The sequence below is a fragment of the Kitasatospora sp. SolWspMP-SS2h genome (genome assembly GCF_003259315.1).
In the GTDB taxonomy this organism is placed as follows: Bacteria; Actinomycetota; Actinomycetes; order Streptomycetales; family Streptomycetaceae; genus Kitasatospora; species Kitasatospora fiedleri.
In genome coordinates this window covers 1-56851 of the sequence record NZ_QLLT01000034.1, presented here as the reverse complement: position 1 = coordinate 56851, position 56851 = coordinate 1, and the positions used below count along the sequence as shown (strand labels likewise).

Sequence of the window (56851 nt, the reverse complement as noted above, 5' to 3'; positions counted from 1 at the left end):
GACCACGTCCGCGCCGAGCTCCTCGGCGTGCAGGACGGCGGCCCGCCACGTGGCGTAGTCGGGGGTGCCGCCGGGCCAGATGTGGGCGGCGGCGCGCAGCGGCCGGGTCACGCGGGCTTGCGGGCGCACAGGATGCCGTGCACCACGAAGGTGCCGGGAGGCATCGCGGTGCGGTCCTGGGTGCGGGTCATGGTGACCTCGAAGCCGCACTCCTCCAGCCAGCGTCGGTAGGTGGAGATCTTCTGCGGGCCGCCCTGGCCCATGGTGCAGCCGAGGAAGAAGGCCGGGAAGAAGTCGATGTCGACGTTGCCCGGGTCGGTGGTGTCCTCGGGGTAGACCGGGACCAGGACGGCGACTTGGCCACCGGGCTCCAGAGCGCCGTGCACGCCGGTGAGGATCTTGAACACCTCGTCCTTGTCGAACATGTCGAGGAAGTGCTTGATCAGCACGGTGCCGTAGCCGGAGGGCACGGCCCTGAAGACGTCTCCGCCGATGAAGGAGCAGTGTTCGGCGACGCCGTGCACGCGGAAGTTCTCCAGGGTGGCGGCCTCCTTCTCCGGGAGGTCGAAGTTGGTGACGTGCAGGCCCAGGTCCTCCTTGGCGCGGTAGGCGAGGACGGCGCCGAGGCCGGTGTTGCCGGCCAGGTCGAGGACGCGAGAACCGGCCGGGATGTCGATGGTGTCGAAGAACCACGGGTCGATGTGGGCGGTGACGTTGTCCATCAGGGTGGAGAACGCCCCGCGCAGGTCCTCGTGCTCGGCGACGGCGCTGTACAGGTTGCCGTCGTGGCCGTAGAGCTCCCGCAGGGCGACCACCTCGCCGGTGCGGACGCTGTCGGTGAGGTGGAAGACCTGGCGGAGCACGATGGTCTTGACGAAGTGCATCAGCGTGAGGACCCGGGCCAGGTCCGCGGGGGCGGCGTCGCCGAGGGCGGCCAACGCGTAACCACCGGTGGCCTCGTCCTGGGCGACGAAGCCCTCCTTGATCGGCAGCAGCAGGAGTTGCTCGACGGCGTCGGGGGAGGCCCCGACGGCGGCGGCGAGCTGGGTGGCGTCCGCGCCGGGGGTGTCCCGAACCGCGTCGATCAGGCCGAGTTCGAAGCAGCTCAGCAGGTTCATGAACCTCGTGGGTCCCACCAGGTAGTCACGGAGGCGATCGAAAGTGGCTTCCACGGTCATTGCGGTGATCCCTTCAACGGCACGGACGGGGCACGGGGACTGCGAGGGGCCCGGCCGACGGGCGACCGGGCGGGTCGGTCACGGCATCGGCACCGCCCGGGGGGCGATGCCGATGGGTGCGCCGGGGGTCGGGCTACTCGGGCGCTCCGGCGGAGCGGAACGGCGGGCCGATGTGCTCGACCTCGAACCGGAAGCCGGTGGGCGACTCGACGGAGGTGTGGTCAGGGGTGGCGAAGATGTTCTCCAGGCCGCCCGGGGTGGAGACGGTGAGGCCGGAGGCGGGCCCGGGGCCCGCGTTGGAGAAGCTGTGCGGGGTGTGGCGGGGCATCCAGGCGACCTGGCGCGGTCCCAGGACGTGGCGCTGGTCGCCGACCTGGAACTCGACCTCACCGACCAGGACGTAGAACGCCTCGTCGAAGTTGTGGGCGTGCACGCCCGGGCCGGACTGCCAGGGGTCGAGGTTCCACTCCAGCAGGCTGAACTGGCCGGCGGTGTCCTCGGCGACGAGCCGGAAGGCGGCGTTGAAGGCCTTGCCGCCCTCGTCCTCCGGGCTGGGGGCGTCCGGCCGGATCTGCCGGGGACCGAGCACGAACGGTTTCGATGGTTCCACGGTGTCCTCTTCACGGCTGGCGGATCGGGTGCCGACAGGCCTTTCCCGTCGGCACCGGCCGGGCCGGCGGCCCGGCCGCTCGGGCAGGTTGCCACGGAGCGCTGAAGAAACGCTCAATCTCCTTGGCACGCCTGTGGGTTGACGACTCGACGGCCCCGGTGGGCGGGCCTGCGGGAGCTCAGTTCTCCAGCAGGACCAGAACGAGGGCCAGGACGCAGCCGAGCAGGATGGCGGCGGACAGCCCGGCCCGTTCGGGGTGGCCGACCCTCAGGTGGGAGCCGACCGCGCCGAGGAAGTACAGCACCAGGCAGCCGGCGGCGGCGACGGCCAGCGGCTTCCAGAGCAGGCCGGCCAGCAGGCCGGCCGCGCCGGCCGCCTGGGCGAGGCCGAGCAGCCACAGCAGCGAAGGCGGGAACCCGACCTCGACCACTCCGCGGCGCACCACCTCCTGGCCGGTGAAGGTGGCGTGGGCGGTGCGGGCGAGCACCACGGCGAGGGCGATCGAGACGATCGCGGCGGCGACGTGCACGAGGGCTCCAGGGGTCAGGAGAGGCCGGTGCCCGGCTCGTCGCCGAGCAGGGTGCGCGGGTCGAGCGGGGCGCCGTAGGTGTACCGGCGTTCCTCGCCCCAGGGTTCGGTGTGGCTGCGGCCGCGGGAGTCGACCACGGTGTGCCGGGAGTCGAGCGGACGGTCGGCGGCCCGGTCGGCGAGCCAGTCGGCGACGGTGAGGAAGACCTGCGGACCGAGCCGACCGGCGGTGCGGGTGACCGGGGCGTGGTGCTCGCCGATGTAGAACAGCAGTTCCTTGGGCCCGGAGAGGGAGTTGAGGTGCCGGTAGGTGTCGGCGGGGTCGCACAGCGGGTCGTCCTCACCCATCGCGGCGAGGTACGGCATCCGGATCTGCTTGCCGAGGCCGTCGACGTTCATCCCGGCGGCGACGGCCTCCAGCTCGGCGACGGTCTCGGTGCCGGTCATGTACATGAAGCGCTGGCGGAAGGTCGGTGAGTGGCTGGTGAACATCGCCGTGTTGCCCGGGTCGAAGCAGGTGAACATCACCGCGCAGGCGGCGTACCGGGGTTCGGCCGCGGCCATCTGGGTCACCCAGAGCGAGCCCTGGCTGACGCCGCAGAGCATCACCCGGTCCGGGTCGACCTCCGGGCGGCCGGCCACCGCCTCGTACGCGGCGGTGCCGACCTCGCCGTACAGCTCGGGCCGGTACCGGATCCCGCGCACCAGTGAGGTGCCCTGCCCGGGGCCGTCCAGGGTGAGCACGGCCAACCCGCGACGCAGGTAGCGGTCGGCGCCGGCGAAGACGTTGATCTCCTTGAAGCCGTCCATCCCGGAGAGCACCACCACGCACGGCAGCGGACCCTGCCCGGGGAGGTGACCGGGCGGCAGGTGGTACCAGCCGGCGAGGGTGCGGCCCTGGTACGGGACCTCGACCGCCTCCACGTGGTGGTCGGCGCCGCGGACGTAAGCGGCGAAGCAGTCGGTCTTCTTCTGCTCCAGGACGGTGTTCAGCTCGGTGGTGGCGAAGATCGGCCACTGCGCGCCGCCGTACAGGATCGCGGCGGCGAAGTGGTCGTCGGCGGCCGAGGCCGGGTGCCCGGCGCGCTCCTGTGCCTTGCCGCGGAGCTCGAAGTGACGGGCCAGGTTGGCCATTTCGCGGGTGAAATCGTCGAGTTTGCGGATCGAGCGGGCCAGTCCGAGGATCGCGCCCCTGTGGTCGGCGCTCACCGGGGCGGACAGGTAGTGCAGTCGGTCCTGGTCCCATTCCGGGCCGAACTGCTCGATCATCAGGTCCAGCAGCCAGCGCTGGTCGGCGAACCGCGGGTCGCGGCGGCCCAGGGCGTGCGGGTTGACCGGCATGGTCTGTCACTCCGGTTGCGCGGGACCGGTGTTCACCGAGACCGCCTGGTAGGGGAACCTGGACTGCCACCGGCCGACGAACGCGGCCAGCGACGGGTGGGCGAACAGCCGCCGCATCGCGGCGAAGTCCCGGCACTCGACCTGCGCCATCGCCGAGGGCGTGAACACCGGGGCGAGCACCTGCCCGACGGCGTCCGTCAGCGGCACGTGCGGCCAGTGCCGGTACGTCTCGGCGAAGCCGGTGCCGAGCACCAGCGCGGAGCCCTCCCGGAAGAACTCGGCGCGGTCCTCGTCGGTCATGTCGGCCGGAAAGGCGAACACCAGCGTGTGGGTCACCATGTGGTCCGCTCCCACAGCTCGGCGACGTACTGGTGGTACGTGCCGGACTGCAGCACCATCATCAGCTCCAGCAGCTTGGCCCGGTCGCCGGAGACCGCGAACCGGCCGCTGACGAAGGCCTCGGTGGCGTCCAGCCGGGTCGACTGGAAGTCCAGCAGGTCCCGGTAGCGGGCGGTGATCTCCAGGTCGGCGTCGACCAGGGGGCCGCGGCCCGCCCCGACGACCGCGCCCTTCTCGATCAGCAGGTGGTAGTCCACCTCGCCCTCGGGCGCCTCGGTGGCGCGGAACTGCACCTTCACGTTGACGTGCGGGATCGCCGGCTGCTCGGAGGGGGCCAGCGACTCCATCGCCGCCAGGTACTCCGGGGACAGGAAGCGCACCGTCCCCGGAGCCGTCGGGCGCTGTTCCGAGCGCCGCCGGAAGCGGATCCGCAGCGCTTCGATCTGCGGGAACGCCACCCGGGCGCGGTGCCGCAGCGGCTCGGTCAGCTCGATGTCGGTGAACCGGTCGAACAGCGCCGAGAACACCACCTCGGCCTGCAGGTTGGCCAGCCGCCAGCCCAGGCAGTAGTGGGTCCCCAGGCCGTAGGACATCGGGGCGGCGTCCTTGCGGGTGACGTCGAACCGGTCCGGGTCGGGGAAGCGCAGCGGATCGCGGTTGGCGGCGGCGATCCACACCATCACCCGGGCCCCGGCCGGGATCTCCACGCCACCCACGGTGACCGGCCCGGCGGTGGTCCGCGGGATCATGTGCGCGGACGGCATGTAGCGCAGGATCTCCTCGGTGGCGCTGCGCAGCAGCGACCGGTCCTCGCTCACCAGCCGGGCCTGGTCCGGGTGCTCGGCGAACAGCCGGACGCCGTTGGTGAGGAAGAAGGTGGTGGTCTCACTGCCCGCGGCGATCACCATGTGGCACATCTGCACCAGGTCGTCGAAGTCCAGCCGGGAGCCGCCGTCGTCCTCGATGTCCAGCAGCGCGGACACCAGGTCGTCGCCGCGCCGGCGCTGCTTGGAGCGGACCAGTTCGGCGAAGTAGTCGTCGAGGAACTTCGCCGCCTGGTCGGCCTTGAGCAGCTCGGAGGCGGTCATGCCGGGCTCGAAGGTGCGCTGGAAGTCGCGGATCTTGTCGCGCAGCAACGGCGCCTCGTCCTGCGGCACGCCGATCAGGTCGGCCACCACGCTGAGCGCCAGCGGGAAGAACACCTGGTTGCAGACGTCGCCCTCGCCCGCCTCGGCGACAGGGGCGATCAGCTCCTCGAACCGGCGCTCGATGAAGGCCCGGTGCTCCAGCACCCGCTTCTCCGAGAAGGCCCGGTTGACGAGCCGGCGCATCCGGGTGTGCTCGGGCGGGTTGGTCCACAGCAGGTTGGCGGCGAGCTTGCGCAGCGCCTGGTGGTGCTCCCACTCGCCGCTGAAGCGGTTGGCCATCCAGATGTGGATGTCCTTCTCGACCTGCTTGCTGCGCAGGAACTCGTCGACGTCGTCGTAGCCGGTGAGCACCCAGGTGCCCAGGGTGCTGCGGTGCACGGGCGCGGCCTCGCGCAGGCGGCGGTACCGGGAGTAGGGGTCGGCGAGGCCCTCCGGGGAGAACAGGAGTTCCGCGAAGGCCTCGTTGGCGGCGTGCTCGGCGGCGGTGTCCGGCCGGGTGCGTGGGGTGGTCATCGTGGCGTCCTAGATCGTCGTGGGTCGCGGAGAGGGGTTCGTCGGGCCTGTGCCCCGTCCGGCCGGGCCAGTGCCGCGGCAGGCACTAGCCGGGGATGGTCGCCTCGACCACGTGCAGCAGCGGCTTGACCGCGGTGACGCCGTCCAGCCGCAGGCCGGCGCGCTCGACCAAGGCGGTGACGCCGTCCAGGGTGTGCCGGCGACCGTTGGTGTTGAGCAGGAACAGCAGGTCGATGCCGGTGGCGTAGCGGATCTCCGGACTGCCGTCGACGATGTTGGTGATCACCAGTACCTTGGCGCCCGGCCGTCCGGCCCGGCGGGCGTTCTCCAGGGCCAGCACGGTCTTCTCGTCGTCCCATTCGAGGATGCTCTTGAACTGGTACACGTCGGCATCGACCTCGATCGCCTCCAGGCAGCTGCCCGCCAGCACCTGGGAGCGGTCGGCGAGCGAGCCGCCGGGGCGCAGCCGCGGGTCGGGCTCGGCGACCGCGGCGGGCAGGTCGACCAGGGTGCCGTGCAGGTGCGGATTGGCCTCCAGCAGCGTCGCCAGGGTGTAACCGCGGCCGCCGCCGATGTCCGCGATGCTTTTCACGCCGCTCAGGTCGAAAGCCTCGGCGATGGCCGTCGAGGTGATCCGGCTCAATTCGGTCTGGGACCGGTTGAAGACCTCGGTGGATTCCTTCCAGTTCCGGTGCAGGTAGGCAAAGAATTCCTCGCCGAAACGCTCGTCGAAATGCCCGCGCCCGTCCCGGACGGCCTCCTCCAGATCCGGCCACAACTGCCAGGTCCACGGCTCGGTGACCCAGAGCACCCAATTCTTCAGCCGCTGCGGGTGGTCCTCGCGCAGCAGGCGCGAGGTGTCGGTGTGGACGATGCCGGCGGCGGTCCGGTCGAATACCCCGTAGCACCGGAGGTTGCCCAGCAGACGATCCAGGACCTCCTCGTTCACGCCCAGCCTGCGGGCCAGGTCGACCGCCGGGACGGCCTGCTCGCCGATCGCCTCGGCCAGCCCGATCCGGATCGCCGCGCGCAGCGAGGCCGGTGCGGCGGCGGCCAGCGCCAGCTCCCGGAGGGAGGTCACCGGGGAGATCCCGCGCTCCGCCCCGGGATGTGAAAACGCACTCCGGACAATGCTCATCTGAATTCCCTCCGGTGAACGGACGTCGCGCTGCGCGTCAAATGGTGGTGCACCGTACTGGAGCGCCGCTAAAGCCTCACTAACCCCGTTCCCGGCCTTGCCTCCCGGGGGAATTCGAGTGTTAGATTCGGGGAAAGTTTTCGACGATTGCTCGGAGGCGTCACCGTGGAATCCTTGCTGCTGCGAAACGGGCTGGTCATCGACACCGAACCGGAGCCGGTCGCGCATCCCGGGTGGGACGTGCTGGTGGAGGACGGCCGGATCGCCGCGGTCGGCCCGAACCTGTCCGCCCCGGCCGGCGCGACCGTGATCGACGCCACCGACCGGATCGTGCTGCCCGGCTTCGTGGACACTCACCGCCACGTCTGGCAGGCCGTGCTCCGCTCGATCGCCGTCGACGTGGACCTGCCCGAGTACTTCCAACTGGTGCGCCAGGAGCTGGGCCCGCGTTTCCGCCCGGAGGACGTGCGGATCGCCAATCTGCTGGGCGCCCTGGAGTGCCTGGACTCCGGCGTCACCACCGTCCAGGACTTCGCCTACGCGCGGGCCGACCGGGTCCGCAGCGACGGCTTCGTGCCCGGCTTCGACCTCGACTACGCCGCGGCCGCCCTGGACGGCCTGCGCTCGGTCGGCATCCGCGCGGTGTTCGCCTACCTGCTGACCCCGGAGCACCAGGGCGAGGTCCGGCAGGCGCACGAGCTGTTCCGGCCCGGTGAGGGCCTGCTGACCATGGCGGCGGCTTCCCTCGGCCCGTCCAACCAGAAACCGGACGCGGTGATCGCGGACTGGCGACTGGCGGACGAACTGGGCCTGCCGATCGTCACCCACGTGGCGGCCGGCCCGGTCAACGAGCGCCCGATCGAACTGCTGCGAGACCACGGCCTGCTGCGCCCGAACACCGTGTACGTGCACGGCAACTCGCTGGCCGACGACGAGCTGTCGATGGTCGCGGACTCGGGCGGCGCGTTCGCCATCACTCCGGCGGTGGAGGCCCGATTGGGCCACGGCGGCCCGCTGATCGGCCGGCTGCGCGAGGCCGGCGTGACCACCGGCCTGGGCGTGGACGTGGTGACCACGGTCGGCGGCGACTTCTTCTCGGTGGTACGGGCGGGCCTGCTGACCGGCTACCTCTCCCCCGGCCCGCACCTGTCGCCGGCCGACCTGCTGCGGATGGCCACCCTGGACGGCGCCCGCACGCTGGGTCTGGAGGACCAGGTCGGTTCGCTGCGGGTCGGCAAGCAGGCCGACCTGATGCTACTGCGCGCCGATGACGTGAACCTGGCGGGTGCCCACGATCCGATCGGCGCGGTGGTTTCCTCCGCGCACCCGGGCAACGTGGACACCGTGCTGGTCGCGGGCCGGATCGTGAAGCAGCACGGTCGGCTGCTGCACCACGACCTGGCAGCGGTGCGCGCCCAGGCCCGTTCCGCCTCGGAGTTCATCACCGCGAAGTCGGTCGGCTGAGCCGCGCCGCACACGCCGGGGTCGGCGGCCACCTCGAAGGGGCCGCCGACCCCGGCGTGTGCGGGGTGGGCGTGGTCGCCCAGGTGCGGGCTGAGTACGGCAGCGAGTGGTCCGCGATGCGGACCGTCGCCGAGAAGCTGGGCACCGGTTCGACCGAGCCGAGGGGCGGCGGCCGTTCGGGGGCGGCCGTTCGGGGGTGGGGGTGTCGGGGGCGGGTGGGAGCATGGGGGGATGCGTGGTGGTGGGGTGTTCGCCGGGGAGTTGTTCGGGCGCGGGCGGGAGGAGCCGGCGGACGGGGTGGTGCTGGTGCCGGGGTGGTTGGGGGCGGGGGAGCAGCGGGAGCTGGTGGCGGCGTGCCGGGAGTGGGCGCGGCCGCCGGCGGGGATGCGGTCGGTGGTGCTGCCCGGGGGCGGGGCGATGTCGGTGCGGACGGTGTCGCTGGGATGGCACTGGTACCCGTACGGCTACGCGCGGACGGTGGTGGACGGGGACGGGGGGCCGGTGAAGCCGTTCCCGGCGGTGCTGGGCGGGCTGGCCCGGCTGGCGGTGGCGGAGGCGTACGGGGAGCGGGCCGGGGAGGTGGCGGGGGCGGCGGGCTTCGCGCCGGACATCGCGGTGGTGAACCACTACCCGCACGGGGCGCGGATGGGGCTGCACCAGGACCGGGAGGAGCGGGTGAACGCGCCGGTGGTGTCGCTGTCGCTGGGGGACGAGTGCGTGTTCCGGCTGGGGAACACCGAGACCAGGACCAGGCCGTGGACGGACCTGCGGCTGTGCGGCGGCGACCTGCTGGTGTTCGGCGGGGAGAGCCGTTTCGCGTACCACGGCGTGGTGCGGACGCTGCCGGGCACGGCCGACCCGGAGCTGGGCCTGACCGGGCGGCTGAACATCACGGTGCGGCAGTCCGGCCTGGCGTGACGGGGAGGTGACCGCGCCGAGAGGCGGGAATTCCCGGTCGGCGCGGAGACTTGTGCTGGACGGACGAGGCGTTCGGCGGCACACCCCTGCCCGCCGGGCGTCCGGAGAGGGAGCGATACATGGGAAACCCCGTCGACCAGCTCGTCGACCTGCTGGACCTGGAGCGGATCGAGCTGAACATCTTCCGCGGCCGCAGCCCGGAGGAGTCGCTGCAACGCACCTTCGGCGGGCAGGTGGCCGGGCAGGCGCTGGTCGCGGCGGGCCGGACGGTGGACGAGGACCGGCCGGTGCACTCGCTGCACGCGTACTTCCTGCGCCCCGGCATCCCCGGCGTGCCGATCGTCTACCAGGTCGACCGGATTCGCGACGGGCGCTCGTTCACCACCCGGCGGGTGCTCGGCATCCAGGGCGGGCGGTCGATCTTCGCGCTCACCGCGGACTTCCACAAGCCCGAGCCCGGCGGCATCGAGCACCAGTTCCCGATGCCGGACGTCCCCGCGCCGGAGACGCTGCCGAGCGCGCTGGACGAGGTCGGCGCCCGGCTCGGCGAGCTGCCGCCGTTCATCAGCCGCCGCCAGCCCTTCGACATCCGGTACGTGGACCGGCTGAAGTGGACGCGCGAGGAGCTGGACGGCGTGGAGGCCCGCAGCGGCGTGTGGCTGCGCACCAACGGCGCGCTGCCGGACGACCCGCTGATCCACGTCTGCGCCCTCACCTACGCCAGCGACATGACGCTGCTGGACGCCGTCCGCGCCCCGGTCGAACCGCTGTGGGGCGAACGGAACTTCGACATGGCCTCGCTGGACCACGCGATGTGGTTCCACCGCCCGTTCCGGGCCGACGACTGGCTGCTGTACCGGCAGGAGTCGCCGATCGCGCACGGCGCGCGCGGACTGGCCCGCGGCGACATCTACGACCGCGAGGGGCGGCTGGTGGTCTCGGTGATGCAGGAGGGGCTGTTCCGCCCGCTGACCCGGACCTGACCGCGAAGTGACCTGAGAGACGAAGTGGCCTGAGAACAGAGCGACTTGGGAGGCAGTCCGATGACCGACACCGCAGCCGAAGCCTGGCAGCGCTGGACGGAGGCCCGGAGCGCCGCGGCGGGCGCGCCGCACGGCCCGCTGGCCCTGACCGGTACCCACTGGCTGGAGCCCGTACCCGCGGAGGTCCCCGGCCTGCCCGGCCGCTGGTGGGCCGAGGGCGGCGCGGTCTGCGCCGAGCTGCGCGCCGGGGACGGCGTCCGGGTCGAGGGTGAGGAGCGCGAGTCGACCGGCCGGGTCGCGCTGCGGCCGGACACCGACCGGCGCCCGCAGACCGCCGTCCTGGACGAGCTGCGGCTGGTCCCGATCGAGCGGGAGGGCGAACTCGCCCTGCGGGTCTTCGACCCCGCCGCCCCCGCCCGGGCCGGGTTCGCCGGCATCGCGGTCTACCCGTACGCCCCCGACTGGGCGGTGCCCGCCGTGTTCACGCCGTTCGAGGACGGCGCGCAGGCCCTGCTGGTGGAGAACGCGGACGGCCGGGCCCGGCCGCTCACCGTCACCGGGCGGGTCGCGTTCACGCTGGCCGGGCGGCCGCACACGCTGACCGTCAGCGGCTCCGAGGGCGCGGGCGGGCGGCTCAGCGGGGTCATCGCGGACCGGACCAGCGGGCGCGAGACCTACCGGTTCCGGTTCGTCTCGCTGCCCGCGCCCGACGCGCAGGGGCGCACCGTGCTGGACTTCAACCGGGCGTTCCTGCCGCCGTGCGCGTTCGCCGACCACTTCATCTGCCCGTTCCCGCCGCCCGGCAACCGGCTGGCCGTCGCCGTCGAGGCGGGCGAGCGGCAGGTGGTCACGGTCTGAGGCGGGACGGCCGCCCGGCCGGTCGCCGCGGGCCCCGCCCCGGTTTCTGAGAGCGCTCTCGGGCCGGGGTGGCGGGCGCTAGGCTGCTCGCAGCAAGAACGCGATCACGTGCGTGCGGAGGTCCGCGAGGGTGGCGGACGTGGCGGACGCTGGAGAGGAGCCCACGGTGGCGGAAGCCGACACGGGAGCGGGCGGGCGCCCCACCCTGGAATCGGTGGCCGAGCGGGCCGGCGTGTCCCGGGCCACCGCCTCCCGGGTGGTCAACGGCGGCGCGGGGGTGCGCGCCGCGCTGCGCGAGAAGGTCGAACGGGCGGTCGCCGAACTCGGCTACGTCCCCAACCTGGCCGCCCGCACCCTGGTCACCCGGCGCAACCGGGCGATCGGCGTGGTCGTCGCCGAACCCGAGGCCCGGTTCTTCTCCGACCCGTTCTTCGCCCAGCACCTGCGCGGCATCAGCCGCGAACTGGCCGCCGCCGACAACCAGATGGTGCTGCTGCTCGCCGAGGACGAACGGGACCACGAGCGGATCGGCCGCTACCTGGCCGGCGGCCACGTCGACGGCGTCCTGCTGTTCTCCCTGCACCGCACCGACCCCACCCCGGTGATCGCCCAGCGCCTCGGCCTGCCCTTCGTGATCGGCGGACGCCCCGGCTGGCCCGGTGCCGAGTCCGACCGGGACCTGGTCTACGTCGACAACGACAACCGCGGCGGCGCCCGGCTCGCCGTCCAGCACCTGCGCTCCATCGGGCGGCGGCGGATCGCCACCATCACCGGCCCGCTCGACCAGACCTCCTCCGTCGACCGCCTCGACGGCTACCGCGACCTGTTCCCCGACGGCGACGAGGAACTGATCGCGGTCGGCGACTTCACCGTGGACGGCGGCATCCGGGCGATGACCGAACTCCTCGCCCGGCGGCCGGACCTGGACGCGGTCTTCGCGGCCTCCGACGCGATGGCCTCCGGCGCGATCCGGGTCCTGCGGGCGGCCGGGCGGCGCGTCCCGGAGGACGTCGCGGTGGTCGGCTTCGACGACGTCGAGTCGATCGCGGCCTGGACCGAGCCGACGCTCACCACCGTCCGCCAGGAGATCGAGGAGATGGGGCGGCTGATGACCCGGCTGCTGCTGCGGCGGCTCAACGACCCGGCCTCGTCGGCGCCGACGTCGGTGATCATCCCGACCGCGCTGGTGGTGCGGGGGTCGGCCTGAGGCCGCGGGCGTGCGGGGCGGGCGTCAGGGGGTGAGGGCGGTGGCGAGCAGGGCGGCCGTCCTGGCGATCAGCGGCTCGTCCGGGGCGGCGTCCGGGGCGGTGGGCTTGGTGGTGAGGACGGTCAGGACGATCGGGGCGCGGTGCGGGGGCCGGGCGAGGCCGGCGTCGTTGGCGGTGCCGTAGGAGCCGGTGCCGGTCTTGTCGGCCAGCGTCCAGCTGGCCGGGAGGCCGGCCCGCAGGCGGTTCGCGCCGGTGGTGTTGGCCAGCAGCCAGGCGGTGAGACGGGCGCGGTGGGCCGGGGCGAGGGTGTCGCCCAGGGTGAGGCGGGCGTAGCTGCGGGCCAGGGCGCGGGGGCTGGTGGTGTCGGTGACCCGGCCGGGTTCGGCGGAGTTGAGGGCGGGCTCCCAGCGGTCGAGGCGGGTGACGCGGTCGCCGATCGAGCGGCAGAACCGGGTGACGGCGGTCGGGCCGCCGAGTCGGCGCAGCAGCAGGTTGGCGGCCGTGTTGTCGCTGAACTCGATGGCGGCGGCGCAGAGTTCGGCGACGGTCAGGACGCGGGTGCGGCCGGTGACCGGGGCGTAGCCGGAGTCGGCGACGTCCTGGTCGGTGTAGTGGACGCGGGCGGAGAGGTCGTCACCGGCGTGCAGCAGGGCGGCGACGGCGAGCGGCTTGAACGTCGAGCAGAGCGGGAACGGCTCGTCCGCGCGGTGGCGGACCGTCGCGCCGCTGCCGGTGTCGTGGGCGAACACGCCGAGCCTGGCGCCGTGTTCGCGTTCCAGGGCGGCCAGCGCGTCGCGGAGGTCGGGGCCGGTGGTGGTCGCGGTGGCGGTGGTGGCTGGGCCGGTGGTGGCGGGGCCGGTGGCGGCGGCCGGGGCCGTGGTGGGCAGGACGAGGGCCAGGGCGGCTGCGGCGGAGCCGCCGAGCAGGCGGCGGCGGCCGGGGAGCTGCCGGTCGGGAGAGTGCGGGTCGGGGGAGTGCGGGTCGGGCGAGTGCGGGTCGGGGAGGTGGCGGCGGTCGGGGTGGCCGGGGCGCGGTTCCATCCGGGCGTCCTCTCGTCGGGGTGCTCTTCCGGCCAGCCTCCCCCCGGTCGGGGCGCGGGTCGGGGCGGCGCGCGAGGACGCGTGCGGGGCTTCCCCGGAGTCCACACGCCGGTGCCACATCAGCGGCCGCCCGCCCCGTCCGTGCCCCCGTCCGCCCCGTCCGCGCCCCCACCCTCGCCCGCGCCGTCCGCCACGTCCGCGTCCTCCAGTGCCCGCAGGCTCCGCTCCCAGCGGCGTCGGCGCTCCGGGAGGGACTGCTCCCACCAGGGGGTGCCCCGCTCGCCCAGGCCGACCTTGGCGAGCTGGACCCGGGCCCGGGCGGCCCGTTCCGCCTCCCGGTCCGCGCCGGTACGGACGAGGGCCCGGCGGGCCGCCATCAGGTGGTGCGTCAGCCGGGACTCGGCCTCGGCCGGGAGCTCCGGGTCGGTCGCCCGCCAGCGCCGGCCGCGGATCACGACGAAGTGCCCGTCGGGGGTGTGTTCGACCTGCTCGTCCGCCGTCATCCCGCCATGGTCGCGCACCCGGCGGCCGACCACGCGTCACCTCGCCCTTCCGGGGTATCCGCACGCCGTTCCCGGGCGGCCCAGCGTGCCGTCCGGAACCCGACATGAGGAGAAGCATGGCCACTTCGGCGGCGCGGCGGCTGCGGCAGAGCGCGCGTGAGGTCTTCGGCTGGGAGCGGTTGCGGCCGGAGCAACTGCTGGCGATGGAGGCGGTGATGGAGCGCCGCGACACCCTGGTGGTGATGCCCACCGGGGCCGGGAAGTCGGCGGTGTACCAGGTGCCCGGCCTGCTGATCCCGGGCCCGACCGTGGTGGTCTCCCCGCTGATCGCCCTCCAGCGCGACCAGGTGCAGGCCCTGCTGCGCCGGGAGGGGACGGACGCCGCGGCGGTCAACTCGACGCAGAGCGGCCGGGAGAACGCGGCGGTGTGGGACCGGATCAGCGAGGGCGACGTCGACTTCCTCTTCCTGGCCCCGGAACAGCTGGCCAAGGACGAGGTGGTCGAGCAGCTCGCCGCCGCGAAACCGGCGCTGTTCGTCGTCGACGAGGCCCAGTGCGTCTCCTCCTGGGGGCACGACTTCCGGCCCGACTACCTGCGGCTCGGCCAGGTCGTCGACCGGATCGGCCGGCCGCCGGTGCTGGCCCTGACGGCGAGCGCCGCCGCGCCGGTGCGGGCCGACATCGTCGCCCAACTGGGCATGCGGGACGTGCACGAGGTGGTCACCGGCTTCGACCGGCCCAACATCCACCTGGAGGTGCTGCCGTTCCGGGACGCGGCGGCGAAGCGGCGCGCCGTGGTCGAGCGGGCCGCCGGCGAGCCCAAGCCGGGCCTGGTGTACGCGGCCACCCGGCGGGAGGCGGAGGAGTACGCGGCGGAGCTCGGCCTGCTGGGCTTCGACGCGGCGGCCTACCACGCGGGGCTGCCCGCGGCGGCCCGCGGTGACGTCCACGACCGTTTCCTGAGCGGCGAGTTGGACGTGGTGGTGGCGACGTCCGCGTTCGGGATGGGCATCGACAAGCCGGACGTGCGCTTCGTGCTGCACGCCTCCGTCCCCGGCTCGCTGGACGCCTACTACCAGGAGATCGGCCGGGCCGGCCGGGACGGGGAGCCCTCCCGGGCGATCCTCGCCTACCGGCCGCAGGACCTCGGCCTGCAGCGGTTCTTCGCGGCGGGCCGCCCCGACCCGGACACCGTCACGCAGGTGGCGGACGCGCTGGCCGAGCACGACGGACCGGTCCGCCCCAGCGAGCTGCGGGCCGGGACCGGGCTGACGGCGAGCCGGCTGACCGCCGTCGTCAACCTGCTGGAGCAGGTCGGCGCGGTGGCCACGGACGGGGGCGGCGACCTGCTGCCGACCGGTGCCGCCGATCCGGCGGAGGCCGCCCGGCAGGCGGTGGAACTCGCGGACGCGCACCAGCAGTTGGAGCGCTCCCGGGTGGACATGATGCGCGGCTACGCGGAGACCGGCGGCTGCCGGCGGCGCTTCCTGCTCGGCTACTTCGGCCAGCCCCAGGAGGCGGCCGGGGAGGGCGGCTGCGGCTCCTGCGACCGCTGCGAGGCGGCCGCGCTCGCCGAGCGGGGTCCGGTGGGCGGTCCGGCCGTGCTGGCCGGCACCGGCGGCCTGATCCCCGGCCCCGCGGCCCCGGCCGACCCGGAGGGGGAGCCGCACCCGTTCGGGCCGGGGGCGCTGGTCCGGCACCCGCAGTGGGGCGAGGGCTCGGTGATGAGCGAGGAGGAGCGCCACCTGACGGTGCTCTTCGAGTCCGTCGGCTACCGCACCCTGTCGCTGGACGTGGTGCGGGAGAACGGCCTGCTCACCGTCTGCTGACCGGCCCGCCGCCGGGCCCGGGTGCGGGCCCGGCGACGGGTGCGGGGCGGCGGGCGTCAGCCGGCGACGCGGTAGCTGAGGGCCGGGTACGGGAAGTCGGCCCAGTGCAGGCTGCCGAGGCCGTAGGCCAGGTCGCCGGGCTCGCCGGGCCGGCCGGGGGTGCAGCCCGGGTTGAAGTAGACCGTGAGGGCGGCGGCGGTGAAGTCGACGCCGGAGTGCGCGGCGGCCGGGAGGTCGTGGCAGCCGGTGTCGGTGGGGTCGACGGCGAACCGCGCGCCCGTCAGGCCGCTGCCGGTGGCGAAGTAGGCGACGGCGGCGTGCGGGAGTTCGACGGCGGCCGCGGGCTGGGCGAGGGCGGTGCCGAGCAGCAGGGCCGCTCCGGTGGCGGCGGCCGCGGTGAGGCGCTTCGGGCGGAGGACGGCCATGCTGGTCTCCTTGCGAGGGCAGGCGGGACCGGCGCGGGCGGTGGTGCGCACCGCGGCGCGCGATCATGTCGGTTACATGTTCAACAATCTCCGGTGCTCTGCCAAGACCCGGGTGGGAACCGGTTCGGGGCGGGGACGGGGCTCTCCGGGGACGGGCCCTCCGGGGACGGGCGGGCGGTGCCCGCAGACCGGGCCCGCGGCCGGTCGGGGGCACCGCCGGTCGGAGGCGGGGTGCGCCGGAAACGCGGCCTCCCGAGGCCGGGGCGGACCTGTCGGACTCCGCTCCGGCCCCGGGAGGTGTCGGGGTGGGGCCGGTCAGTCGAAGGGCAGGCGCAGCACGGATGCGCTGCCCTGGGACTGGGTGGCGCCGGTGCGCAGTTGGGCGGGGGCGTTGCCGAGGGCGGGCCAGACCTCGACCTTGACGGTGCCGTTGCTCAGGTTGGCGAGCGGGGCGCCGGTGGTGGCCTGGACGCCCGAGGTGGCGCCGTAGCGCTCCCAGCCGGGGACGGGGTCGGTGGCGAAGTACCGGTAGGTCTCGGTCCGGTCGACGGTGCCGTTGCCGTCGAAGTCGTAGGAGACGCGGGCCTGTTGGGCGAGCGCGACGGAGGAGCCGGCGTCGACGTACAGGTCGAAGTCGGTGCTGCCGCCGGGGCGCAGGGTGCCGGTGAGGTGGGTGAGGGTGTACGTCAGCGGCTGGTAGGGCGTGCCGTCGTGGTTGGCGCCGCCGCCGGAGGCGATGGTGCTGCCGGTCGCGCCGGTGCCGTAGGCGGTGGTGAGGGTGCCGTTCGGCTGGAGGTACAGCGTGCCCGGGCGGGTCTGCGGGCTGCTGGGGGACGTCGAGGGCGAGGGCGACGTCGAGGGCGAGGACGACGGGGACGGCGACGGACTGGCCGACGGGGAGGGGGAGTTGGTGGCGCCGCCGGTGCCGCCGTCGGGCTTGGTGCCGCGTTCGGAGGCGGTGGAGCGGGCCGGGACGGTCAGGGTGTAGCCGTCGGAGAAGCGGACGGTGCGGGCGGCGGTGGTGTAGTTGTGCGCCACGTGGGTGCGGGTGGTGCCGTTGACGAAGACCGCGGCGGTGGGGGTGTCGGCGGTGGTCGCCGGGTCCAGGGTGCCGAGGGTCGCCAGGTCGTAGATCCAGTGGTAGGTGTGGGCCCTGGACTCGCCCTCCTCCGGGGTGTAGCCGGCCTTCCCGGCGTCCCAGTCGGCCTTCGCGGCGGCGGGGTCGGTGAGCGCCTCGGCCTCCCAGAGCAGGTCGCGCCAGTCGGTGAACGCGCCGCCGTTGCCGGCCTTCAGCTCGGCCAGGTTGGCGGCCAGGTCGTCCTTGCGGCGCGCCAGGTAGAGCGAACCGGAGGTGACGGGGAGGAAGTTGATGCCGTGGATCATGCCGGGCGCGGCCGTCCACCAGGTGGAGTAGGCGGCGCCGGAGCCCCAGACCATGCCGACGGTGGAGTGCTGGAAGCCGGCCGGGAAGACCTGGTGGTCGGCGTCGAACCAGTACTGCTGCACGGCGTTGGCCTCGGTGGTGTACAGGTAGACGCCGAGGTCGCGCAGCGCGGTGTCGCCGGTGGCGGCGCCGAACAGCAGCAGGCCGGCGCTGAAGTTCAGCGACTCGGAGGAGGACTCCTCGTTGTTGCCGGCCGCGAACCCGGCGTGGCCGGAGGCCCAGCCGTGGCCCTCGTACGGGTCGAAGTTGCGCAGCCAGGGGAAGCGGGCGTCGGTGCGGTCGGTGTTGGCGGCGTCCTTGGTCAGCAGCTTGACCATGCCGCCCCACTGCGCGTCGGCGGCCCAGGCGCTGTCGTAGCGGGCGACGGTGGCGGCGGCCTGCACGAAGTAGCCGTAGTGGAAGTGGTGGTCGTTGAGTTCGGCGTCGGTGCCGTAGGAGGCCGGGTAGCCGATCAGGGTCTTCCAGGTGGAGTCGTAGGCGAAGCCGGGCGAGCCGGTGCCGGCGAACCAGGTCTGGAGCTTGCCCTTCATCAGGCCGAGCAGCTTGTCACGGGCCGCAGTGTCGCCCAACTGGTCGGCGATCGGCACCAGTTGGGCCATCTGGCCGAGCGCCTTGCCGACCCAGTAGGTGTCGGTGGCGCCGTTGAACGGGTCGCTCGCGTCGGAGACCTGGTGCAGGTAGCCGTCCAGCGCGGTGCGATCGTAGGCGCCGACGTCGGGCAGCGAGGGCAGCACGCCGGTGACGCTCTGCACGGTGGAGAAGGACGAGCCCTGGCGGACCTTCATGGTGCCGCGCGGGGAGGTGTACGTCAGCGCGGTGAGCGCGTCCGGGGTGGCCTGCCACTGCTGCGGGTAGAGCGCGAGCAGGGTGCCGGTGCCGGAGCCCTCCTGGGCGGCGGTGGTGGCGGTGAAGGTGGTGGTGAGCTTGCCCGCGGCCTGGTCGTAGGTCCAGCCGACCCTGGTGTCGGTGACGAAGTTGTAGGCGTACGTGCGGAACTGCGCGAGGTCGGCGGTGGAGGGCAGCAGCGCGACCGAGTAGTAGTCCTTGCCGCCGAGGTTCGCCGTCAGGGTGGTGCCGTTGACGCTCCAGCTGCTGCCGGTGGGCGCGAACAGGCCGTAGTGGTGGCCGCCGACGGTGATGCCGAGCACGCTGCCCTGGTTGCTGAAGACGGTGGGCGCCGAGGCGGTGGTGACCTGCGCGGCGCCGCCGGTGGCGTGCGCGTACACGTACGGCAGGCCGTGGCCGATCGTCGCGCTGAAGGTGTGCGCGGAGTCCGCCCAGTACGGGGTGACCGTCCAGTCGGACCAGCCGTCGACCTTGGTGTCGGGGGAGTTCAGCCCGGCCACGCCCAGGGTGAGGTCCCGGGTGTGGGTGTAGTCGTACTGGCGGCCGTCGGAGGTGATGGTCGGCGTGGTCGGGTAGCCGACCTCCAGGCCCGCGGCCTGCGCCTTGAAGGTCATCGGGTGGGCGTACAGGTTCTCCGAGTACGGGTTGCCCGCGTAGCGCTGGTAGATCAGCGAGGACCACCAGTCGTTGGTGGGGGCGGCCTGTCCGGCCATCCGCGCGGTGACCTTGGGGGTGACGGGCGCGCCGTCGGAGTTGCTCGGGCCGACGGTGCCGGCCGGGCGGGCGTCGGAGTAGCCGCCGAGGCCGACCCGGACGGTGGTGGCGGCGGAGGCGCTGCCGGCGCCCAGGGCCGCCGCGAGGGTGGCCGCCGCGGCCAGGGCCAGCGTGGTCAGGGCGGCCGTGGGGCCGCGCAGGGAGCGGAGCTTCATGATGGTGTCCACCTTGAGTGGGGGCGGGCGGTGCAGTATGAGAGCGCTCTCAGCCAGCGGACCGTAGAGGTGGTGCTGAAGGGGTGTCAACCGGCGTGACGCAGACTGTTGCGTTCAGAACCCGAAAGTCCTGATCGGGGCCGCTCGGAGATTACGGTCAGGTTTCGGGGTCTTGACGAGCGAACTTCCGCCCCGGCAGGCTCTCGGCATCGGTTGAGAGCGCTCTCAGAGGGTCGGGCGCCTTCCGATCGGCACCAGCTTCCTCTTTCCGCACTCCACCCACGCTCCCGCCCCGCCTGGAGGCACTCGCATGGCTACCCCGAGAGTCCGCCGCTCCACCGCTGCCCTGGGCAGCACCGTCCTCGCCACCGCGCTGCTGCTCACCGCGTGCAGCTCCGGCGGCTCCGGGTCCACGGACGCCGCCGACGGCAAGGTGACCATCACGGTGGACCTGTTCGGCACCTTCGGGTTCAAGGAGGCCGGCCTGTACGACGAGTACACCAAGCTCCACCCGAACGTCACCATCAAGCAGACCGACACCCAGGACGAGGGCCAGTACTGGCAGGCGCTGCAGACCAAGCTCGCGGGCGGCGGCGGCCTCGCCGACATCCAGGGCCTGGAGGTCGGCCGGGTGGCCAGCGTCGTGCAGAAGCAGGCCGACAAGTTCACCGACCTCAAGACGCTCGGCATCGGCGACGTCAACGACGGCCTGGTGGAGTGGAAGGGCGCCGCGATCAAGACCGCGGACGGCAAGGTCCTCGGCGCGGGCACCGACGTCGGCCCCGAGGCGATCTGCTACCGCACCGACCTGTTCCAGGCCGCCGGACTGCCCACCGACCGCACCGAGCTGGCCGCCAAGTGGTCCACCTGGCAGGGCTACCTCGACCTCGGCAAGCAGTACGCGGCCAAGGCCGAGGCGGGCAACGCCTGGACCGACAGCGCCGCGGGCATGTTCACCGCCGAGGTCGGCCAGCAGAAGGTCCGCTACTCCGACGAGTCCGGCAAGGCCGTCTACGACAGCAGCCCGGCCGTGAAGACCGCCTGGAACGACGCCACCGCGCTGGTCGCCGACGGCCTGTCCGCCAAGCTCGCCCAGTGGACGCCCGAGTGGAACAAGGCGTTCACCACCGGCAAGTTCGCCACCCTCTCCTGCCCCGCCTGGATGATCGGCTACATCAAGGGCCAGGCCGGCGACGCGGGCTCCGGCAAGTGGGACATCGCCCCCGGCCCCGGCAAGACCGGCAACTGGGGCGGCTCCTACCTGACCGTCCCGCGCACCGCCAAGCACCCCAAGGAGGCGGCCGAGCTGATCAAGTGGCTGACCGCCAAGGAGCAGCAGGCCACCCTCTTCACCAAGCAGGGCTCCTTCCCGTCCTCGACCGGCGCCCAGGACGCCATCAAGGACGTCACCGACCCGTACTTCAACAACGCCCCGATCGGCCAGATCTTCAGCGAGTCGGCCAAGGCGATGCCCGCCCAGGTGCTCGGCACCGACGACGGCGTGATCGGCAAGGCGTTCACCGACGCCCTCGGCGAGGTCGAGCGGACCGGCACCGCGCCGGACGCCGCCTGGAAGCACGCCCTGGACAACGTCAAGAAGGCCAACGGCAACTGACGGACCGTCACCTCCGGTAGCCAACCCCGCCGCCCCGTCCCGCCGCTCCCGCCAGCGGCGGGCCGGGCGGCCCCCGTCGAAGGACCCCGCCCATGGCCCTCAGCTCCACCACCCGGCTGCCCGCCGCGCAGCCCGCCGCGCCCGCGCGGCGGATCGGCCGCAGACTCGCCCCGTACGGCTTCCTGGCCCCGTTCTTCGGGCTGTTCGCCGCGTTCGGCCTGTTCCCGCTGCTGTACACCGCCTACGTCTCGCTGCACCGGGTCGAGCTCCAGACCTCGGACCGGATGGACTGGCTCGGCTTCCAGAACTACACCCGGCTGCTGTCCGACCCGTTCTTCTGGAACGCGCTGCGCAACACCTTCACCATCGGCGTGCTCTCCACCGTGCCGCAGCTGCTGATGGCCCTGGGCCTGGCCCACCTGCTCAACTACCGGCTCCGCGGCCGCACCTTCTTCCGGGTCGCGATGCTGATGCCGTACGCCACCTCGGTGGCCGCCGCCACCCTGGTGTTCGCCCAACTCTTCGGCCGCGACTACGGGTTGATCAACTGGGTGCTGAGCAGCGTCGGCCTCCACCCGGTCGACTGGCAGGCCGACACCTGGGCCTCCCAGTTCGGCGTCTCGGCCATCGTCACCTGGCGCTGGACCGGCTACAACGCGCTGATCTACCTGGCCGGCATGCAGTCCATCCCCGGCGAGCTGTACGAGTCCGCGGCCGTCGACGGCGCCTCGCGCTGGCAGCAGTTCCGGCACGTCACGATCCCCGGACTGCGCCCCACCATCGTCTTCACCGTGGTCGTCTCCACCATCGGCGCGACCCAGCTGTTCGGCGAACCCCTGCTGTACGAGGGCAACTCCGGCGGCGGCATCTCGCACCAGTACCAGACCCTCGGCCTGTACCTGTACGAGCAGGGCTGGACGTTCTTCCACCTCGGCCGGGCCGCGGCCGTCGCCTGGGTGATGTTCCTGCTGATCGTGCTGCTCGCCCTGCTCAACGCGGCGATCGCCGCCCGCCGCAACCGCACGGACCGGTGACCCGATGACCCACGTACTCGACCAGCCCGCCGCCCCCGCCCCGGCGCGCCCGCTCGTCCGCAAGGCGCGCTCGCCGCTCAAGGGCGGACCGCTCGCCTACGCGGTGCTGATCGGCGCCACCCTGCTCGCGGTCTTCCCGTTCTACTGGACGCTGGTCGCCGCCAGCCGCTCCAACTCCGAACTCGGCTCCACCACACCCGCGTTGACGCCCGGGCCGAACCTGTTCCACAACATCGGCGAGGCGCTCCAGCAGGCCGAGATCGGCAAGGCGCTGCTCAACTCGCTGATCGTCTCCGGCGTCGTCACCGCCGGCGTGGTGCTCTCCTCCACGCTCGCCGGGTTCGCCTTCGCCAAGCTGCGCTTCCGCGGCCGGGGCGCGCTGCTCGCGCTGACCGTCGGCACCATGATGATCCCGCCGCAGCTCGGCGTGATCCCGCTGTTCATGGTGATCGTCAAGCTCGACCTGCAGAACAAGCTGCCCTCGGTGATCCTGCCCTCGCTGGTCTCCGCGTTCGGGGTGTTCTTCATGCGCCAGTACCTGGTGCAGGCCCTGCCGGACGAACTGGTCGAGGCCGGCCGGATGGACGGCGCCTCGCTGCTGCGGATCTTCCGCTCCATCGTGCTGCCGGTCGCCCGCCCCGGCATGGCCGTGCTCGGCATGCTCACCTTCATGGCCACCTGGAACGACTTCTTCTGGCCGATCGTCGCGCTCAGCTCCCAGAACCCCACCGTGCAGGTCGCGTTGAAGTCGCTCGGCCAGGGCTACGTCCCCGACCAGTCCGTGGTGATGGCCGGCACCCTGATCGGCACCCTGCCCGTCCTGGTGGTGTTCGCCCTGCTCGGCCGGCAGATCGTCGGCGGCATCATGCAGGGCGCCGTCAAGGGCTGACCCCGCCCGGCGCCCGATGAGCTGGCACACCCTCAACTCGTTTGGATGGAACGCGACATGACCGTCGAGACTCTTCCCATGACCACTGCCACCCCCGCCCCCGCGCCCGCCCGCTTCCCGACCGGATTCGTCTGGGGCGCCGCCACCGCCGCTTACCAGATCGAGGGCGCCGCCGGCCAGGACGGCCGCACCCCGTCGATCTGGGACACCTTCGCCCGCCGCCCCGGCGCCGTCCGCAACGGCGACACCGGCGACATCGCCGCCGACCACTACCACCGCTACCGCGACGACGTCGCCCTGATGTCCGAACTCGGCCTGGGCGCCTACCGGTTCTCGCTCGCCTGGCCGCGCGTGCAGCCCGGCGGCCGGGGCCCCGCCAACGAGGCCGGACTCGACTTCTACGACCGCCTGGTCGACGAACTCCTCACCGCCGGCATCACCCCCGTCGCCACCCTCTACCACTGGGACCTGCCCCAGGAACTGGAGGACGAGGGCGGCTGGACCCACCGCGAGACCGCGTACCGGTTCGCCGAGTACGCGGGCATCGCCGCGCGCCGCCTCGGCGACCGCATCCCCACCTGGACCACCCTCAACGAGCCCTGGTGCAGCGCCTTCCTCGGCTACGGCAACGGCGTCCACGCCCCCGGCCGCACCGACCACACCGCCGCCCTCACCGCCCACCACCACCTGCTGCTCGCCCACGGCCTCGGCACCGCCGCGCTGCGCGCCGAACTCCCCGCCACCGCGCAGGTCTCGCTCACCCTCAACCTGGCCGCCGTCCGCCCGCTCTCCACCGACCCCGCCGACCTCGACGCCGCCCGCCGGATCGACGGCCTCGCCAACCGGATCTTCCTCGACCCGGTCTTCCGCGGCAGCTACCCCGAGGACGTCCTCGCCGACACCGCGCACGTCACCGACTGGTCCTTCGTCCGCGACGGCGACCTCGCCGAGATCTCCCACCCGATCGACTCGCTGGGCATCAACTACTACACGCCCACCGTCGTGGCCGCCGAGGACCCCGCCGAGACCGCCGCGGACGCCCCGCGCGGCGACGGCCACCAGGGCGGCAGCCCCTGGCCCGCCGACCAGGGCATCCGCTTCCTGCCCGCCCCCGGCACCCGCACCGCCATGGACTGGCCGGTCGACGCCGACGGCCTGTACGAACTCCTCACCCGGCTGCGCGACGACCTGCCCGGCGTCCCGCTGCTGGTCACCGAGAACGGCGCCGCCTACGAGGATTACAGCGACCCCAGCGGCGCCGTCCACGACCCCGAGCGGATCGACTACCTGCACGCCCACCTCGCCGCCGTCCACCGCGCGATCGCCGACGGCGCGCCCGTCCGGGGATACTTCCTCTGGTCGCTGCTCGACAACTACGAATGGGCGTACGGCTACAGCAAGCGCTTCGGCATCGTGCACGTCGACTTCGCCAGCCAGCGGCGCACGCCCAAGGACAGCGCGCACTGGTACGCCCGGGTGATCCGGGACGGCGCCCTGCCGGAGTGAGCGCGGGCGCGCCCGCCGCACGCCGGGCCGGGACGCTGGAGGAGGCGGCCCGGTCCGGCGCGCGGCGGCGGCGCGGTGCTGACGGCGACCGTCCCGCTGGCCGAACTCTTCGGCTACGCGGGCGCGTTGCGCGGACGCACGCAGGGCCGGGGCACCTTCACCACCCGGCCGGCCGGGTACGCCCGGGCACCGCGGGCGCAGCAGCGGTAGCGGTCGTGCCTCGTCCTGTCCCGCCCTGTCCCGTCCCGCCGTTGCGGCGGGGTGGGGTGGGGTGGGGCGGTGCCGAGGCGCGGTGCCGTTTCGCCGCTCTCAGCGCAGCCAGCCGCGTTCGGCGGCGCGGGCCCCGGCCTGGAAGCGGCTGCGGGCACCGAGCACCTCCAGCGCCTCGGCGGCCAGCCGCCGGACGGTCCGCTCGGAGACGCCGAGCTTCCGGGCCGCCACCAGGTCGGTGTCGCCCTGCTGGAGGATCCGCAGCAGCGTGTAGTGCTGCGCGGTCAGGCCGTCGCGGTCGCGGCCCCGGGGGTGGCACAGCGGCGCGGCGCCGGGCCACAGCCCGTCGAACAGCGCGACCGGCGCGGCGACCGGCCCCCGGCCGTGCAGCACGGCGGCGGTGTCCGCCCGCCCCGGATCGAGCGGCAGCACCGCGGTCTCCCGGTCCAGCACCACCATCCGCAGCGGCAGCGCGGACACCGTCCGCACCTGCCCGCCGAGCCCGACCAGCCGCCGCGCGTACGCCACGGCGGACGGATCGCCGCGCACCGCGTCCACCACCAGCACGCGCAACTCGACGCCCCGGCCCAGCAGTTCCTCGTCCCAGCGCTGCTCCGCCACCCCGGCCGGCCGCCCGCTGCCCGGACGGAACGCCAGCACCTGGGAGACCGCCCCCGCGCCGAGTTCGGCCAGCCGGCCGCGGACGGCGTCCGCCCCGACCAGCTCCTCGGCCAGCTCCCCGGCTGGGGCCCGGTGGTGGCCGGCCGCCTCGACCGCGGCGGACATCTCAGGACGCGCCGGGGCTGCGACGGACGCGTCCGGGACGGGTCACCGTGTGCATCGCGCTCCTCCGCTCCTCCGCCCGCCGACCGTTCGGGGTAGGTCTAGACCACTGGGGCGTCCGGTGTCAAAGGTCGCGGGCTGCGGCCGGTGGCTCCGGCCGCAGCCCGCGGCGCAGGGTTCGGACACCGTCCGATCCGGGCCGGGCGGGCCGGTCAGTAGGTGAGCAGGCCCGGGTCGGAGAGGGACGGGGCGCCGGTCTCGACGTGGCCGGCGAGGCGGCGGACGAAGTCGGCGGTGAGGTTGGAGGTGATGGTGACGTCGTACCAGCGGCGGCAGGCGGAGAGGTCGAGGGTGAGGGTGGCGGTGGTGCCGCGGCGGACGGTGACGGTCCGCGGGGAGCCGGCGTAGGCGTTGGTGACGGTGAGGACGGCGTCGGCGCCGGCGGGGTTGGTGAAGCTCAGGTCGAGGGTGCCGGTGGCCGCGTTGTGGCGGGCGGTGACCTCGGGCCCGGCGGTCTTGCCGGGGTTGCGGAAGCGGCGCAGGAAGCCGTTCGGGCCGAACACGGTCAGGTCGGTGACGCCGCCGGAGTAGGCGGTGTTCCAGGCGTCGGAGATCGACTTGCCGGCCTCGGTGGTGTACGTCCACGGGCCGTCGGTGCGGTTCGCCGAGGTGATCAGGAACTGGGCGCCGGCGGCCGGGCCGCCGCTGAACGCGAGGGCGTACTTGCCGGTCGAGGTGTCGGCCGAACCGTCCACGTACGGCGCGTACTTGAGCGGGCGGGTCGGCTTGGACCCGGCCTCCTGCCGGGGCATGGTGCCGGTCGCGGGCGGGGTGGGCACGTAGTCGGGGTGCCGGTTGTGGTCGGCGGGCAGGTAGGCGGCGGTGGACGGCAGCGCGGGCCGGGCGGCGGTGCTCGCGGTGAAGTCGAAGGCGGAGGTCAGGTCGCCGCAGACGGCGCGCCGCCAGGGGGAGATGTGCGGCTCGGTGACGCCGAAGCGCTTCTCGATGAAGCGGATGACCGAGGTGTGGTCGAAGGTCTCCGAGCAGGTGTAGCCGCCGGTGCTCCACGGCGAGACCACCAGCATCGGCACCCGCTGCCCGAGGCCGTACGGGCCGGCCTGGTAACTCGCGTTCCCCGCGAACCAGTCGGCGCCGGTGGCGACCGTGGAGAGCCCCTGGTCGGCGGAGGCGGGCGGGAACGGCGGCACCACGTGGTCGAAGAAGCCGTCGTTCTCGTCGTAGGTGATGAACAGCGCGGTCCTCGCCCACACGTCCGGGTTCGAGGTGAGCGCGTCCAGCACCTGCGAGACGTACCAGGCGCCGTAGTTCGCGGGCCAGTTGGGGTGCTCGGTGTACGCCTCGGGCGCGACGATCCAGGAGACCTGCGGCAGCGTCCCGGCCCCGACGTCGTGGCGCAGCCGGTCGAACAGGCCGTCGCCGGCCTTGGCGTTCGTCCCGGTGCGGGCCTTCTCGTACAGCGCGTCGCCGGGCTTGGCGTTGCGGTAACTGTTGAAGTAGAGCAGCGAGTTGTCGCCGTAGGTGCCGCGATGGGCGTCGTTGATCCAGCCCCAGGAGCCGGCCGCGTTCAGGCCGTCGCCGATGTCCTGGTAGATCCGCCAGGAGACGCCGGCCGCCTCCAGCCGCTCCGGGTAGGTGGTCCAGGAGTAGCCCGCCTCCTGGTTGCCCAGCACCGGACCGCCGCCGGTCCCGTCGTTGCCGGTGTAACCCGTCCACAGGTAGTAGCGGTTCGGGTCGGTGGATCCGATGAACGAGCAGTGGTACGCGTCGCACAGCGTGAACGCGTCGGCGAGCGCGTAGTGGAACGGGATGTCCTGCCGGGTCAGGTACGCCATGGTGGTGGCGGTCTTCGCGGGCACCCACTGGTCGTACTTGCCGCCGTTGAACGCCTTGTGGCCGCCGGCCCAGTCGTGGTTGAGGTCCTGGACGAACTGCATCCCGAGGTCGTTCACCTGCGGCCGGAACGGCAGGATCTCCTTCTTCGCGCTGTTCGTCTGGTACCAGACCGGCTTCCCGCTCGGCAGGGTCACCGGCCGCGGGTCGCCGAAGCCGCGCACGCCCTTCATCGCGCCGAAGTAGTGGTCGAAGGACCGGTTCTCCTGCATCAGCACCACGATGTGCTGCACGTCCTGGATGGTGCCCGTGCTGCCCTGCGGGGCGATCGCGGCGGCCCGCGCGATGCTGGGTGCCAGCGCCGGCAACGCCAGGCTCGCGCCGACCAGTTGGAGGAAACGACGCCGATTCGGTTCAGTCATGGGGGACACGACCTCTGCGGGTGAGGGGCGGGTGGAGGGCGCCCGTCACGGTAGCGCGCCCGGGGTACCGCCCGCAGTACCGCCTGTGGCCGGTCGGCGTACGCCCGGCGAACGCCGCCAGTTGTTCGGACAAGTGCACGCGGTTCGGTCCCAAGTTGTGCAGACAAGGTCAATCCGCCGACGGGAGAGGCGCGTCGGCGGCGGGAAACCACTGGTCCGGTCCGGTGCGGTCCCGGATCGGCCCCGGATCGGTCCGGCCTCATCACCAGTGGCGGGCGGCGGCCAGCAGGTGCTCCCGGACGGCGGCCAGGTGCGGGTTCGCGGCGGCCTCCGGGCGGTGCACCAGGTACGCGGTGTTGATCGGCGGGTCGGCCGGCCGGAGCAGCGGGACGAGCGCGCCGGACGCCAGCGCGTCCCGGCACAGGTACTCGGGCAGCACGCTCCACCCCGCCCCGGCCGCCACCGCGGCCCGCACCGCCCGCAGGTCGGGCACCGTGACGGCGGCCGGTGCGTGCAGTCGGCGGCCGAAGACGTGCCGCCAGTAGCGGCGGACGATCGGCAGGTCCTCGGCGTAGCTGACCAGCGGCAGCCGGGGGAGCGCGTCGGCGAGACCGGTGGGGTCGGTGGGGTCCGCGGGGTCGGTGGGTTCCGCGGGGTTAGCCGGGCCGACCGGGGCCTTTGCGCGCGCTCGGTGCGCCGGGTGCGCGAGGGCCCGGCAGGCCGCCCAGCCGGGGGCGGCGACCAGGACGAACTCCTCGTCGGCGAGCGGTACGGCGGTCAGCGCCCGGCCGGTCGGGCGGCGGGTGGAGACCACCAGGTCGTGCCGCCCGGAACGGAGTTCGGCCAGCAGCGGGTCGGTCAGCCCGGTGGACACCCGCAGCCGCACCCCGTCCGCGACCAGCGGGGCGAGCGCGGGCAGCAGCAGCGTGCCGAGCAGTTCCGCCGGACCGGCCAGGTGCACCGGCTCCGCCGACGGCCGCCGCTCCGTCGCACCGGCCAGCCGGTCCAGCGGCTCGGCGACCCGGGCGGCCAGCTCGTCCGCCGCGGGCAGCGCCGCCGCGTCCCGGGCCCGCCGCTCGAACAGCTCCCGGCCGTGACGCCGCTCCAGCGCGCGGACCTGCGCGGTCACCGTCGACTGCGACAGACCCAGCCGGCGGGCGGCGGCGGTGAACGAACCCAGGCGGTACACCGCGAGGAAGGTGCGCAACTGGTTGAGGTCCGGCGGCCCGGCCTTGGCCGTGGTGGCCGTGGTGGCGGTGGCGGTGGTGTGCGGCGCGGATCCGGCGGCGGCACGCGACCGGGGCCCGGCACCGGCGGCGCGCGGCAGGTGGTCGTCCATCGGGTGAGCGTACTGCCGGGCGGTGGCCGACGACGGCCGACGGCGGCCGGCCGAGCCATCGGAGAACCGATGGCTGCCATCGGCGCGCTCATTGGATACCGATCGTCCGGCCGGTCTACGGTCGGAGCACAACCGCGAAGCAGCCCGCCCCTCGGAGGAACGCGACATGTCGAAGATCCTGTTCGTGATGACCGGCGCCGACCACTGGACCCTCAACGACGGCACCGAACACCCCACCGGCTACTGGGCCGAGGAGGCCGCCACCCCCTACCGCGCCCTGCGCGAGGCCGGCCACGAGATCACCGTCGCGACCCCCGGCGGAGTCGTCCCGCCCGTCGACCGGGCCAGCCTCGGGCCGGACGCCAACGGCGGCGCCGAGCAGGCCCGCGAACTCGCCGACGCCCTGGCCGCGATGACCGAACTCGACCACCCGCTGGCCGTCGCCGACGTCGACCTCGACGACTACGACGCCGTCTTCTACCCCGGCGGCCACGGTCCGATGGAGGACCTCGCCCGGGACGCCGACTCCGGCCGCCTGCTCGTCCGGGCCCTCGCCTCCGGCAAGCCCCTCGCCGTGGTCTGCCACGGTCCCGCCGCGCTGCTCGCCGCCACCGACCCCGCCACCGGCCGCAACGCCTTCGCCGGCCGTCGGGTCGCCGCCTTCACCGACGCCGAGGAGACCCAGGCCGGCCTCGCCGACCGCGCCCCCTGGCTCCTCCAGACCCGCCTCACCGAGGCCGGCCTCACCGTCGACCCCGCCGCCCCCTGGACCCCGCACGTCGTCGTCGACGGCAACCTGATCACCGGCCAGAACCCGTCCTCCTCGGCCCCGCTGGCGGAGGAACTCCTGAAGCGGCTGGGCTGAGCGGCCGGGCTCAGCGACCGGGCTCAGCTGCCGGGCTGGACGGCCGGGCCCGGGCCCGGTTCTGCGCGGCGGGCACGGGCCGTCCGGCCGGTTCAGGCGGCGGTGATCGGGCGGACGGTGGTGCCCGCGGCGTTGGTGGCGGCGGTGCGGGTGGTGTGGGTGGTGACGAGGTGGCGGAGGGCGCGGTCGGTGGCGGGGTCGGCGGGGGTGAGGGTGAAGAGGCGGTGGTGGCCGGTGGTGAGGATGTCGTAGTGGAGGCGGAGGTCGCCGACTTCGGCGTGGCGGACGCGTTTGGTGCCGGTGGCGCGGTCGAGGACGGTGTGGTCGTCCCACCAGAGGGTGAACTCGGCGCTGTGGGAGCGGAGCTCGGCGAGGAGGGCGGCGAGGCGCGGGTCGTCGGGGCGGCGGGCGGTGGCGGTGCGGAGGTGGCCGACCGTCTCGCGGGCGACCCGGGCCCAGTCGAGCTGGGTGGTGCGGGCGGCCGGGTCGAGGAAGAGCATGCGGGCGGTGTTGTCGCTCGCTCCGGTGCCGAACGCGGGGCCGAACAGGGCCCGGGCGGCCGCGTTGTGGGCCAGGACGTCGAGCCGGTGGTCGGTCACGTAGGCGGGGAACAGCGGTATCCCGTCCAGGAGTTGGCGCAGCGAGTCGCGGACGGGGCCCTGCGGGGCGCGGGGCGCGGGCGGGACGGGGGTCTCCCGGCGGGCGATCAGGTGCAGGTGGCGGTGCTCGTCCGGGGTGAGGCGCAGGGCCTCGGCGAGGGCGTCCAGGACGGCGCCGCCCGGGGTGCCGACCCGGCCCTGCTCCAGGCGGACGTACCACTCGACGCTGACGGCGGCGAGTTGGGCGACCTCCTGGCGGCGCAGCCCCGGGGTGCGGCGGCGCGGCCCGCGCGGCAGGCCGACGTCCTCGGGCTGCCGGCGGGCGCGCTTGGCCCGGAGGAAGGCGGCCAGTTCGGCCTGTGGGGACGGGGCGTGCTCGGTCATGTCCCCGATCATCGGCGTGGGCCGGGCGGGCCGTCCAGTGTCGAGGCTGGTACGCCGGATGCCACCATCCGGCGGGCCTCCTCAAGATCCGTCCGGTGGGGGAGGGTCGGGGCATCCGATGCCAGATCCGACGATCGACGGGGAGCCTCGCGCCATGTCACGTCCGTTCCGTACCCGGGTGGCCGCCACTGCCGCCGCTGGTGCCGCCACTGCCACTGCCACCACTGCCACCGCTGGTGCCGCCGCCGCCGCCACCACCGCCGCCGTTCGGCGTTCGCGTCCGTACCGCGCCGCCGCCGTCACGCTGTCCGCCGCCGCGGTGCTGACGCTGCTGGGGGTCGGCGACTCGAGCGCCCAGGTGGGGAAGGGGGTGAAGGAGTTCGGCCGGGTGTCGGTCCGTTCCGGGGTCCCGGCCGGGGCGCAGCGGTTCGCCGTCAGCAGCCCCGACCTGGTCGACGGCCGCTTCCCGCAGTCGCACTGGGCGAATGCGTTCGGCTGCGACGGTGGCAACCAGCCGCTGCGGCTGGAGTGGCGCGGTGCCCCGGCCGGCACCCGGAGCTTCGCCGTCACCATGTTCGACCCGGACGCGCCGACCGGCTCCGGTTTCTGGCACTGGCTGGTCTGGGACGTCCCGGCCACCGCCACCGGGCTGGGGGCGACTCCGCCGGCCGGCGCGGTGACGGGCGCCGACGATGCGGGCGTGCAGGGCTACCTGGGCCCCTGCCCGCCGGTCGGCGACCGCCCGCACCGCTACCAGATCAACGTCTACGCCCTGGACACCCCGAGCCTCGCGCTGCCGGCCGCCACGCCCGCCGCCGTCACCGCGTTCAGCATGAGCGGCCACGTGATCGGCCACGCGCGGACCACGGTGTCGGCCGCGAGGTGAACACCCTTTCGGTGGAAGGTCGTTGAGGGTCGGTCGACCAACCAAGCTGCCGGGGGCGGCAGCTGAGGCAGACGGGGCCGAACCGGATTGCTTCGAAAGTCAGTTGAGGGGTGCGAGGTGGAGGCCGCCGTCGCTCTCCAGGACGGTGCCGGTGAGGTTGCGGTTGGTCGCGGCCAGCACGACCGCCTCGGCGACGTCCGCCGGGGAGGCGATCCGGCGGGTCGGCAACTGGGCGGCGGCCTGGGCGAAGTAGGCGTCGCGCGCCTCCGGCGGCAGGCCGTTCCACCACGGGGTGTCGACCAGTCCGGGGGAGACGGCGTTGATCCGGCGCGGGGCCAACTCCCGGGCCAGCGGCCGGATCATCGCCTCCAGTGCCCCGTTCACCGCGGCCAGTCCGGCGGTGCCCGGCATGCCGGTGCGGGCCGAGATCGCGGTGACCAGGGTGATCGAGCCGTCCTCGGACAGGTGCGGCAGCGCGGCCTGCACGGTGGTCAACTGCCCCCAGAACTTGGCCTCGAAGGCGCCGCGCAGGGCGTCCAGGTCGAGTTCGGCGAACGGACCCGCGCCCTCGGCGCCGCTCAGCGAGACCACCAGCCAGTCCAACCTGCCGATGGTGGACAGGACTTCGGCGATCTGCCCGCGGTCGCCGCCGTCCGCCCGATGCCCGACCAGCTCCGGGTCGCTGACCGCCAGCGCCTCCAGCCGCTCCTCGGCGCGGCCCACCACGTGCACCGCGGCGCCCCGGTCGCGCAGTTGGCGGGCGGTCTCCAGCCCGATGCCCGAAGTGCCGCCGACCACCAGTGCGGTGCGCTCGCTCATGTGTGCCCTCCCCAGTGCGTGCCCCGGTCCGCAATTTCGAACCGCGACGTCTCGTCTCGAATTAAGGTAGCGTGACCGCCGTGATCGAGCAAGCGCACCAGGACCCGCAGGAACCCGCCGACGGGGCACCGCCCCCCGCCCGCCCCGGCCGCCGCCGCAGCGAGGAGAGCCGCCGCGCGATCCTCGCCGCCGCGTACGAACTGCTCGGCGAGGCCGGGTACGCGCGCCTCACCGTCGAGGGCATCGCCGCCCGGGCCGGCACCGGCAAGCAGACCCTCTACCGCTGGTGGCCCGGCCGGGCGGACGTCCTGCTCGAAGCCGTCACCGCCCACGCCCGGCAGCACATCCCACTGCCCGACACCGGCGACCACGCCGCCGACCTGCACGCCTTCCTCGCCGCCACGTTCGCCGCCGCCACCCCGCCCACCACCGACGCCCTGCGCGCCCTGATGGCCGAGGCCCAGATCGACCCGGCCTTCGGCACCCGCTTCCACGACACCCTGCTGCGCCCCCGCCGCGAAGCCCTCGGCACCCTGCTCACCCGCGCCCACGCGGCCGGCGCGCTCGCCCCCCAGCTCACCCCCGCCACCGCCGCCGAACTCGCCTTCGGCCTGCTCTGGTACCGGCTGCTCGCCACCCGCGAACCGCTCGACGAACGGCTCGCCGCGCTGCTCACCCGTACCCTGCTGCGCTGACCGACTGGGGCCGACCGGGGCCGATCGGGGCCGACCGGCTGACTAGCTGACCGGCGAGTGGCTGGCGGGCTGCGGTCGCCGAGAGTCCGGGGAGCACGGGGAGCCCGGGGGAGTCCGTTTGTTTCCCGCGGATGTCCAGCCGCACCCCGCCCGCACGGCCGCCGAACGGCTGAACGAGCATGGCGGGGTGCCCACCGAAACGCCCTCCCGACCGTCCCCGCCGCCCGGCCCCGCCCGGACCGGACTGCACCGCCTCACCCGCGGCGCCTTCGCCGACCTCACCCCGCTGCGCCACAGCCCTGACTACCGGCGGCTCTGGTTCGGGCAGACGGTCTCCTCGATCGGCCAGCAGATGACCACCCTCGCGGTCGGCATCCAGGTCTACGCCCGCACCGGCTCCACCTTCCTCACCGGCCTGGTCGGCATCTGCTCCCTCGTCCCGCTGGTCGTCTTCGGCCTGTACGGCGGCGCCATCGCCGACCGCGTCGACCGCCGCCGGCTCGGCCTGATCGGCTCCGGCGGCCTCGCCGCGGTCTCCGCGCTGCTCGCCGCCCAGGCCCTGCTGGACCTGCGCTCCATCGTCCCGCTCTACGCCGCCGTCGCGCTCCAGGGCGGATTCTTCGCCGTCAGCTCGCCCGCCCGGTCCTCGATGATCCCGCGCCTCGTCCCGCGCGAACAGCTGCCCGCCGCCAACGCCCTCAACACCATCGGCATGAACCTCGGCCAGACCGTCGGCCCGCTGCTCGGCGGCGTCGCCGTCGCCACGTACGGGGCGCAGAGCGCGTACCTGGCCGACACCCTCGCCTTCACCGCCACCCTCTACGCGATGTGGCGCCTGCCCGCGATGCGCCCGCAGTCCACCACCGGCAAGCGCGCCACCGTCCTGGACGGCCTGCGCTTCCTGCGCACCCAGCCCAACCTGCGGACCTCCTTCGCCGCCGACCTCGCCGCGATGATCTTCGGCCTCCCGCGCGCCCTCTTCCCCGCGATCGTCCTCCCCTTCTACGGCGGCGACGCCGGCACCGTCGGCCTGCTCGCCGCCGCCCCCGCCGTCGGCGCCCTGGCCGGCGGCCTCTTCTCCGGCTGGATCGGCCGCATCCACCGCCACGGCGTCGCCGTCCTCGCCTCCGTCGCCGCCTGGGGCCTGGCCATCGCCGCCTTCGGACTCGTCCGCAACCTCCCGCTCGCCCTGCTCCTGCTCGCCGCGGCCGGCTGCGCCGACACCGTCTCGATGATCTTCCGCAACACGATGATGCAGGTCGCCGCCCCCGACGAGATGCGCGGCCGCCTCCAGGGCGTCTTCATCGTCGTGGTCGCCGGCGGCCCCCGCCTCGGCGACTTCGAATCCGGCACCGTCTCCTCCCTCACCACCCCCACCCTCTCCATCCTCACCGGCGGCCTCGCCTGCGTCGCCATCGTCCTCTACCTCGCCCTCCGCCGCCCCGCCTTCCTCCGCTACGACTCCCGCCACCCCACCCCCTGACCCCTCCCCGACCACCCACCCGCCACACCCCCGAAACCTGGCAGCGAGCACCCCCCGACGTGCTGTATTGTTTTCCACGTCGCCGGGAGACCGGGGGCACGGTCAGAAAGCCGAGAGACCCGCGAGGGCCACTGGGCGGACGACCACGGGACGTGGCGCAGCTTGGTAGCGCACTTGACTGGGGGTCAAGGGGTCGCAGGTTCAAATCCTGTCGTCCCGACCGGCATTTTCGCAGGTCGGAGGCCGTTCCTATCGGAATGATAGGGGCGGCCTTTTCCGTTGGTGGTCGCAATGTGGTCGTGAACGCTCGTTCACATCGCCCTCTTGAGGCCATCTGTGCAGGCTGAGGGCCTTCTTGTCGGTCGTGGCGGGGTGTTTGCTTACCCGGCCGGGCATTCGGTCGTCGTCGATCGAGGGCCTGTCGACTCTTCGGTGCGGATATGGGCGCGGTTTCGCGGGAAAACGGCATGCCGAAAGTACCTGCGGCGCCAGGTGTTTTGACGGACCGCATGTTTATCGGGTGCAGCTGTGGGCGGGGTGCTGGTTGTCCGGTCCTGTCGGTTGTGACGGTTCGGCCTGCCGGGCCGGCTGCGGCGCTGTGGTTGTCAGGCCGCGTGGCTGAAGAGCGGGTTCGGCAGGGGCCTGCTGTTCGCGAGAGCGTCGGCGCCGTACCGGGCGCGGGCTTCGACGAGGTGCAGCCTTGCCTCGATGGTGTTCACCGCGGCCATGGCGACTTCCCAGGTGAGGTGGCTGTAGATGTTCGCGGTGGTGGAGAGGGTGGAGTGCCGCAGGGTCTTGGAGATGACGGCCATGGAGACGTTTCCCTCCAGCGCGATGGTGGCAGCCAGGTGGCGCAGGTCGTGGATGGTGACGTGGGGGAGTCCGGCCTGCTTGCGCAGTTCGTGGAAGCGTCGACGGACCGCGGCCGGGTGGAGGGGCTTGCCGTGGGCGTCCTGGAAGACGTGGCCGTTGGCGGTGGCGGTGCCTCGGTCCATAGCGCGCTGGAGGGCTGCGGCGACACGCTCCGACAGGGGCACCCAGTTGCGGCTCTTCTTGGTCTTCGGCGCGGTCAGGACGAGTTCGTGGTTGTCGATCGCGGAGAGGGTGTGGCGGATGTACATGACGCGGTCGTTGATGCGGACGCACTGGCGTTGGAGCCCGAGGGCTTCTCCCTTGCGCAGGCCGGTGCCGACGATGACCTCGAACAGGTCGGCGAAGGCGGGGTCGACGTCGCGGCAGTGGGTGAGGAAGGCGACGGCCTGCTCGGCACTCCAGGGCACTCGCTCGTCTGCGAGAGGTCGGCGCATGGGCAGGGGCTGGGCCGCGTTGAAGGGGAGGAGGTGGGTGCGCACGGCGCTGCCCAGGGCGCTGGAGAGCGTGGCCAGGCAGTGGTAGACGGCCTGGCGTCCGCGGCCTGCTTCGAGCTGCTCGTGCGCGTAGGCGGCGATGTGGTCGTGGGCGAGTTCCTCCAGGCGCAGCTTGCCGAACACAGGGATCAACTCGCCGAGCACGTAGGTGCGGTAGCGGGCGTAGGTGGTGGGCTTGAGCAAGAACTCCATGCCCTTGAGCCACTTGGTGAGGTAGGCGGCCACCGTCTCGTGCGGGTCGGCGTCGAACCCCAGCCGGCGGCCTTCGAGGAAGCGCCGCAGCGCCGTCTCGGCGGCGAAGGCGTCCTCGAAACCGCCGCGGCGCACGGTACGCCGGCGGCTGTTGAAGGACGGGATGTCGACGGCGAAGGTCCACGTGCCGTGCCTGTCGTCGGCAAGACGCGGGCACCCGGCGCCGAGCTGGCGGCGATCCGCGTCACGGCATCCGCACCGACGGTAGACCCGGCCCGGCCGCCGACCTGAACTGCGCATTCTCGTCTGTCTCCTGCGGTTCCGACTTCCTGATCAGCCCGCGAGGCTACAGATCCCGCGTCCGGACGGCCGACTGCGACCACCATGCGATCACCAACGCGAAATTACGGCTCTGACCTGGGACTTTCCGTGAGGGCCCGCAGTGGGCTGGCGTGTTTGGTGCAAGATTTGGAGCGGGCTGTTGGCCAGGCAAAGCGGTCACCGTGGGCAGCGGCAGAGGAGGTCGCGGGCGGGGCGCCAGGGGTCGAGCGGGGTCAGGCGGACGGCGACGTTGTCGCGGTCGGGGTCGTCTTCGCCGGATTGTGCGGCGACGGTCTTCTCGAGGTCCCAGTTGGTCGCGCAGTGTGAGGGGGCGAGCAGGAGGCCGTCGGCGATGCGCATGACGTAGCGGATGAGGGTAACGACGGCTTTGTGCGGGGCGTCCTGGATGGGGCCTAGAGCGTGTCTCTTTGATGGGTTGAGCAGTTGATCGGATATGCCTGTCCGGCTGGTGATCACTGATGTGATGTGGGACCGGATCGAGCCGCTGATGCCTGTCGATCCGGTCCGTGGACGACGGTGGGCCGACCATCGCCGGACTCTGGAAGCCATCGCGTGGAAGTACCGCACCTGCTCACCCTGGCGCGACCTGCCAGAAGAGCTCGGACCATTTCAGACCGCGCACAAACGCCTGATCAGGTGGGCCATGGACGGCACCTGGGCACGGGTTCTGGCGGCGTTACTTGCAGTGGCGGATGCCGATGACGAGGTGGGCTGTACGGTCGCGGTGGACTCCACCGTCTGCCGGGCTCACCAGCATTCCGCCGGAGCCAGGAAAAGGGGGCGCCCGGCCGGTCCGAGCCCGAGGATCACGCCCTCGGACGCTCCCGTGGTGGCTTGAGCACGAAGGTCCACCTGGCCAGCGACAGCCGGGCACGACCTCGTCCATCCATGTCACCGCGGGCCAGGCCGGTGACGCGCCGGCCTTCGAGGCGGTCATGGCCGGAATCCGGATTCCACGAAGCGGGGTCGGCAGACCAAGAACCCGGCCCGCGGTTGTCCTCACTGATCGCGCCTATTCTTCCTGCGCGATCCGTGGGCATCTCCGTCGCCGAGGTATCCGGGCCATCACTCCACAGCCCGCAGACCAGGTCGGCCACCGCTTACGCCGAGGCCGCGCCGGAGGCCGCCCGCCCGGATTCGACGCCGAGGCGTACAAGGAGCGCAACACCGTTGAACGGTGCATCGCCCGGCTCAAGCAGTGGCGCGGCCTGGCCATGCGAACCGACAAGCTTGCCATCGCGTATCAGGCTGCATTCCATCTGGCTGCCATCCTTATCTGGGCTCGTCGCTGACCAGGCATGACGACGTGCCACCGAGCAGAGAAACGCGGTGGTCCCGGCCTGCAAACACCCATAACATCCGCCTATGGCCGAGAACATCAGGATTGCAGGCGACGAACATGATGCAGAGGCTGAAAGGGAGCTTTCCTGGCGGGCCAAGTCCGTCGGCCTCGCAGCGCTTGACATAGACGACGCCGAGCTCATGCACAGCTGGAGATCCGACCCCGTAGCCGCCCACCAAATAGGCATCTGGCCACGCTCACTCACCGCCGTGCGCGAGCGCATCGAGCGCGACATCGAAGACGACGATCGCGACGACTTCCTCATCCTCCCTCCCGGCAGCACCCCTGTCGGCTACGTCGCACTGACCAGCCAGAACATCGTCAACGGCACAGCCCAGGTCGAGCTGATGCTCGCTGCTCGACATCGCGGGCACGGCCACGGCACCGCCGCCCTCGACGCCGTGGTGGATCTAGCCTTCGGCGAGCTCCCGATGTATCGGCTCACGGCGGAAACACACACCGACAACGCCCCCGCGCTCGCCGTCCTTGCCAAGTCCGGTTTCACCCAGGAAGGGATCAGCCGCGCCGCCTGCCTCCACCGCGGCCGCCGCCACGACCTCGCCGTGTTCTCGCTACTCCGCCCCGAGTGGGAAGAGCTAGCCCGGCCTCGTGCCTGGGACGCCTGACCGGCAGAGCACTATCCAACACTCAGTCCGGCCAGACGCCACCATCCTCAGGGCATCAAAGAGACAGGCTCTAGGGGCAGCAGGCCGCCGGCCTGCCGAAGCGGACTCGCAGGTCGCACTCCGCCCCCTCGCCGTCGCACCCGCCCGGCATGTGCCCGCCTGGTGACCGAGGAGCGTGGAAAGGGCCGCCAGGGCCCGGTCGCGGTGGCAACCGCGATTTCGTGATCGGCGTGGTGAGGCCGGCCGACGGCCCTGCCGACAGGGCCAAACCGACCCCGGCCCGGGCAACGGTGGCGGCCCGGATCAGCAGTCCGTCGGGGGCTGTCACCAACCCTTGTCACGCCCTGTGACCGGTACCAACACACCCCCGACCCCCCACCCGCTGCCCATCGCGACAGCCGCCCCGGCTGCCACGCCCGTGATGTCCGTGGGACGGGGAACACTGGAGTGGTGCCCGCCTCGTTTTCGTCTTCGTCCTGGTCCTGGTCTTCGCCGTCCCCGTTCTATGCGCCGGTCGTGCTCGCTGAGGAGGAGGGGGGTGCGTGGTGATGGTGGAGAAGGACCTCGAAGAGCCGCAGGACCTGGACCTGCTGGAGATGGCGCTGTGCGCGGCGGCCCGGACGGGCAAGCGGGTGGTGGTGGACCTGTCGATGGTCGACTTCTTCTCCTCCGGCGTGCTGGATGCGCTGCTGGGGGCCGGGCGCCGCGGGCGGGCCCCGCTGTGGCTGGCCGGGCCGCTGAGCCCGACCGCCCTGCGGCGCCTGGAGCTGACCGCGGCGGCCGGCCTATTCCACCTGACCGGCTCCCTCCGAGAAGCCCTCACCCTAGCCACAGGGCAGTCCGGCCCCGCCCCCGCCCCCAACGCCCGGTAGAGCCCGCGCCTTTACCAAGGCGTGAAAGACTGCTTACCCGGCCAGGCCCTGGGGAAGGCGGGTGAGCGTGCCCCCCACTGCCCCGTCCGATCCAGACCCCGCCGACGCGCTGCGCATCACACCCCTCGACCCGTCGGGGCCCGTGCGGGTGGTGCGCCTGGAGGGCGACCTCGACTTCCACACCGCCCCCCGGCTGCAATACGCGCTGGCCGCCGCCACCGGCGCGGGTGTCCATGCCCTCGTGCTGGAGCTGTCCGAACTCGCGTTCTGCGACTCCGTGGGCCTGCAGGCCCTGATCACCGCCTGCCTGACCACGGGCACCGGCAGCATCCCCGCGGAACTCGCCGCACCTCCCACCCACCTGCGCCACCTCATCGAGCTCAGCGGCCTGGAACGGCTGTTCACCATCCACGACACCGCTCCGGGCACGACCGCCTGACACCCCGCCCCGCTCGACACGCCCACAGCAGCTCCCGGCCCGGCCGACGCAGGGGGCAAGAGGGCGGCGGACGGGCGGAGGCGCCCCGAGCTTGTTGTGGCCGTGGGGCTGGTAGCCGGTGGCGTCCTTGAGGACGCCGGTGACGATCCGCAGGGCGATCCCGGCGGAGAAGCCGACCATCACCGCGTTGGAGACGAACGCCGGCACCACGCCCGGACGCAGCGCGCCGAGCCGAGGTTGTTATAGCGGCGCTGGTCGGCCACCCGCACCCCGCGCCGGTGCCTGGAGGGCGCCCGGTGGGCGTAGGGGGCTTTCGTTTCGCCGAAGGCCTTGCCGCACGCGGTCAGCCCTTCCAGGCCCCGGCGGAACTCTTCGCGCTCGGGCTCCAGCACCCGAGTGAAGATTCGCCCGGAGCCTCCGTAGGCTCTGCCGGCAGCTTCGGTGGCTTCGGTGGCTGGGCACTCCTCCAGGGTGCCCTGAGCGCGTCGGCGGAGGCAGTCGTCCGACCATCACGCTGGCGAATCCCGTTACCACGCAATCCCCTTGATGCATCCTTGACCGGCGCACGGGTGAGTCGACTAGGCTGAATTTGGCATGTCCACTCGAAGGGTGGGGTTCGTCGTGGCGATAGAACCGCCGGGTCCAGTGGCCGCGCTGTTCTCTTTACGCCGGCACGACCTGCCCGGAGACGGGAGAGGGCGGCATCCTCGAACTCGCTACCCGTGTCGAAGACTTCGCGGAAGGCCGGACACCTCGCACCAGGACGCCACCGCTGACCCGAAGAACCTTTCCGAGGGCTGTCGGGGCATCTCCGCAAGACGGTGGCCGCCATCCGGGCGGAGGGCGTCGAACACTCACATGTCCGAACTCCTGGCCGTCCCCCAGGTCGTGGCTATCGTTCCTCCCACGGCATGCGGAACGTGTGCACAGTCATCGTCATCGACGGCGGACGTGACGTCCAGGATCCCCGGTGTGGCCACAACTCCTTTGGAGAAGTGCTCCCTTGGTGCTAACGCCCTGTCACGGCGCACCCGGGCGCTGGGCCTGAGCGGGACCGGTTCCTTCCCCTGCTCCGGCGACGTGCCGTCAAGACAGACGTCCGCTGCTGACCTTCCGGCCGACGGCGACCGCCGCGTGGCACAGGGGCTGCGAACCGCTGTCATCGAGCGCCGGCCGCTTCACCGAGGCCGAACGCCTCCTGGGCTACAAGCTGACCCTGGACCAGGGCTCCTACAACCCCGGCGGCGACCCCACCTCGGCCGGCACTCACGACGGCGGCGGTGTCGTGGACGTCAACGTCGACGGCATGACCAGCGCCACCCGCACCGCCGTCGCCAAGGCCCTGCGCCAGGTCGGGTTCGCCGCCTGGGTCCGCAACCCCAGCCAGGGCGACTGGCCGTGGCACATCCACGCCGCCGCGATCAACGACACCGACCTGTCCACGCAGGCCCAGAACCAGACCGGTGACTACTACCTCGGCCTCAACGGCCTGGCCAACCACGCCGCCGACGACGGCCCCCACGTCCCGATCCAGACCTGGGAGGAGTACCAGCGTACGCACTGACCGCGCGCCACCTCCCGAGCACGAACAAAGCACACGTCCACAACACGTCACGAAAAGAGAGAGCCATGAAGAGCATACGCGCCACGCTCACCGTCGCCGGTACCGCCCTGGCCCTGGCTGTTCCCCTCGTCGGCGCCACCTCCGCGCCCGCCTTCGCCGCGTCCCGCGACGGCGTCTGCAACAGCGGCGAGTTCTGCTACTACTACAACAGCAACGAGGCCGGCTCGGTCTCCGACTTCACCGGCTCCCTCGGCGACTACGGGACCACCCAGCCGACCTGCTACGAGTTCAAGGGCTCCGGCGCCGGCCAGGGCGTCTGCATCAAGAACAACGCCGCCTCGGTGTGGAACCGCACCGGCAAGACCGTCCGCGTCTACTTCAACAGCGGCTACGCCGGTGCCAGCCAGGACTTCGCCCCCGGCGCCAAGGGCAACCTCAACGCCACCCTGAAGAACAACAACGCCTCGCACCAGTTCCTCGGCAGCAGCGGCGGCGGCAGCCAGAGCCCCACCAACGACTTCGACCACCGCAGCCGCGGCTTCGCCGCCAACAACTGCACCGCCTTCGCGGCGTACCGCATCGCCAGCCGCCTCGGCGTCCCGAGCTTCAGCAACTCCTGGGGCGGTACCACCTGGGGCAACGCCGGCACCTGGGACGACGCCGCCCGCCGCGTCGGCGTCACCGTCAACACCACCCCCACCGTCGGCGCTATCGCCGTCAACGACGTCCACAAGGTCGGCCACGTCGCCTACGTCAACGCCGTCCACTCCGACGGCTCCTTCGACGTCGAGGAGTACAACTGGAACAACCCCCTCGCCTACGGCACCCGCACCCACGTCCACGTCAGCAACGCACAGGCCGACTTCCAGTGGATGCTCCACTTCTGAACGACCACCAGCAGGACACCGGCCCACCCCGGCCGATGACGGCCCCGCACCAGGGGTGACCCGGTGAGCGTGCAGGTCGCGGCGGTGTGACCAGGCCCGCCCGGGCCGCAGCAGTACATATCGAAGCCCCGCCGAGCGGGTGGCCTTTGCCGGCAGCCCCCGCCCGACGGGGCTTCGACATGCCGCCGATCAGCTTGTTCCCCAACCTCTGCGATCTTGGTGTTCGGTCATGGTGAGGTCGCGCTCAACGGTTTTGCCCACATCGTGGGGCGGTGACGGCTGGTTCCTCCGGGTGAACGCCCGGCCCGGGCACCAAGCCGCCGATCACCTCACCGCGAACAACGGGTGTGCGTGGAGGCCTTCGGACGGCCGTTCACGCACGGCGGGGATAGGAACCGTCCGGCTGGTGCACACGACCCGTCCCCGCCCAGGCCGTGGTCCGGACGAATCCGGGTCGACGTGCGCCCCGGCCCGCCGCACCGCACGTTGGAGAAGAAGGAGTTCGGATCGTGGTTCCTCCCGTCGGGGCCTGCCGCAGCGTTTCCCCCGAGCAGTGCGTCGCGGCCCTGCGCGCGTCGTTCGCCGAGGCCACCGGATGGACGGCCGACTCGGCGCTGCTGTCCGTGGGAGCCGAAGCCGCCCAGCTCGGCCGGGTCCTCGTCGCCGAACGCGCACCGCTGCTGTCCTTCGACGGCACCCAGGACGGGCCCGAGTACGGCGAGCCGTCCCTCGCCCGCATCGCCGCGAGCCCATGGCTGCTACCGACCCTCGGCCTGCCCCCGCTCCCGTTCGCCCTCGTGAGCGGCCATCCGCCGGAGCGCACCGGGCAGTTGCTCCGGGACCTCGACGCCGTCCTGGAGCAGAACGCCGTCGTCGTGTTCGTCGAGAGCCGACCGGTGCCCGACCTGCTGAGCTACGCCCCCGCGATCAGCGCATCCGCCTTCCGGCGGAAACGGGCCGTCGCCCTCGCCCACACCGCCTGCACCACGGGCTCCTTCACGGCGCTCTCCTTCCACCACAGCGCCGCCCTGACGGCCGCACGCCCCTGACCCACGGCAGGCGGCGGGCCCCGTCCGCGCCGCGCCTCCCGCTCCGTGTGCGCCGTTCACCTCCGCCGTACGCCTGTTCATCCGTGCGGTGGCGCGGGATGGTGTCGCTGTCCGGGTGCTGTGGAGAGGTCGCGGCTGAGAGAGGGGCGATGCATCAACCTGCCTTGATCAGTTGGCTGTTGGTGCTCCTGAGTGGTGCGGTCTGCGTGTCGTGCCTGCTGCGGAGCCCGGCCCCGGCCGGTGGCCGTCCGGGCTGTGCCGCGCAGGGTCCGACGGTCCGTGCGGGGGGCGGGCTCGTCGCGTTGGGGATGGCGCTGTGCTCCCTGCCTACGGGGGCGGTCCCGCTCCTGTCGGCACCGGTACGGGTAGCGGGGTGGGCGGGACTCGGCGCCGCGTTCCTCATCGCTGTGGCCCGGTCCACTGTCCGAATGCCGCGCGGCCCCCGGGCCGCGCCCCATCTGCACCACGCCGTCGAAACTGCGGCGATGCTCGCGATGGTGGCACCGGCCGCCCGTGCCGGACACCCCATGGCAGGCATGTCCGCGCCGATGCCCCCCGCGGCACTCACCGTGCTGTTCCTGTTCTACTTCCTCGCCGACACGCTGTGGACCGCCGCCCGGGTAATGCGCCACGGACCGGTCCTCCACGCTTCCGCACAGCCAACCGGTTCGTCCGCCGGACGATCGTCACGGCTGGTGATGGACCTGTCCATGTTCACCATGCTGCTGGCGGGCTGAGCAGCCGGCTCCGCGCTCCTGCCCCGAGATTCCGAAAATCCGAAGCCGCGTGCCCGGACCTCCGGGCACGGCCGACCGGAAAGGCCCGCTCATGGCACACGTCCCGCCCCGTCCCGACCTCGACGACCGCCGGGCCGCACAGCCCGCCACCGAACGACCCCTGCTCGCGCTCGCGGGCGGCTGCGGCTGTGGTCCAGGCTGCGGCTGCGGCTGCCAGTCCGGGTCTCCCTGCCAGTGCGGAGGCTGACCCGGTCCACATCCCGCTGTCCTGTCCTGTCCGCCCCGGCTCCGGCGGGGGCGGACCCGGCCCGGTGTGCCCCGTCCGCGCCCGCCCGCGGCCTCGCGCCGCGCTCTGCGGCCCGCGGGGTCAGCCGTCGCCGCCGTCGGCGGTGAGGGTGGCGAAGGCGATGGTGTTGGCGCGGTAGGCGTGGGCCTGGTCGTCCCAGTCTCCGCAGGTGATCAGGCGCAGTTGGGGGGTGCTGGTGGGGCCGTAGACCTGTTGGGTGGGGAAGTCGTCCTTGGCGTAGGAGCGGACGGCGTCGACGGTGTAGGTGCGGTTGTGGTGGTCGGTGGTGGTGAGGGTGACGCGCTGGCCGGGGCGCAGGTCGCCGAGGTGGTAGAAGACGGCGGGGCCGGTGTGCGGGTAGTCGACGTGGCCGGTGAGCACGAGGGGGCTCTGCCAGGTGGCCGCGGTGGTGTACCAGCCGGCCCGGTCGGGGCGGTCGGGTGGTTGCAGGACACCGTTGCCGTCGGTGGTCAGGGGATCGAGGTCGGCGTGGAGGCCGATGTCGGGGATGTCCAGTGCGGTGGGGGTGGGCGGTGGCCCGGCCGGCTGGGAGGGCGGGGCGTCGGCCGGGGTGATCGTGCCGGCGGCCGAGGGCGCGGGTGCGGTCGGCGGGGTGTTCTGGTGGGTGGCCGCGAAGGAGAGGGCGAGGCTGCCGGCGAGCGCGCAGGCGGGGGGGAGCGCCACGGCACGGGTGCCGTGGCGCTCGCCGCCGGGTGGGGGCGGGGTGTTCACGTCCGGACGGCTCAGTTCTCCGCAGTGGCCGTGGCTGCCGCACGGGAGGCGGCGGAGGTGCTCCTGCGGCGGCGCGACCACACGAGGGTGCCGGCCGCGGCGGCCAGGGCGCTGGCCCCGCCGGCGATCAGCCCGGCGTGCTGGACGCCCTGGGTGGAGCCCGCGCCGGCGGCGATCGGGCCGATGGGCATCACCGGGTGGCTGGCGTCGGTCCCGGCGAGGGTCTGGAACCAGAGGAAGACGTTGGTGGGGATGGGCGCGGTGACACCGGAGTTAGGGTCGGCGGCCAGCCGCTTGAGGGTGGCGAGGTCCTTGCCCTTCTCGATCTCCTTGAAGGACTCGGGGTTGGTGACGCCGACGACGTAGACGGGCCACCACTCGGGACGGTCCATGTTGCGGTCGGCGATGATGTGGTCGTGCCCGGGCAGCGGGACGTCCTTGAGCTGGTCGGCGGGCTTGCCCAGGGCCCCGGCCAGGCGGGAGAGGTCGATGTTGTCCGGGTGGTCGATGCAGGGGCCGGTGGGGCACTGCACCGGCGGCGCCGGGCTGAAGAGCGGGACCGGGATGAACAGCGGGTCGACGAACTGCTCGGAGGCGGTGCCGGGCGGGAGGTTCTTGAACTTCTCGCCGACCTCGCAGCCGTTGGAGGCGCCGGAGGTGACGGCGGTGTCGCAGAAGAAGTTCTGGGTGTAGAGGAACTTGACGTCCTTGCCCTCGTACCAGCCGTCGGTGACGCCGATGTTGCGGCACAGGTCCTGCGGCTCGCCGGTCGCGCACTGGTTCTTCAGCGGCTGGATCGTGCGCTCGCCCACCGGGCCCGGCCCGAAGCCGGTGTTCTTGCCGCCCTTGTCGCCCATGCCGTCGGCGAAGGCGAGCCCGCTGCCGGCGGCGGCGGTCAGCAGGACGGTGGCGGTGCACGCGGCAAGACGCGCCACACGGCTCTGTACGAGACGGTTCATCAACGTTCCTCTCAGGTCTGCTGTGTCCCGGAGGGTCTGGGCGCGGAGCCGCACGGCCGTCCGGGATCCCGGAAACCGTTCGGCGGAGATCCGCGTCCACGGCTCACTAACAACTACCTGGCGTGTGCGCATACTGCCTCACGGTGATGGGCGTTCCGGGTGGTCCGCGGATTTCCCGGTGGACGGCACCCCTTGAGGGCGGGCGGGCGGTCGGACTTCTCCGGGATCACGATCCGGTTGTCGTGTGAGGAAATGCCGACGGTGGTGGCCGCCCAGGATCCGCGCTGCACCACTGCCGGAGCCGCAACCTTCTTGAGGACGGATGGGGCTGTCCCGAGGGCCGGGCGATACCGACTGTCGTAGGGGCGAACTTCAAGGTGCGGGCGGCACATTCGGCCGAACCCGGCGGGCGACCGCCCCGCCGGGTTCCTAGCGTCGCAGGTAGCGGGCGGCACCGGCCGTCCGACCGAACGAAGAGGTCGACGATGAACAAGCGTACCGCCCGGATCACCGCCGTCTCCCTGCTCGCCGCCGCTCTGGTGGCGGTTCCTGCCACCGGGTCCGCCTTCGCGGCCGGGAGTCACGTGGAGGGCTCCTACAGCCACGAGACCTCCGCCATGACCGAGCACGTCTCGTACACGGACAGCGAGCACTACCAGTACAGCGAGACCACCTGGGGCCCGTCCCGCTACGGCTACAGCCAGGGCTACGGTTACGGGCACGGCCTGCTCGGCCTGGGGCTGATCATTCTCTGACGTCGCCCGGCCTCGGTGGGCCGGGGACGGGACCCGCGGTGCCAGCCGGCCGGTCCCGTCCCCGAGGTGCGTGAGAAGACCGGACCCGGTTCCACGCACACCCGCTCTTCGGGGCGGCGGACCCACAGGTTTGGTCCCGTCCCGCAGGGTTCACCCTTGCGGCCGACTGCTGCCGCTGCCGCCGGGGCTCGACGAGCCGCCCCGCACCGGCAGCAGCCCCCCTGGCGCGGTTCCGGACAGCCCGCAGTGTGGTGGCGGCCCGCTCCGGTGAGCCGTTCGGTGGAACCCGCCCATGACGCAGGGTGCTGACGGCGTGTGCAGCCCGCCTGTTGTCGAGACCGTGCGTACATGAACGCACCCGCCCGTACGACGGCGGATGCCCGACCGCAGGTCCGGAACCCCGGTATCCGGCGGGCCCCACCCAGGAGTTGGACACCCGCCATGCGACTTCCCGCCCCGACCCGCGCGCGCCTGACGCGCCTGGCCGCCTGCACCGCGAGCGTCACGCTCGCGGCCGTCTCGACCGTCGGCCTCGCCTCCGCCGACACCCTCACCCGCGCCGTCGGCGACGGCTTCGGCCCCTCCCCGATGGGCGAGCGCACCGTCCAGCCGCTCGTCAACCCCTGTCCGACCGGCGAGCCCGAGGACGTGTGCCGCAACATCGGCGTCACCGACGGCTGGTGGAACGGGCACGACGTCAAGTTCCTCTACACGCAGAACTTCTTCTGCGACCCCGGCGTCGACTCCGGCGCCGACAGCGGCTGCGAGGTCGGCGAGAAGTTCAAGAACGTCCCGCCCGGCACCACGTCCGAGGAGTTCACCGACCCGCTGTTCATCCCCGTCCCGCTGTTCAACCCCGCCCCCACCAACCTCCAGTGCCCGGCCGGGCCGTGCGTGGACCACCCGATGACCATCGACCTCTCCCGCATCGCCGGTGCCCTCGGCGCTTCCCCCGATGCGCTGAAGAACGTCCCCGTCCCCGGCCACGACCACATCATCACCCACCGCAACAAGGACCGCCCCGAGTGGTGGCCCGTCTACGTCGTCGGCGTCACCAACCCCGACTCCTTCGCGAAGATCCAGCAGGGCAAGGACCTCGCCACCGCCACCCGCCTCGCCCAGGACCCGAACGCCGGCGTCACCGCCCCCATCCCCACCAACCTGTTCCTCTGGTTCCAGACCCTCGCCGGCACCAGCGACGACTGCCCGCCCGACACCGACCAGCCCTACACCGCCCCCCGCAGCTGACCCACCCCACCCCTACGGTCCCCCGGTACACCCGGAACCGGACCGATCGGGGGCGGGACGCCACTTCCAGGCGCCGTCCCACCCCCGGCCCGTGCCGTCGGCCTCCCCGCACACCGGCACGGACACTCCTCCTTCGCAGCCCCGACGCAAACGGCCTGCCCCCCAGCTTCGGCACCACCCGAACGGCCCCGTCCCGGTGCCATACCCCAGCAGGCCATATCCGGTCGCCGGTGCCGTTGTCCGCTCCCTTCGAGAGGAACCGTCCGGCATCGAACCGGATCGTCGGCGGCCGGTGCCCGAGCACGTGGACCCCAGATAGGCCGCGCCGGGAGCGGTACCCGCCGCTCCCGGCGCGGGCGCGTCAGCCGGTGGCGGACCGGCGCCGTAGGACCAGGCCGTACGCGAGGTCGCCGACCAGGAACGCGGCCAGCGTCACGCCCAGGACAGGCAGGACCCAGCCGAGGGCGATCACCAGCGGGACGCCGACGAGGAGGGCCGGGAGTGGCAGTTGGCGCCAGGTGCCGCGGGCCGGGGCCTTGCCGACGCGGGCGGTGCGGTCGGCGCGGGTGGGGCGGCGCTGCCACCACATCCGGTAGCCGAGGACGGTGATGACGCTCAGGCCGATGGCGAGCGCGGCGAGGACGAGTTCGTTGACGAGGCCGAACAGGCGGCCCATGTGGCCCTGGACGCCGAGCTTGGAGAGCTTGGCGAGCAGCGGGTAGTCCGCCCAGCGGGTGCGGTCGGTGACGGTGTTGGTGGAGGTGTCGACGGCGACCTGGTCGTAGTGGACGGGCCAGGTGTTGTCGGACTGGGCGACCGTCCAGGCGGTGCCGGGTCCGTCGGGCGCGGTGATGGTGACGGTGCCGCCGAGCCCGGCAGCGCGGGCGGTGGTGAGGGCGGCCTGGAAGGCGGCCGGGTTCGGATCGGCCGGGTTGCCGGTCGTCCCGGTGTGGCCCTCGTGCCCGGCGTGCTCGCCGCCGGTCGCCGCGGGGGCAGTGGTGCCGGGCAGTGTCGCGTCGAGTTCGGGGGCGTGGCCCTTGGCCGCGTCCAGGAGGCGGCCGAAGCGGCCGCCCGCGTAGTGCGACCAGGTCAGGCCGGTGGCGGAGAGGAACAGCAGCCCGAGTGCCAGCCAGACGCCGGTGACGGCGTGCCAGCTGCGGGTGCGGCGCACTCCGCGTGCCGAGCGATCCGGCAGCAGCACGCCGCGCGCGGTGGCGGCGCGCTGCCCGCGGGCCCGGGACAGCCACAGCGCGAGGCCGCCGAGGACCACCACCCACAGCCAGCTCGCGGCGGTCTCCGAGTACAGGCGGCCGACCTCGCCCAGGTGCAGGTTGCGGTGCAGGTCGTCCAGCCAGGTGGACAGCGGGGTGGAGCCGAACCAGGTGGTCAGGTCGCCCTTGACCTGCGCGGTGTACGGGTCGACGAACACGGTGCGCTGCTTGTCGCCGAGTTCGGGCAGCGACAGCACGACCCGGGTGGTGTCGTCCGGCCCGGGCGGGGTGATGACGGATGCCAGCGTGCCGTCCGGGTAGACCGAGCGGGCCGCGGCGACCTGCTCCGCGAGCGGCTTCACGTCACCGCCGGGGTGGTCGACCGTCAGGTAGCTCGCGTAGACGAACCGCTCCAGCTGGGGCGTGAAGGTGTACAGCAGGCCGGTCACCGCCGCGACCAGCAGGAACGGGGCGACGAGGATGCCGGCGTAGAAGTGCAGCCGGGCCAGCAGGGGGCGCAGCGCACCCCAGGAGCGGGTGGGCGCGGCTTCTCCCGCCCCCGGGGCGGGGGCGTCGGAGGGGCGTTGTTCGGTTGTCGAAGACATGCGGGGTTCTTCCCTACGGGTCGCGCGCCCGCGTCGGGCGCGGTCAGGCGTCGGACGGTCGCTCGGGCCGCACGGGGCGGCCGGGCCGGAAGCCGCGGGTGCGGCGTCAGGCCGGGGCGACCGGCGGACCCCTCCGGGGCAGGGAGCGGGCCAGCAGCACGCCGAGCGCGCAGCCGGTGGGCGTGGGGAGTACCGGCCGCCGCCACGCGGGCAGGGCCGGGGGTGCGAACAACCGGGCGAGCAGCGGGAAGCGCGGGCTCGGCAGCAGCGCGGCCAGCCCGAGGGAGCGTCAGGAGGCGTCCGGAACGGTGGTCACACGAGGGTGCGCCAGTAGTACCAGAACCTGTTGAGGACCAACAAGACCACCAGCAGGTAACCCAGTGCGGGGGCCACCCAGTGCCAGCGGGCGAGGGCCGCGACGCCCGGGCGCCAGCGGGTCGGCAGCGGGATCGCGCCGGTGCGCAGGTTGTGCAGGGTGGTGTACCAGAACAGGGCGATCACCGAGGCCCACACCACCGTGCAGTAGGGGCAGACCGCGCCGATCCGGTACAGCGTCTGGTCGATCAGCCAGGACACGAAGCCGAGGCCGAGTATCGTCCCCGCCTGCAGGCCGAGCCAGAACCAGCGCGGCAGCCGGGCTCCGGTCAGCAGGACGACGCCGACGGTGACCACCACGGCGAACGCGGCGACCCCGATCAGCGGATTGGGGAAGCCGAACGCGGACGCCTGGGCGGTGCGCATCACCGAGCCGCAGCTGAGGACCGGGTTGATGTTGCAGCTGGGTACGTAACGGGGGTTCTCCAGCAGCCGGATCTTCTCCAGCGTCAACGTGATCGAGGCGGCCAGGCCGAGCGCGCCGGCGATGAGCAGCAGCCAGCCCGTCGGCCGGGCGGAGCGGGCCGGGGCGGGGGCTGTGGTGTGCGGGGTGTGTTCGGCCAGGTCGGCGGTCACTTGGCGCCGCCCACAGCCTGCTGGACGAGGGCCTTGTACTGGTCGGCGGTGACGGGGGCTCCGGTGCCGCCGAAGACGTTGAGCTGCTTGCCGTCGAGTTTGAGGGTGGGGGTGCCGCTGACGCCGCTGGAGGCGAACTGCGCGGAGACCTTGGCGGCCCAGGGGGCGTAGGTGCGCTGGTCGACGGCGTCGGTGAAGACGGGCGTCACCAGGCCGGGGACGTTCTTGACGAGGTCGAGCAGTTCGTCGCGGCTGCCGAAACCGTCGCTCTGCTCGTCGGGCTGGTGGGCGTAGAGGTAGTCGTGGAACGCCTTGAACTTCTCCGGGCCCTGGTCGAGGGCAGCGCCGGCGACCTCCAGGGCGGTCTTGGAGCCGCTGCCGCCGAGGCGGTCGTCCAGGAAGGTCGCCAGGTGGTACTGGATCTTGTAGGTGCCGTCGTCGGCGAACTGCTGGATCGGCGGCCCCGGCGGAGGTCTCCAGCTCCTTGCAGATCGGGCAGCGGAAGTCCTCCCACACGTCCAGGGTGTGCTTCGCGTCGGCGTTGCCGTAGACGATGACGGTGCCGTCCTGGCCGGTGGTGTGCGCCGGGACGGTCAGCGGGCCGGCCACCGCGGCGTCCCCGCCGCCGTCCGCGGTGCCGATGGCGACGGCTATTGCGGCGAGCACGGCGACGGCGGCGCCGATCGAGACGCCGATGCGGATCCTGCGGCGGCGCTGCTCGGCCTGCTTCTGGCGGGCGCGTCGGGGTAGGGCAGGCCCAGCAGGCGGGCGGTCTTGTCGAAGCACTCGCCGGCCGCGTCGTCCAGGGTGTCGCCGAGGTGGAGGATCGGGTCGCGGGCCAGGTCGCGTACCAGGAGCAGCGAGGTGTGGCCGCCGGAGACGATCAGCACCACGCAGGGGCCGGGCAGCGGCCCGCCGTCCAGGGTGGCGGCGGCGACGTGTCCGGCGAGGTGGTGCACGCCGTACAGCGGCACGCCGAGCGAGAACGCGTAGCCCTTGGCCGCGGCCAGTCCGACCTGGAGCGCGCCGGACAGGCCGGGGCCGGTCGTCACGGCGACCGCGCCGACGTCGGCCAGGGTCAGCCCGGCCCGGTCGAGGGCCTCGCGCACCACCGGGGCCATGGCGTGGACGTGGGCGCGGGCGGCGATCTCCGGCACCACGCCGCCGAACCGGGCGTGCTCGTCCATGCTGGACGCCACCGCCGCGCCGAGCAGCCTGCCGCCCCGGACCAGCCCCGCCCCCGTCTCGTCGCACGACGACTCGATCCCCAGCACCACCGGCGACCCCGACATCCCCACGCCCACTTCCTGCCATTGATATGCACTTGCACATATTTTGCAATAAGAACGGTGAGGATGTGGCCGGGTGCGCGCCCGCCGGACGGATCGCACGGTCTATTGCATAGAGTGCGCAAGTGCATACTTTGTGCAATAGTCTGGCGGTGTGGCCAACTCGGTGATCGCCGGTCATCCGGTCCAAGCGCGGGAGTCGGGTGCGGGTGCGGTCCTGCCCCCCGCCGAGCGCCCGGACTTCGGCGTGCTCGTGCGCGACGAGGGCGCCGACCGGGTGGTGTGCCACGTGTGCGGTCGCGGCTTTCGTGCGCTGGGCTCCCATCTGCGGGCGCACGGCCTCAGCGCGGCCGAGTACCGCACCCGGTACGGACTGCGCAGGCGGCGCTCCCTCAGTTCACGGGAACTGAACCGAAGCCGCTCGACGCGCCAGACGGCGGCGTACCGGACCTCCGCCGAGATGCGGGAGAACTTCGCGGCCGGCCAAGCCATGGCCCGCTCCGGAGAACTGGCCCGAGCGGCAGTACGACAAACCTCCCGGTCCGTTCCGGAAGAACTGACACGCGCGCGGGCGGAGCAACTGCTCGCCGGGCGCCGCACCCGCTCCGCCCAGGCCGGCGCGCGGGCGCGGGAGGCTGCTGCGCGCCTCGGATTCGCCACCCTGCCCGATGCCCTGGCCGAGCTCTACACCGGTCGACAACTGAGCATCGAACAGGCCGCACGGCAGCTGGGAATCGGTCGCGTCACCTTGCGCGACCTGCTCGCCGACCACGGCATCCCGCTCCGGCCCACCGGCGTCAACTCCCCGGCCGGGCGCCGGGCCAGGGTGACCATCAACGACGAGCGGACGGCACGGCTCGTCGGCACCACGGACATCGCCGGATGGCTGCGGGAGCGCCGGTCCGCCGGTGCCACCCTGCGGGAGCTGGCCGAACAGACCGGGCGCAGCATCCCGTGGATCGTCGACCGCCTCGGGAAGTGACGCCACCGAGTCACTGCCCGGCGAGGAACCGCCGAGACGGGGCGCCAGCTGATTACCCATCCCCGAGGCAGGGGAGGGTAGCCGCCCCAGCGGCTTCCGGGCCTGTCCCGCGGCCCGGCCACGTTGCGCCCGGTTGCGGCCCCATTGTCTGCCGAGCCCGTCGATCTCGACGGCCACGAGGAGCAAGAGCCGGACGACGCGCGACGTTGAATGGGTTCCTCTTCGGAGCCAACGTGCTGGGGTACCACGGACGCGCTCCCGCTGTGGTGCAGTTCGCCCGGGACAGGCGCTGTCGGGGCCGTTGTCCGAGCTGCCGGATAGGCTCACCGGTCGAGACTGATAGGGGAGTTGGGTGCGCGACTCTGTGCTGACCGCTGATGTTCCGCTCGGCCCGTTCGACGGCCATCTCGTGCCCGTCTTCGCGGCGAAGGGCAAAGCCGCCAAGCTGCACGCACACCTGCGGTGCTCCCGGCTCCGCGCGGACGGGGCGGTGGCGTCCGAGGCGCCGCTGAATGCCGCGACGATCGCCCGGATGTGCTCCGTCTGCGCCCATCAAGGGGATTGGGATCGTCCGGACAGCGGTGTCGGCCTCTTCCTGCGTGCGCTCGGCGGCTACCGCGGGCTGCTCTCCCAGCTGCAGGAGTACACGGAGGCGGATCCGGACGACGAAGTCACTCAAGAGGAAGCCGAAGGCGCCGCGCAGGTCCTGCGCGCCGACCCGGTTTCCGAGGAGGACGAGACCTACGACCAGGATCAGGACGCCCGCGACGACGCGGAGCAACTCCGGGACGTGGCGCTGTCCAGGTGGCGTGACGCCGCGGACAGCCTCCACTTCGCCGAGAGCGTCGTCGCGAAGTTCCCCTGGCTCACCGACTGGGCACGACCGAAGGCAGCGCTGAAGGAGGAGCGCCTCCAGACGCTGCGCGAACGAGCGGGACTGTTCGTCGATGCGACGGGCCTGCTGGAAGCAGCGGCGGCCGCGAGCCTGGAAAGGCCCGAACTCCCCACGGAAGACGAAGCATTCAGCGCCATCGGCGACCCCAAGGAGATCGCCGGGCGGCTGCGGTCGATGTGGTCCCGCTGGCAGAGGGCAGCGGCGGACGCATGGGCACTGCCGGGCGACCACCTGGTCACCTATCAGGCCGTCGGGGGAATCAACTCACGACGCAAAGGCCATGACGAAGCCCACCGTGCGGCCGCCCGGCTGCTGGCTTCCTGGGAGGAGGAGGCACGCCGGGTCGCCCGCATGTCGGACCCGGACGTGACGGTGACGCTGACCGCACACCTCCAGGAACCCCCGGATGAGGACCCCTACGCGCAGCAGCGTGAGCGGGGGCTGCTGGGCGGCCTCGACCACTGGACGATCGGCGTCCTGATCGCCTACCTGACCGGCGCCGACTGGGGCCGGCGCAGGCTCACTGTCCGCGCACCCCGGCTGATCGCCGACCAACTCCTGGCCCGCACCGCGTTCGTGCGGTGCGAGCCCGAACCTCCCGGCACCCCGATGGCTGCCGACGACGCGAGTCCTCTGGGGCCGGGGGTCTTCGACGACACCCCGGTGCACCAGCGCCGCCCCCTCACCGCCGAGCACGTGCGGCTGCTCAGCACCGCGCCCGGTGCCGAGGACCAGCTGTACACCGTGTTCTCCACCGACGCCGGAACGGAGGTCGTGCCCTTCAAGGAATTGGAGCGGCGTGCGGCTGGCGGCTGGCGAGGCGTCCTGCTCGCCGGCTCCGCCGACCTGCCCGCGGCACTGATCGAGCCCTGGTCCGAGGCGATCGGCCAGCGCCCCGAGGAGCCCTCCCCCGTGTGGCGGGAGCGGACGCGTGAACCTGACGATCCGCTGTTCGGTGAGCGGCTGGGCCTGGTCGCCGGTGCCGAGCGTGCCGCCTGGCTGGTCTCCAGGGACAGGCCCTGGCTACGGGAGTTCAACCTGCGGCTGCTCGCGACGGCCCGCGGCGTGCCCGACCTGCGCACCCTGGATTCCGGCTACGACCGGGCCGGCCGCTCGCGCAGCCTTCCCCGCGCGGTGTGGCAGGGACTCCTCGCCCACGGCCAGGACCTGGACCTGGAACCGTTCGAAGCACCCGACGACAGCACCTGGAAGCGCAGCGGGAGCGGCATCCCGCTGGGAGTCCTCGCCCAGGTCCAGGTCTACGCGGTCAACGCAGACCCCCGCTACCAGGGCAAGGGACACTCGCCGTTCTGCTCCCACGTCCGCGAACGCGGTGTCACCGCGGACGACGACCTCCTCACCGTCGCGGACCTGCTCGGCGACACGAAGTTCGACTGGTGCAGCAAATGCGGAGGCTACGCGATCCGCCGCCTGACGGACACCCAGCTCGCCCACTACCGCGCCGCCCACCGCCTCCACGACATCGCACAGCAGCTGGACCCCGACCGTGGCGGATACGACCCCGACCGCCTCGGACAACTGGTGGAGCAGCTCCTGGAACTCGAGAAGTGGGACCCCGACGCCGACGACCACTCCTACGGCGAGGACTCCCGTCGGTGGCACCGGATCGTCCGCGAGCTGCTGCTCCGGGCCCGCTCCGCCCAAGCCGGCCAGCCCTGAACCCTCCCTCGACCAACTGCCTGACGAGGCCCCCAACGGACAGCCCCCTGTCACCGCACGCCCTCGGGCCGCAACTGCTCGCCCGGCTCACCGCACCGCTGCGGCAAGCCGGATGGACGCAGGACGAGACCTGGTACGAGGACGAAGAGGAGGGCGAAGGGCCCGGCACGGGCCCCACCTGCCTGGAGTTCTCCCGCTCGAACTTCCACATCGCCCTCACCGTCGCCCAGATCCTTGTCCTCGTCAGGTTCGGCGGAGTCGCTGTGGAGGAGCCAGCAGCCGTGGATGTCGGCGAGGAGGTCTTCGAGGAGGTCGCGGGCAGGGCGTTTGGGGTCGAGGGGGGTGAGGCGGACGGCGACGTCGTCGAGGTCGGGGTCGTCGTCGCCGGTGTGTTCTGCGACGGTCTCCTCGAAGTCTTCGAGTTGGTCGTGCAGGGCGACGGGGTCGAGGAGGAGGCTGTCGGTGATGTGCATGGCGTGGCGGACGAGGGCGATGACGGCTTCGTGCGGGCTGGCGGCGTCCTGGATGAGGCCGAGGACGATGGTGGGGGTCTCGTGGGGGAGTGCTTCGATAGTGTCTGCTTCGAGGACGACCTGGGTGGGGTGTTCGCCGGAGGATTCGGCGGCGGAGAACAGTTCGGTGGGGCCGAAGGGGTCCTGCTGGAGGAGCCGGTCGGCGGCACTGTCCTCTTGCAGTCCGGAGCGGCAACGAATCCGAGCACATCGGCGTCGCCGGAATCCGTAGAGCTCCGGCCGGTGAGGACGCCCTGCTGGACCTTTCAGCTCCGTTGAGACGGCCCTCGCTCGGCAGCCGGCTCCGCCGGGGCAGTGGAGGGTGGACGGGTGCGGTAGAAGGCGGTCACACCGGTGGGGTCGTCGAGGTGGGGTTGGATGGCGCGGCGGAGTGGTTCCATGCGGCGGGGGAGGGGGTGCCAGCCGGGTTGGCCGGCCATGTCGGTGTTGAGGTCGTGGACGGCGCGGGCGTAGGCGCGGGCGAGGCCGCGGAAGTGGAGGGGGAGGCCGGGGCGGGGGTGGCCGCTGGGGGCGATGCTGACCCACAGGGCGTCGGTGGTCTCGTTGCCGGGGCCGGGGGGTCGGGTGGCGTCGCGGACGGTGAGGCGGGCGCGGGCGGTGAGCCACTGGCGCAGCGCGGCGCGGGTGGTGGCGGAGAGGGGGAGGGTCTCGGTGACGGGTGGGGTGCGGGGGTCGCGGTGCTGGGG

General features: G+C 72.9%; 50 protein-coding genes, 1 tRNA gene and 5 pseudogenes (1 of these 56 cut by a window edge). 29 read left to right on the top strand and 27 right to left on the bottom strand.

Translation table 11 applies throughout. The annotated features are described in order from the left end of the window. The 8 genes from K353_RS29945 to K353_RS29910 all read right to left on the bottom strand — a co-directional run. Positions 1 to 111: the beginning of an LLM class F420-dependent oxidoreductase gene (locus K353_RS29945; RefSeq protein ID WP_111556655.1), read on the bottom strand. It extends 702 nt beyond the left edge of the window; only the first 111 of its 813 coding nucleotides appear in the window; the start codon lies at positions 109 to 111; the stop codon falls past the left edge of the window. Beyond that, positions 108 to 1118: a methyltransferase gene (locus tag K353_RS29940; RefSeq protein WP_233533921.1), complete on the bottom strand. Its 1011-nt coding sequence runs from the start codon at positions 1116 to 1118 to the stop codon at positions 108 to 110. The genes K353_RS29945 and K353_RS29940 overlap by 4 nt, the downstream gene beginning before the upstream one ends. 193 nt (positions 1119 to 1311) lie before the next feature. Beyond that, positions 1312 to 1788 (bottom strand): cupin domain-containing protein, encoded by a 477-nt coding sequence (locus tag K353_RS29935; protein ID WP_158585521.1) that lies wholly within the window; start codon positions 1786 to 1788, stop codon positions 1312 to 1314. Positions 1789 to 1966: 178 nt separating this feature from the next. Continuing rightward, positions 1967 to 2317: a DoxX family protein gene (locus K353_RS29930; protein WP_158585520.1), complete on the bottom strand. Its 351-nt coding sequence runs from the start codon at positions 2315 to 2317 to the stop codon at positions 1967 to 1969. A 14-nt stretch (positions 2318 to 2331) separates the two neighbouring features. Further along, positions 2332 to 3657 (bottom strand): S9 family peptidase, encoded by a 1326-nt coding sequence (locus tag K353_RS29925; RefSeq protein WP_111556633.1) that lies wholly within the window; start codon positions 3655 to 3657, stop codon positions 2332 to 2334. Positions 3658 to 3663: 6 nt separating this feature from the next. Further along, a complete protein-coding gene (locus K353_RS29920) occupies positions 3664 to 3996 on the bottom strand; it encodes a hypothetical protein (RefSeq protein ID WP_146616607.1) in 333 nt (110 codons plus the stop codon). Then, a complete protein-coding gene (locus K353_RS29915) occupies positions 3990 to 5657 on the bottom strand; it encodes a cytochrome P450 (protein ID WP_111556631.1) in 1668 nt (555 codons plus the stop codon). Before K353_RS29915 ends, K353_RS29920 begins: the two co-directional genes overlap by 7 nt. Positions 5658 to 5742: 85 nt before the next feature. Further along, positions 5743 to 6738 (bottom strand): methyltransferase, encoded by a 996-nt coding sequence (locus K353_RS29910; RefSeq protein WP_233533920.1) that lies wholly within the window; start codon positions 6736 to 6738, stop codon positions 5743 to 5745. Between the two features lie 222 nt (positions 6739 to 6960). On the opposite strand from K353_RS29910, the gene K353_RS29905 reads away from it, so the two are divergent. From K353_RS29905 to K353_RS29885, 5 genes are all read left to right on the top strand, one after another. Next, the gene (locus K353_RS29905; RefSeq protein WP_199528288.1) at positions 6961 to 8259 is read left to right on the top strand and encodes an amidohydrolase family protein; all 1299 of its coding nucleotides are present in this window, start codon (positions 6961 to 6963) and stop codon (positions 8257 to 8259) included. A 231-nt stretch (positions 8260 to 8490) separates the two neighbouring features. After that, positions 8491 to 9177: an alpha-ketoglutarate-dependent dioxygenase AlkB gene (locus tag K353_RS29900; RefSeq protein WP_111556628.1), complete on the top strand. Its 687-nt coding sequence runs from the start codon at positions 8491 to 8493 to the stop codon at positions 9175 to 9177. Positions 9178 to 9296: 119 nt separating this feature from the next. Beyond that, positions 9297 to 10160 (top strand): acyl-CoA thioesterase II, encoded by an 864-nt coding sequence (locus tag K353_RS29895; protein ID WP_111556627.1) that lies wholly within the window; start codon positions 9297 to 9299, stop codon positions 10158 to 10160. A 60-nt stretch (positions 10161 to 10220) separates the two neighbouring features. Further along, complete coding sequence (locus K353_RS29890) at positions 10221 to 11018, top strand: DUF1684 domain-containing protein (protein WP_111556626.1); 798 nt, start codon at positions 10221 to 10223, stop codon at positions 11016 to 11018. Positions 11019 to 11184: 166 nt separating this feature from the next. Next, positions 11185 to 12225 carry a LacI family DNA-binding transcriptional regulator gene (locus tag K353_RS29885; protein ID WP_111556625.1) on the top strand — a complete coding sequence of 347 codons (1041 nt, stop codon included), beginning with the start codon at positions 11185 to 11187 and terminating at the stop codon, positions 12223 to 12225. A gap of 24 nt (positions 12226 to 12249) precedes the next feature. Here K353_RS29885 and bla read toward each other — a convergent pair whose 3' ends face one another. Further along, positions 12250 to 13266 (bottom strand): class A beta-lactamase, encoded by a 1017-nt coding sequence (gene bla, locus K353_RS29880; protein ID WP_111556624.1) that lies wholly within the window; start codon positions 13264 to 13266, stop codon positions 12250 to 12252. 119 nt (positions 13267 to 13385) lie between these two features. Beyond that, positions 13386 to 13769 carry a hypothetical protein gene (locus K353_RS29875; protein ID WP_233533919.1) on the bottom strand — a complete coding sequence of 128 codons (384 nt, stop codon included), beginning with the start codon at positions 13767 to 13769 and terminating at the stop codon, positions 13386 to 13388. Between the two features lie 116 nt (positions 13770 to 13885). Here K353_RS29875 and K353_RS29870 point away from each other — a divergent pair, with 116 nt between their 5' ends. Continuing rightward, positions 13886 to 15598 (top strand): RecQ family ATP-dependent DNA helicase, encoded by a 1713-nt coding sequence (locus tag K353_RS29870; RefSeq protein ID WP_233533918.1) that lies wholly within the window; start codon positions 13886 to 13888, stop codon positions 15596 to 15598. A gap of 56 nt (positions 15599 to 15654) precedes the next feature. Here the strand turns inward: K353_RS29870 and K353_RS36665 are convergent, their stop codons facing one another. Then, positions 15655 to 16023: a hypothetical protein gene (locus K353_RS36665; RefSeq protein ID WP_111556622.1), complete on the bottom strand. Its 369-nt coding sequence runs from the start codon at positions 16021 to 16023 to the stop codon at positions 15655 to 15657. Between the two features lie 315 nt (positions 16024 to 16338). Continuing rightward, positions 16339 to 19242, bottom strand: coding sequence for a glycosyl hydrolase (locus K353_RS29860; RefSeq protein WP_199528287.1), 2904 nt, complete (start codon positions 19240 to 19242; stop codon positions 16339 to 16341). 310 nt (positions 19243 to 19552) lie between these two features. Between K353_RS29860 and K353_RS29855 the strand changes: the two genes are divergently transcribed. The 5 genes and pseudogenes from K353_RS29855 to K353_RS29835 all read left to right on the top strand — a co-directional run. Then, complete coding sequence (locus K353_RS29855; RefSeq protein ID WP_111556621.1) at positions 19553 to 20857, top strand: ABC transporter substrate-binding protein; 1305 nt, start codon at positions 19553 to 19555, stop codon at positions 20855 to 20857. 92 nt (positions 20858 to 20949) lie between these two features. After that, positions 20950 to 21891, top strand: coding sequence for a carbohydrate ABC transporter permease (locus K353_RS29850; protein WP_111556620.1), 942 nt, complete (start codon positions 20950 to 20952; stop codon positions 21889 to 21891). A gap of 4 nt (positions 21892 to 21895) precedes the next feature. Beyond that, positions 21896 to 22780 (top strand): carbohydrate ABC transporter permease, encoded by an 885-nt coding sequence (locus tag K353_RS29845; protein ID WP_111556619.1) that lies wholly within the window; start codon positions 21896 to 21898, stop codon positions 22778 to 22780. Between the two features lie 57 nt (positions 22781 to 22837). Continuing rightward, entirely contained in the window at positions 22838 to 24286 is a 1449-nt protein-coding gene (locus tag K353_RS29840) for a GH1 family beta-glucosidase (RefSeq protein ID WP_111556618.1), read from the top strand. Between the two features lie 57 nt (positions 24287 to 24343). Further along, positions 24344 to 24496, top strand: a pseudogene (locus K353_RS29835) (hypothetical protein); the annotation flags it as partial. A gap of 99 nt (positions 24497 to 24595) precedes the next feature. Here the strand turns inward: K353_RS29835 and K353_RS29830 are convergent. The 3 genes from K353_RS29830 to K353_RS29820 form a co-directional block, all read right to left on the bottom strand. Further along, positions 24596 to 25282, bottom strand: coding sequence for a helix-turn-helix transcriptional regulator (locus K353_RS29830; protein ID WP_111556617.1), 687 nt, complete (start codon positions 25280 to 25282; stop codon positions 24596 to 24598). A 209-nt stretch (positions 25283 to 25491) separates the two neighbouring features. Next, the gene (locus tag K353_RS29825; protein WP_111556616.1) at positions 25492 to 27552 is read right to left on the bottom strand and encodes a phosphocholine-specific phospholipase C; all 2061 of its coding nucleotides are present in this window, start codon (positions 27550 to 27552) and stop codon (positions 25492 to 25494) included. A gap of 262 nt (positions 27553 to 27814) precedes the next feature. Beyond that, a complete protein-coding gene (locus K353_RS29820; protein ID WP_111556615.1) occupies positions 27815 to 28891 on the bottom strand; it encodes a LysR family transcriptional regulator in 1077 nt (358 codons plus the stop codon). A gap of 166 nt (positions 28892 to 29057) precedes the next feature. Between K353_RS29820 and K353_RS29815 the strand changes: the two genes are divergently transcribed. Beyond that, positions 29058 to 29756: a type 1 glutamine amidotransferase domain-containing protein gene (locus tag K353_RS29815; protein ID WP_111556614.1), complete on the top strand. Its 699-nt coding sequence runs from the start codon at positions 29058 to 29060 to the stop codon at positions 29754 to 29756. 92 nt (positions 29757 to 29848) lie between these two features. On the opposite strand, the gene K353_RS29810 is transcribed toward K353_RS29815, so the two are convergent. Beyond that, positions 29849 to 30739: a helix-turn-helix domain-containing protein gene (locus K353_RS29810; protein WP_233533916.1), complete on the bottom strand. Its 891-nt coding sequence runs from the start codon at positions 30737 to 30739 to the stop codon at positions 29849 to 29851. A 154-nt stretch (positions 30740 to 30893) separates the two neighbouring features. Between K353_RS29810 and K353_RS29800 the strand changes: the two genes are divergently transcribed. Then, the gene (locus K353_RS29800) at positions 30894 to 31625 is read left to right on the top strand and encodes a YbhB/YbcL family Raf kinase inhibitor-like protein (RefSeq protein ID WP_233533915.1); all 732 of its coding nucleotides are present in this window, start codon (positions 30894 to 30896) and stop codon (positions 31623 to 31625) included. Positions 31626 to 31724: 99 nt separating this feature from the next. Here K353_RS29800 and K353_RS29795 read toward each other — a convergent pair whose 3' ends face one another. Next, a complete protein-coding gene (locus K353_RS29795; protein ID WP_111556611.1) occupies positions 31725 to 32444 on the bottom strand; it encodes an SDR family oxidoreductase in 720 nt (239 codons plus the stop codon). 80 nt (positions 32445 to 32524) lie between these two features. Here K353_RS29795 and K353_RS29790 point away from each other — a divergent pair, with 80 nt between their 5' ends. The 3 genes from K353_RS29790 to K353_RS29780 all read left to right on the top strand — a co-directional run bounded on the left by K353_RS29790 (position 32525) and on the right by K353_RS29780 (position 34842). After that, positions 32525 to 33139, top strand: a complete 615-nt coding sequence (locus tag K353_RS29790) for a TetR/AcrR family transcriptional regulator (protein ID WP_111556651.1) — start codon at positions 32525 to 32527, stop codon at positions 33137 to 33139. Between the two features lie 187 nt (positions 33140 to 33326). Then, a complete protein-coding gene (locus tag K353_RS29785; RefSeq protein ID WP_111556610.1) occupies positions 33327 to 34622 on the top strand; it encodes an MFS transporter in 1296 nt (431 codons plus the stop codon). A gap of 146 nt (positions 34623 to 34768) precedes the next feature. Next, positions 34769 to 34842, top strand: a tRNA-Pro gene (locus K353_RS29780). Between the two features lie 385 nt (positions 34843 to 35227). Here K353_RS29780 and K353_RS29775 read toward each other — a convergent pair. Both K353_RS29775 and K353_RS29770 read right to left on the bottom strand, forming a co-directional pair. Next, positions 35228 to 36316 carry a site-specific integrase gene (locus K353_RS29775; protein WP_158585519.1) on the bottom strand — a complete coding sequence of 363 codons (1089 nt, stop codon included), beginning with the start codon at positions 36314 to 36316 and terminating at the stop codon, positions 35228 to 35230. 363 nt (positions 36317 to 36679) lie between these two features. Next, complete coding sequence (locus K353_RS29770) at positions 36680 to 36862, bottom strand: hypothetical protein (protein ID WP_111556608.1); 183 nt, start codon at positions 36860 to 36862, stop codon at positions 36680 to 36682. A 94-nt stretch (positions 36863 to 36956) separates the two neighbouring features. Here K353_RS29770 and K353_RS29765 point away from each other — a divergent pair. The 8 genes and pseudogenes from K353_RS29765 to K353_RS34570 all read left to right on the top strand — a co-directional run bounded on the left by K353_RS29765 (position 36957) and on the right by K353_RS34570 (position 44039). After that, positions 36957 to 37815: pseudogene (locus K353_RS29765) on the top strand (IS5 family transposase). A 73-nt stretch (positions 37816 to 37888) separates the two neighbouring features. Continuing rightward, positions 37889 to 38491, top strand: coding sequence for a GNAT family N-acetyltransferase (locus tag K353_RS29760; protein WP_111556607.1), 603 nt, complete (start codon positions 37889 to 37891; stop codon positions 38489 to 38491). A 542-nt stretch (positions 38492 to 39033) separates the two neighbouring features. Beyond that, positions 39034 to 39363 (top strand): anti-anti-sigma factor, encoded by a 330-nt coding sequence (locus K353_RS29755; RefSeq protein ID WP_111556606.1) that lies wholly within the window; start codon positions 39034 to 39036, stop codon positions 39361 to 39363. A 67-nt stretch (positions 39364 to 39430) separates the two neighbouring features. Next, positions 39431 to 39802 (top strand): STAS domain-containing protein, encoded by a 372-nt coding sequence (locus K353_RS29750; RefSeq protein WP_158585518.1) that lies wholly within the window; start codon positions 39431 to 39433, stop codon positions 39800 to 39802. Between the two features lie 1306 nt (positions 39803 to 41108). Next, positions 41109 to 41366: a hypothetical protein gene (locus K353_RS29745; protein WP_199528286.1), complete on the top strand. Its 258-nt coding sequence runs from the start codon at positions 41109 to 41111 to the stop codon at positions 41364 to 41366. Between the two features lie 65 nt (positions 41367 to 41431). Continuing rightward, the gene (locus K353_RS29740; RefSeq protein ID WP_111556604.1) at positions 41432 to 42253 is read left to right on the top strand and encodes a CHAP domain-containing protein; all 822 of its coding nucleotides are present in this window, start codon (positions 41432 to 41434) and stop codon (positions 42251 to 42253) included. A gap of 509 nt (positions 42254 to 42762) precedes the next feature. Continuing rightward, complete coding sequence (locus K353_RS34575; RefSeq protein WP_158585517.1) at positions 42763 to 43302, top strand: hypothetical protein; 540 nt, start codon at positions 42763 to 42765, stop codon at positions 43300 to 43302. 98 nt (positions 43303 to 43400) lie between these two features. Beyond that, positions 43401 to 44039 carry a DUF5134 domain-containing protein gene (locus tag K353_RS34570; RefSeq protein ID WP_370447681.1) on the top strand — a complete coding sequence of 213 codons (639 nt, stop codon included), beginning with the start codon at positions 43401 to 43403 and terminating at the stop codon, positions 44037 to 44039. A gap of 367 nt (positions 44040 to 44406) precedes the next feature. On the opposite strand, the gene K353_RS29725 is transcribed toward K353_RS34570, so the two are convergent. Further along, positions 44407 to 45009, bottom strand: a complete 603-nt coding sequence (locus K353_RS29725) for a sortase domain-bontaining protein (RefSeq protein WP_158585515.1) — start codon at positions 45007 to 45009, stop codon at positions 44407 to 44409. Between the two features lie 59 nt (positions 45010 to 45068). Continuing rightward, positions 45069 to 46016, bottom strand: coding sequence for a hypothetical protein (locus K353_RS34565; RefSeq protein WP_158585514.1), 948 nt, complete (start codon positions 46014 to 46016; stop codon positions 45069 to 45071). Between the two features lie 485 nt (positions 46017 to 46501). On the opposite strand from K353_RS34565, the gene K353_RS29720 reads away from it, so the two are divergent. Both K353_RS29720 and K353_RS29715 read left to right on the top strand, forming a co-directional pair. After that, positions 46502 to 46771, top strand: a complete 270-nt coding sequence (locus K353_RS29720) for a hypothetical protein (protein WP_111556601.1) — start codon at positions 46502 to 46504, stop codon at positions 46769 to 46771. Positions 46772 to 47212: 441 nt separating this feature from the next. After that, a complete protein-coding gene (locus K353_RS29715) occupies positions 47213 to 48019 on the top strand; it encodes a hypothetical protein (RefSeq protein WP_111556600.1) in 807 nt (268 codons plus the stop codon). 361 nt (positions 48020 to 48380) lie between these two features. Here K353_RS29715 and K353_RS29710 read toward each other — a convergent pair whose 3' ends face one another. The 5 genes and pseudogenes from K353_RS29710 to K353_RS29690 form a co-directional block, all read right to left on the bottom strand. Beyond that, positions 48381 to 49835 (bottom strand): PepSY domain-containing protein, encoded by a 1455-nt coding sequence (locus K353_RS29710; RefSeq protein WP_111556599.1) that lies wholly within the window; start codon positions 49833 to 49835, stop codon positions 48381 to 48383. Positions 49836 to 50147: 312 nt separating this feature from the next. Next, a complete protein-coding gene (locus K353_RS36190) occupies positions 50148 to 50786 on the bottom strand; it encodes a vitamin K epoxide reductase family protein (protein ID WP_233533914.1) in 639 nt (212 codons plus the stop codon). Then, positions 50783 to 51184 carry a DsbA family protein gene (locus K353_RS36185; RefSeq protein ID WP_370447682.1) on the bottom strand — a complete coding sequence of 134 codons (402 nt, stop codon included), beginning with the start codon at positions 51182 to 51184 and terminating at the stop codon, positions 50783 to 50785. The genes K353_RS36190 and K353_RS36185 overlap by 4 nt, the downstream gene beginning before the upstream one ends. A 79-nt stretch (positions 51185 to 51263) precedes the next feature. After that, a pseudogene (locus tag K353_RS37335) lies at positions 51264 to 51395 on the bottom strand (thioredoxin domain-containing protein); the annotation flags it as partial. A 50-nt stretch (positions 51396 to 51445) separates the two neighbouring features. Beyond that, positions 51446 to 52078: pseudogene (locus tag K353_RS29690) on the bottom strand (tRNA (adenosine(37)-N6)-threonylcarbamoyltransferase complex transferase subunit TsaD); the annotation flags it as partial. A 151-nt stretch (positions 52079 to 52229) separates the two neighbouring features. Here K353_RS29690 and K353_RS29685 point away from each other — a divergent pair. From K353_RS29685 to K353_RS34050, 3 genes are all read left to right on the top strand, one after another. Continuing rightward, entirely contained in the window at positions 52230 to 53057 is an 828-nt protein-coding gene (locus K353_RS29685; RefSeq protein WP_111556597.1) for a MucR family transcriptional regulator, read from the top strand. Between the two features lie 352 nt (positions 53058 to 53409). Then, the gene (locus K353_RS29680) at positions 53410 to 55632 is read left to right on the top strand and encodes a hypothetical protein (RefSeq protein WP_111556596.1); all 2223 of its coding nucleotides are present in this window, start codon (positions 53410 to 53412) and stop codon (positions 55630 to 55632) included. A gap of 281 nt (positions 55633 to 55913) precedes the next feature. Continuing rightward, positions 55914 to 56423 (top strand): hypothetical protein, encoded by a 510-nt coding sequence (locus K353_RS34050; protein WP_146616605.1) that lies wholly within the window; start codon positions 55914 to 55916, stop codon positions 56421 to 56423. Here K353_RS34050 and K353_RS36180 read toward each other — a convergent pair. Further along, a pseudogene (locus K353_RS36180) lies at positions 56411 to 56851 on the bottom strand (hypothetical protein); the annotation flags it as partial. The gene K353_RS34050 and the pseudogene K353_RS36180 overlap by 13 nt on opposite strands.

Coding starts and splice junctions, on each gene's coding strand:
- K353_RS29870 (WP_233533918.1), top strand. CDS start 13,886: ATGGCCACTTCGGCGGCGCGGCGGCTGCGGCAGAGCGCGCGTGAGGTC.
- K353_RS29745 (WP_199528286.1), top strand. CDS start 41,109: ATGACCAGCGCCACCCGCACCGCCGTCGCCAAGGCCCTGCGCCAGGTC.
- K353_RS29875 (WP_233533919.1), bottom strand. CDS start 13,769: ATGACGGCGGACGAGCAGGTCGAACACACCCCCGACGGGCACTTCGTC.
- K353_RS29760 (WP_111556607.1), top strand. CDS start 37,889: ATGGCCGAGAACATCAGGATTGCAGGCGACGAACATGATGCAGAGGCT.
- K353_RS29860 (WP_199528287.1), bottom strand. CDS start 19,242: ATGAAGCTCCGCTCCCTGCGCGGCCCCACGGCCGCCCTGACCACGCTG.
- K353_RS34565 (WP_158585514.1), bottom strand. CDS start 46,016: ATGAACCGTCTCGTACAGAGCCGTGTGGCGCGTCTTGCCGCGTGCACC.
- K353_RS29850 (WP_111556620.1), top strand. CDS start 20,950: ATGGCCCTCAGCTCCACCACCCGGCTGCCCGCCGCGCAGCCCGCCGCG.
- K353_RS29795 (WP_111556611.1), bottom strand. CDS start 32,444: ATGAGCGAGCGCACCGCACTGGTGGTCGGCGGCACTTCGGGCATCGGG.
- K353_RS29895 (WP_111556627.1), top strand. CDS start 9,297: ATGGGAAACCCCGTCGACCAGCTCGTCGACCTGCTGGACCTGGAGCGG.
- K353_RS29900 (WP_111556628.1), top strand. CDS start 8,491: ATGCGTGGTGGTGGGGTGTTCGCCGGGGAGTTGTTCGGGCGCGGGCGG.
- K353_RS29815 (WP_111556614.1), top strand. CDS start 29,058: ATGTCGAAGATCCTGTTCGTGATGACCGGCGCCGACCACTGGACCCTC.
- K353_RS29715 (WP_111556600.1), top strand. CDS start 47,213: ATGCGACTTCCCGCCCCGACCCGCGCGCGCCTGACGCGCCTGGCCGCC.
- K353_RS29855 (WP_111556621.1), top strand. CDS start 19,553: ATGGCTACCCCGAGAGTCCGCCGCTCCACCGCTGCCCTGGGCAGCACC.
- K353_RS34570 (WP_370447681.1), top strand. CDS start 43,401: ATGGTGTCGCTGTCCGGGTGCTGTGGAGAGGTCGCGGCTGAGAGAGGG.
- K353_RS29920 (WP_146616607.1), bottom strand. CDS start 3,996: ATGGTGACCCACACGCTGGTGTTCGCCTTTCCGGCCGACATGACCGAC.
- K353_RS29820 (WP_111556615.1), bottom strand. CDS start 28,891: ATGGACGACCACCTGCCGCGCGCCGCCGGTGCCGGGCCCCGGTCGCGT.
- bla (WP_111556624.1), bottom strand. CDS start 13,266: ATGGAACCGCGCCCCGGCCACCCCGACCGCCGCCACCTCCCCGACCCG.
- K353_RS29825 (WP_111556616.1), bottom strand. CDS start 27,552: ATGACTGAACCGAATCGGCGTCGTTTCCTCCAACTGGTCGGCGCGAGC.
- K353_RS29940 (WP_233533921.1), bottom strand. CDS start 1,118: ATGAACCTGCTGAGCTGCTTCGAACTCGGCCTGATCGACGCGGTTCGG.
- K353_RS29800 (WP_233533915.1), top strand. CDS start 30,894: ATGTCACGTCCGTTCCGTACCCGGGTGGCCGCCACTGCCGCCGCTGGT.
- K353_RS29830 (WP_111556617.1), bottom strand. CDS start 25,282: ATGTCCGCCGCGGTCGAGGCGGCCGGCCACCACCGGGCCCCAGCCGGG.
- K353_RS29840 (WP_111556618.1), top strand. CDS start 22,838: ATGACCGTCGAGACTCTTCCCATGACCACTGCCACCCCCGCCCCCGCG.
- K353_RS29720 (WP_111556601.1), top strand. CDS start 46,502: ATGAACAAGCGTACCGCCCGGATCACCGCCGTCTCCCTGCTCGCCGCC.
- K353_RS29740 (WP_111556604.1), top strand. CDS start 41,432: ATGAAGAGCATACGCGCCACGCTCACCGTCGCCGGTACCGCCCTGGCC.
- K353_RS29890 (WP_111556626.1), top strand. CDS start 10,221: ATGACCGACACCGCAGCCGAAGCCTGGCAGCGCTGGACGGAGGCCCGG.
- K353_RS29770 (WP_111556608.1), bottom strand. CDS start 36,862: ATGCGCATCGCCGACGGCCTCCTGCTCGCCCCCTCACACTGCGCGACC.
- K353_RS29925 (WP_111556633.1), bottom strand. CDS start 3,657: ATGCCGGTCAACCCGCACGCCCTGGGCCGCCGCGACCCGCGGTTCGCC.
- K353_RS36665 (WP_111556622.1), bottom strand. CDS start 16,023: ATGGCCGTCCTCCGCCCGAAGCGCCTCACCGCGGCCGCCGCCACCGGA.
- K353_RS29810 (WP_233533916.1), bottom strand. CDS start 30,739: ATGACCGAGCACGCCCCGTCCCCACAGGCCGAACTGGCCGCCTTCCTC.
- K353_RS29845 (WP_111556619.1), top strand. CDS start 21,896: ATGACCCACGTACTCGACCAGCCCGCCGCCCCCGCCCCGGCGCGCCCG.
- K353_RS29710 (WP_111556599.1), bottom strand. CDS start 49,835: ATGTCTTCGACAACCGAACAACGCCCCTCCGACGCCCCCGCCCCGGGG.
- K353_RS29915 (WP_111556631.1), bottom strand. CDS start 5,657: ATGACCACCCCACGCACCCGGCCGGACACCGCCGCCGAGCACGCCGCC.